This window comes from Clostridium intestinale, from assembly GCF_035905475.1.
Lineage (GTDB): Bacteria > Bacillota > Clostridia > Clostridiales > Clostridiaceae > Clostridium_T > Clostridium_T intestinale.
The window spans coordinates 1,727,198-1,784,868 of the sequence record NZ_CP121166.1; the positions used below are offsets into that span (position 1 = coordinate 1,727,198).

Below are 57,671 nucleotides of genomic sequence, written 5' to 3' on the forward strand. Positions count from 1 at the left end.
GAAAATTTACTATCTTCCACAAAAAATGAGAACAGTATTAATATACAAGAAGAAATGTCTTACATAAGAAAAGTAAGTGTACAAGAAGAAACTTCGTCATTAGAAAATTTAGAGAACAAAATTAAAGACTATCTAGGAAATGAAATTAATAATGTTGGACTTATATACTATGATTTAACTACTAACAAAAAAATATCTATAAATGGAGATGAACTTTTTACTGCTGCAAGTACATATAAGGTTGGAATGAATATTGTTGCCTATAACATGGTTAAAGAAGGATTTTTATCATTAAATGATAGTATAAAATATTCTAGTGGCTACTATGAGGAAGGAACTGGCATACTTCAAAGTCAAATAGATACTACTCTTAACTCTCCAATTTCAATTCAAAAGTTATTAGACTACGCCATAATATACTCAGACAATATAGCTACAAATATGATTACGGAAAAACTTGGAGGATTCGATTCAGTTAGGCAAGCAGTAAGTTACTTTACTGGAGTTAGTGAACCTACTGTCTCAGGTAATGTAATAACTCCTGAAACAGAATTTATATTACTAAAAAACTTATATTCAAATAGATTTGATGAATACTATTCTCACTTAATTGAAGTTATGAAAAACACAGAATTTCATGATAGAATTGATAAATATTTACCTTATAACATAGTAGCCCATAAAATTGGTAGCTATGATTCTTATATAAATGATGTTGGAATTATATTTACAGATAAACCCTACATATTAGTAATTTATACCAACGAATTAACTGACGCAACTGAAAAGATAGCTACCCTATCCAATATCATATATAATGCTCAGCTTCAAAAATAAACCTCCTCGATAACAAAAGACCCTGAATTTAACTTAATGCTAAATTCAGGGTTTTAATTTTTATTATTAAATTAAAAGTTTAAAGTTACATTTCATTTAAGAAAAAAGCCATTTTATTGCATTTGGAAATCTCCTAACAAAAGCTTCTTCAGTATGACTTGCCCCTTCTTCTTTTATAAATTTTACATTTTCAGACTTTAAAGCCTTTGAGGATAACAGTATATATCCTTCCTCAACATTTTCTGGCATAAATAGTTGTATACTTTTTTTACCGCTTCCTTCTTTACTTCCCACATCCATATATATTCTTTGAGCGGAAACTTCTAAGTTTTCTCTACTCATAAATTCTAAAAACCCCTCATACCATAAAGATGGAGATATACAACCAAATTTATTAAAAACCTCTGGATATATATACGCCCCATATAGAGAAATTAATCCGCCTAAAGAAGCTCCCGCTATTGCTGTATTTTCTTTTAAAGTATTATACTCCATATCTATATAAACCTTCAATTCATTAACAAGAAAATCTAAATACTCTTTTCCTTTACCACCAAAATCATCAAATTTTTCAGCAAGTGGCTTACCATACCATGGTGTATACTCGTCATTTCTTTTATTGCTAGTAACACCAACAAGTATAATCTCTTTAAGTTCTCCATTTTTAAACATGACTTCAAGCTCTTCTATAGCCTTTTTAGGGCCGAATAAATAATCTCCATCTTGAACGTAAACTACTGGAAACCCTTGCTCTCCATTAGAATAAGATGGCGGTAGGTATATAAATAATTTTCTTTCTTTAAAAAATTCTTCAATTATTTCTCCATTCATATCTATGCTCCTTCTAAGTCTATACTATCATACCCAAAGCAAACTGGGGAGTTTATTTCCTCATCTATCATAACCCTAGCATCAATATTAAATACATTTTTTAGAATATGCTTTGTTATTATTTCTTTAGGTTCACCTGTAGCAATAATCTCCCCTTTTTTCATAGCAACAATATTATGAGAAAATCTAGATGCATGGTTAATATCATGTAAAACCATAACTATAGTGCATTTCTTTTCTCTATTTAACTCTTCTACGATTTTTAGTACTTCAAGTTGATGCGACATGTCTAAATAAGTTGTAGGTTCATCTAACAATAAAATTTCTGTTTCTTGAGCTAGAGCCATTGCAAGCCACACCTTCTGTCTTTGACCACCTGATAATGCTCCTATTTCACGTTCCCTAAACTCACTAATTTTAGTTATATTAATTGCCCAATCAATAACTTCCCTATCTTTATTCGTTAACTTACTCATCTTTTTACAATGAGGAAATCTCCCATAAGAAACTAATTCCTCAACTTTTAGTTCTGATGGTGCTATAGGATTCTGTGGAAGAAGTGCTAAACTTTTTGCAATCTGCTTTGTGTGCATTTTAGATATATTTTCATTCTTTAAATATACATTCCCTGAACTTGGTTTTATGATACGTCCCATTGTTTTCAGTAAAGTTGATTTTCCACAACCATTAGGACCTATTATAGTAGTTATCTTACCTTCCTCTATTTCTAAATCAATATCTTTAAATACCCTAAAATTCTCATAGCAGGATTCTAGATCTTTAACTTTTAATATACTCATATAACACCCTCCATTAAGCTTTCGACTTTATTAATAGATATACAAAATAAGGAATACCGATTATAGAAATAACAATCCCTACTGGTAATTCAACTGGTGAAAATATTGTTTTACCTACAAAGTCTGAAATAATAAGTAAAAGCATTCCAACCAATCCCGATACAAAAATAACTCTATTATGATGAATTCCTACTAAAGTCTTACCAATATGAGGTGCTAAAAGCCCTACAAATCCAATACTTCCAGATACTGATACACAAGCACTGACTATTCCTATTGCAGCCAACAAAAGAATTCCTTTTTCTTTTTCAGTCGAAACACCTAAACTCTTAACAGAGTCCTCTTCCAGTTGAAAAAGATCTAGGACAAAAGCTTTCTTAATAATAATAGGTACAAGAACTAAAAGCCAAGGAATTATAGATGCTATGTATTTCCAGTTAGCTCCCCATATACTTCCGTTAATCCACACTGCGGCCATTTCAAAATCTGCTGCATCCATTTTTAAAGATATAAACAACGATAATGCTCCTAGCCCTGAACTTATTGCTATACCAACTAAAATCAATCTTTGAGTATCTAACCTTCCATTTTTCCATGCAAAAAGATAAATTAATAGTGCAGAGCCTAATCCACCTATAAGTCCAAATAAGGGCATAGATAATATAGAAATCAATCCTGCTCCCTTAAGTTTTCCATTAAATAAGAATATAAATAACACTATTGTTAAACTGGCTCCTGAGTTAATACCTAATATTCCAGGATCAGCAAGTCCATTTTTAGTAATTCCTTGAATCACAGTCCCTGCAATACCTAGCCCAAATCCTACTAGAGACGCAACTATTATTCTTGGCAACCTAAATTCAAATATTACTAAATCTTTATCTGGAGTTGGATTTATCCTTAATAAAGTTTCCAATATATCTCTCACAGAAAGATCATAAGTTCCATTAGTAAGACTTACATATACTGCTAATAAAATTAAAACAATACTTACTATTAAAACTGTACTATATCTTCTTAACGAATCCTTGTTCATTTTTTGCCTCCTTTTGTCCTAGCCAAATATAAAAAGAAAGGCACTCCTATAAATGATGTAACAACGCCTATTGGCGTTTCAAAAGGATAATTTATAAATCTACTTATTATGTCTGAAAAAGCTAATAATATAGCTCCCATTAATCCAGAACAGGGTACTATCCATCTATAATCACTACCAACAAAAAATCTTACGATATGAGGAATAATAAGCCCCACAAAAGCAATCTTACCAGCTAATGCTACAGATATTCCAGTTAATATAACTACTGTCCCCATTGATACTATTTTGATCAGTTTTGTATTTTGTCCAAGACTTATAGATATTTCTTCTCCTAAAGATAAAATAGTTATTGATTTTGAAATAATTAATGAGGTTATTATTCCTATAATAGCAAAAGGAATTATTATTTTTATTTTATCTGGGGTTATTTGATGAAGCTTAGCATTATACCAAAAGCTTATGTTTTGTGATACCTGAAAGTATGTAGATAAAGCAGCAGAAATACTACTTAAAAAACTTCCTGTTATTGTTCCTATTATAGCTAGCCTAACAGGAGACATTCCATTTGGTGTTAAAGATGCCAGTCCAAATACTAAGCCTGCTCCTATTGCAGATCCTATAAAAGAATACAAAATCATATTAAGAGATGACGTATCTGGAAAAAATATCATACATATTGTAATTGCAAAAACTGACCCATCTGATACTCCCATAATAGAAGGGGATGCAAGGTAATTCCTTGTCATCCCCTGCATTATTGCACCTGATATAGCTAAAAAAGCTCCAATTAGTAGTGCACCTATAACCCTAGGTATTCGAGAGTACATTATGATTTGATGATTTACATTCTCTCCATCAAAGTTTAAAAAAGCATCTCTTATTACATTTATATTAATATCTTTTGCTCCATAAATAACTGATAATACTATAGCCAATATTATTACTATTGGTGATAATAACAAAATTATAATTGGAATCGGCCTATTTTTTGCCATAATGTGCTCTCACTCCTGTTTATTTAGATAACTTTGAAACTGCTGCCTTTAGGAACTCAGTTTTACTCCAAGCAGTTCCTCCTTGTGCTAAAGGATCAACTACATTTACAAATACCTTACTATTTTTTACAGCGTTAAGGTTTTTCCAAATAGGATTACTTTCTAATTCTTCTAAAGCTTTAGGTTTGTCTGCATTTTCATCTTCAGAAAATTGAAGGAAGATATAATCTGGGTTAAGTTCTGAAAGCTTTTCTAAAGAAATATTTTCTTGAGCTTTTGCTGCTGCAACTGGTTCTGGTACTTCTAATCCTAAATCACTATAAAGTACTGTATTAAAGAATATGTTCGCTGGATAAATAGCTATGTTACCTGCTCTCATTCTAGCTGTTAATACTTTTTTACCCTTTAAAGTTTCACCTAGTTTTGCTTTTGCTTCGCTAGCATCTTTTTTATAGTTAGCTATAATTTCCTTCGCTTTATCTTCTTTTCCACTTAGTTGTCCCATTAAAATAAGATTTGCTTCCCAATCAGTAGCTATATGTGATACTGGTACAGTTGGAGCAATTTTATTAAGTTTTTCTAATGTTTCTTCTGGGAACTTACTTGAACCTAATATTAAATCAGGTTTTAATGATAATATAGTTTCAACATTAGGTTGAGTTTTCTCTCCTATAGCTTTGGAATCTCCAGTGATTGTTTTAAACATATCTGGGAAACTGCCTCCTACAGTCATTGCCCCCATAGGCTTAACCCCAAGTAAAAGTGCATCTTCAAGAGATTCTAAACTTCCTGTTATAACTAATTTCGCATCAGATCCTGGAACTTTATATTCCTTGTCTTTATATGTTAACTTTATCTCTTTATTTTCAGATTCTTTGGGAGTTTCTTGAGCTGCTCCCTTGTTACTACAACCTGTCACCCCCAAAACTGTTAATGTTGCTAAAGTTAATGCTAGTAATTTCTTTTTCATTTTATTTCTCCCCTCTGTAATTGATAATAATTATCATTCTGTGTAAATTATATCAGCAGGACAGAATATAAAAAATAGATAAATATTAAAATTATAATGGATTATTCTTAAATCTCTTCTTTAATTCACTTGGAGAAATATTCTTATGTTTTTTAAATAATCTGCTAAAATAATATGGATCTGAATATCCAACTTTCTCAGAAACAGCAGTAACACTATATTTGTTTGTAGCTAATAATTTTTCTGCAATTTTCATTCTGTGTTCAATCAAATAATTAATCGGTCTAATACCTGTATATTTATTAAAAATGTACGAAAATTTATCTTCCTTTAACTTATATCTGTTAGACAGGTCCTCTAAAGTAATACTATACATATAGTTATTATGTATATAATCAACAGCATCCTCTACTACCCATTGATTTTCTGAATTAAGGACATCCCTGTTGCTTACTAGAACTTCATATATAATAGAATAAAAAAGTTTTTTCACCTTAAATTCTGGTATTATTCCCGGAGTTCTATAAGTTTTAAGCATCTCATGTAATAGTTCTTTTATTTGTGAAATATCCCCTATATCAAGAGTATAAGTTTTATCTATTGTTTTTGAATCCTCTTGAGTTGGATTATTAAGTTTATAATATATCTCATAATACCCCCAGGGCAAATTCCCAAGAACACATTTATCTAAAACTTCATTTGATCCACAATGCATCACTTTTCCTGCTTTTAATTCATATTCCACTCCTCCTATAGCAAAATTTGCCTTGCCTGTTATTGGAAATACAAAGGAACACCAATCTGTATATATGCCTCTAGCGCAACTTCCTGGTTCTCTTACAAACCAATGAACATCGGTTATAGAAAAAGACACCTCAGTAAATCTTTCAACTAGTTTTTTAAAATCCATTAAATCTACCTCCACTACCTCTAATATATTATAGAGAAAATAGTTCTCATTTTCAATTCACCTATAAAATATAAATTTTATAGTTTCTAAAATCAGTAGCTTTAGTATAGAATATACCTATAAAAGTATTATTCTCTTATTTCTTACTTCTATAATGAAGTTCAAATTTAATAATATTTAGGAGGTAATCTGTGAAATTTGCACGAAATAAATTACTCTTTTCTATAATAATTTTAGTTTTAATAGTACTTCTAGTTATTGTTTATAATAAAAAAATTGTTATATCTAATATTACTTATAAAAACAGTAAAATCCCTTCATCTTTTGATGGATATAAAATACTTCAACTCTCTGATTTACACAACGCAGAGTTTGGTAAAAATCAAAAAACTTTAATAGAAAAAACAAAAGAAATTGATCCTGATGTAGTATTCATTACAGGTGATTTAATAGACTCCTATAATACTAACATAGATATTTCAATGAAATACATTGATGGTATAACAGACATAGCTCCAATATATTTTATTCCAGGTAACCATGAGAGCCGTATTGAGTCTTACAATGAGTTGTGTGATAGACTTACTTCATCTGGAGTTAAAATATTAAATAACAAAAATGTTTTTATTCAAAAAGATAGTTCTTCTATTGGTCTTATTGGACTTGATGATCCCGCATTTATTCAAACATCAAATCAAGATGAATTATTTAAAAAATTGTTAGTTGACTTATCAAAGGATATGGATTCAGATTTTAAAATACTATTATCTCATCGTCCAGAAAAATTAGTAGATTATAAAGATGCAAAAGTGGATTTAGTTTTCTCCGGTCATGCTCATGGTGGACAGTTTAGAATTCCTTTTGTAGGTGGATTACTTGCTCCAAACCAAGGATTTTTGCCTAAATATACAAGTGGTATTTATAAAGATGAGAATACTTCTATGATTGTGAGTAGAGGGCTTGGAAATAGTATTTTCCCCTTTAGAATTAATAATTCTCCTGAATTAGTGGTAGTAACTTTAGAAAAATAAAAGAAGCTATTATTTCAAATTAACACTTGAAATAATAGCTTAAATTTTAATGATTAGTCATTTTATCTTTTTATTTTTGGGAAGTAAGTAGTGTGAAGTAATTCATGAGCTTTTGCACTTAATGGGTGATCTAGATATTTTTCATAAAGCGCTTTTACTTCTGGATTTTCTTTTGATACTCTAAGAGTTTTTTGTCTATCTATATTATTTAATCCTTCAGCTCTTAACTCTAATCCTTGTTGTCTATTTTTCTTTATCTTAGGCTGACCGCCTCCACCTACGCATCCACCTATGCAAGCCATTATTTCTATGGCATGGAAGAATTCTTCACCTGATCTTATCTTATCTAACATCTTAGCGGCTTCTCTAAGCCCATGGGCAACACCAATTCTTAGTTTTATACCCTCAACATCTAACTCGCAGATTCTAAATCCATCCCAGCCTCTAAGCTTTTCAAACTCTACATTCTCAAGTTTATTTCCAGTTATATTCTCTACAGCAGTTCTTACAGTTGACTCAATAACTCCCCCTGTTCTACCGAAGATTATTCCACCACCTGTATATTCTCCCATAACTGAGTCTATTTCTTCATCCTCAAGTTCCTTTAAGTTTATTCCTGAGTTCTCAAATATTCTTATAAGTTCTCTAGTAGTTATAACATAATCAACGTCATAATTACCATCTACAGAAAACTCAGCCCTTGATGCCTCGTATTTCTTTGCAATACATGGCATAATAGCAACTGATGTTACTTCTTCTCTTGAAAGACCCTTTTCTTTTGCCCAAACTTCTTTTGCAATTGTAGCAAACATTTGCATTGGAGATTTAGCCGATGATGGTACTTCAAGCATATCTGCATAGTTTTCCTCTATAAATTTAATCCATGAAGGGCAACATGAAGTAAGTATAGGAAGTTTGACATTAGTATCCCCAGCTAAATGTCCTTCTAATCTTTCTTGGAACTCAGCAGCTTCTTCCATTATTGTTAAGTCAGCTCCCCAAGTTGTATCAAATACATAATCAACACCAAGTTTTCTTAAACCTGCTGCTAGTTTCTTTTCAACATTTTCTCCTGACTCAAAACCAAATGCTTCTCCTATAGCAACTCTAATAGCTGGCGCCATTTGTGTAATCACTACCTTATTTGGTGTAGCTAAATCTCTTATAAACTTTAATGTGTTGTCTCCTGTTTTTATAGCATCTACAGGGCAAGCTGATACACAAGCTCCACAGTGTGTACATCTATTATAGTCTATGTAATGTTGCTTTCTTACCTCTCCATTTATACAATCAACTGGACATGCTCTTTTACATGCTCCACACCCAATACATTTTGGAGTTATTGTTAGTTTTATTAAATGGTTACATTGAGCTGTATAACATTTATTTTCTTCTATATGCTCTTCTATTTCATGGTAGAAAGTAGTAATTATATCTTCCATTGAATTATGTTTTTGTTTCATTTTGCCTTTTACTATTTGTGCTAAGTTTCTTAGATGATAAACGTCTCTCATATTAGATACGCCTTTACTTATTCTATCTAAAGTCTTAAGCATATTAGTTATTTCATCTACTACTATCTCATAGTTTTTATAGGATCCTTCTTTCACCTTAGCTAACAAATATTCAATATAGAACATTTGATATTGAATTATACAATCTTCTTCTGATAAAACTATTATAGTCTTATCAATATTCTCATAAAATAAATCAAAATCAAATTCTTTCTCTAAACTTGATTCTGTTAAAAATCCTCCAAAAGGAAGTCCAATTTGGGCTGCTTTAAAATTGCTTTTGTTTATTATTCCACCACATAATTCTATTATATCTTGAAGCGTAGCTCCTTCTGGAATATCTATAATTCCTGGATTATTTATTTTTCCACAGATAGCTATCTTTCTATTTTTTCCTCTTAATTCTTTTAATTGTTCTTCACTAAAAACAGTAAAAACTGAACCTAGGGCGCTTTGTATTAATTCTGTTCTATTGTTTGCCATAAAATCACTCCTTAATCTTCTTGAGCTATCTTAAACTTAACTTATAAACATTTGAATACAAATTAAATTCTTTGATATATTACTTTTGTTAAAGTTAGTTATCTTTCTGCGGAATTTAGGTAAACCCTATTTATATATTATCAAAATAAATGCTAATTTCAAACCTAAACTTTTATTCAAGCCCTATTATCTTTTTCATTGTTTCTTTATCCATTGCACCAGGAACATACCCTTTTATATTTCCATCCTTATCTATAATAAATGTTGTAGGTAGGGCGCTAATATTATAACTATTCATTACCTTTCCTCCATTATCAAAAAGCACTGGGAAACTATAACCATTATCCTTTAAAAACTTTATAATATCTTCTGTAGAACCTTCGTTTCCTAAACTAGGAGCAGCTACCCCTAATATTACTACTTCATTTTTGTTTTCTCCATATTCTTTATATATAGATTCTATATTCGGCATTTCTTCTCTACAAGGTGGACACCAAGTGGCCCAAAAATTCAAGAAAACTGTTTTTCCCTTATAAGATTTCAAATCATGAATCTTTCCATATTGATCAATCAAAGTAAAATTAAGAGCTTGAACTTCTTCATCTTCCGCATCTTTGGTGATGTTCTCATTAATACTTGTAGAGTTATTAATCTTCCCCTTCTGTTCTTCAAGTAAACTGTTACTACCTCTAAAGAACATGATAAATCCCACTATTAAAAGTATTACCCCTCCAAGCTTTTTTATATCATTTATTCTTAGTTTTACTTTATCAATATACACAAATAACCTATTATAGAAAATAGCTATTAATAAAAATGGTAAAGTAAATCCTAAAGAGTATATTAATATTACAATACCACTGAATAAGGTACTATCTGATTGCGCAGTTAAAAATAACACTGATGCAAGCATTGGACCTATACATGGTGTCCATCCAAAACTAAAAAAGAATCCTAGCAGAAAAGCAGTATAGAAATTCATAGTTTTATGGTTTATATTAAATCTTTTTTCTCTATACAAAAACGGTATTTTAAGATATCCCATATAAAAAATCCCTAAAAAAATAATTATTACTCCCCCTAGGATTTCAACTAAGTATTTATTAGTTATAAATATATTGCTTAATTTATTTATAGAAAAACCTAATATAAAAAATGTTGATGATATTCCAAGTATAAAAAATAGAGTGTTTTTTAATAATATAGAATTTTTGAATTTAAAATTTCTATTCAAGCTATCTACACTGCTATTTGAAAGCATTCCTATGTATACTGGAAGTATTGGTAACACGCAAGGAGAAAACAAAGATATTACTCCTTCTAAAAATACTAATACCAAATTAAGTTTATCCATCCACTTCCTCCTTAATGTATTTTTTAAAAAAATACCAAATGTAATAATATCATAATTATTGCCATTTTTCTACTAATGTTCTTTTAAAAAGAAAAGACTTTTAGAACTATGCTAAAAATCTTTTTTTATATTTCTTAAATAAATCAGCAACTCTTCTTTTTGTCCTTAATCAAGATTACAATTAAAATTGTTGCCATAATTACTATTACAGCTAGTCCTATTACAGGATTCACTTTATTTACTAAGTTCGAAACTATACTATCACTTAATATCATTTTTGTAGCTGTATATACTAATAATCCTGCACAAATATATATAACTGCCTGGCATTTATTCATCAATTTTGATACAGCCTCACTTCCAAAAAATATAATAGGCATACATGCTATTGTTCCAAATATTATAAGCGTCATTTCTTGCCTACTAATCACTCCACTATCAGCCATGGTAATAGAAGTAATTGCAAGTACATTATCTAGACTCATACTAATATCTGAGATAATAATTGCAAATAAAGACTTCATAAATCCCTCATTATCATCTTTATCAGAATCAGAAGTGCTTTTCTCATGGTTAAACATATTAATAGTAACTAATATAAGTATTATTCCACCAACTAAGTTTAAGTGAAGCCATTTCAAATTAAATAAAACACCTATTATAGCCACAAAAAAAATTCTAAAAATTAGGGCTAAAATAACTCCTATCATACTTACTAATTTTGCTTTATGTACCGGCAAGTTTTTTACCGAAAGTGATATAATAGCTACATTGTCTCCTGATAAAACCAAGTTTATAAATACAATTTGAATCATCTTAGCAAAAAGTTCTGATGTTGTGTACATCTAAGCCCCCTAATATTAAAATTAATAACTATATATTTATATTTCAAAAATCCAAACAATATTTATATTAAGTAAAAAAGTTTAGAAAAGTTTTATTACAAGGAGAAGACTACCCCTCTCCCCATTGTTTTAAAACTTTTCTTTTAAAGTTCCTTTATATCTAATCTAACCTCTTCTCCAGTTGTCATTTTCTTTATTATTAGTTCATTATTTTTAACCTCATCTTCTCCAACCAATATTACATTCTCAAAACCAAGTTTATTTGCATAGTTCATTTTTTTCTTTAATGTTGAATTCTCTAAATATATAGAATAATCCAATTCTTTTTCCTCTAATCTTTTTATTATTAGTCCACAATATTCTAAGGTATCTCCTATAGGCAAAATTAAATATTTAAATTTATTTGGAATTTTATATTCATCTATAAATCCAATTTCCTGAAGTATAAAAAACAATCTAGTAAGTCCAATTGACATACCTACACCCGGTAGTATATTATCAGTATAATTCTCAGCTAAATTATCATATCTCCCTCCTGAACATATAGATCCATAGCTCTCATTTCCTTCAAGTATGGTTTCAAATACTGTTCCTGTATAATAGTCAAGTCCTCTTATAATCTTTAAATTTATTTCGTACTCATTTTCTTTAACTCCAAAAACATTAAGCATTGACTTAACTTCTTTAAGATTTTCTATACCTTTTTTGAAGTCTTCATTGTTTATAGTCAATTTTTCCAAATCTTCTAATCCCATATCTAATATAGATTCAATAAACTTACTTTTTCCTTCTCCTACTAATACATTTAATTCATCTATAAAAACCTCTTTTCCTATCTTGTCATACTTATCTATTAAAATCATAACTTCTTTACTATTTTTAATAGATAGCTCAGTTAACAGACCTTTCAAAATTTTTCTATTGCTTATTTGAATCTTATATCCATTTAATCCAATGGCTTTAAAAGACTTAGATACTAGGTTTATAATCCAAGCATCATTTTTTATGCTTAGCTCATCTTTTCCTATAATATCTACGTCGCATTGATAAAACTCTCTATATCTGCCTTTTTGATTTCTTTCCCCTCTATAAACCTTACCTACTTGATATCTCTTAAATGGAAAAACCAGTTCATTATAATATTGTGCTGCATACCTTGCAAATGGCACAGTTAAATCAAAACGTAGCGCTAAATTATTTTTCCCTTTTGAGAAGCTGTATACTTGTTTTTCTGTTTCTCCTCCAGATTTAGCTAATAAAACTTCTGCTTTTTCTATTATGGGAGTATCCATAGGAAGGCATCCATTTTTCTCATAAACATTAGTGATTTTCTCTAAAATATTATTAAACTTTTCCTGCTCTTTTGGCAAAAGCTCCATAAATCCTGATAATATACTTGGTTTAATTTTTGTTTTCATGTTTAACTCTCCTTTAATATATTTTTATATAACAAAAAACCATGCAGGCAAAATCCCACATGGCTTAACAAATTATTATTACACTTAATTCATCATCACCTAGAGGATACAAGCCTACATTAATAGACTTGTATCTACGTCTAAGCAGATCAAGTCTCTAGGTATGATGATGTAATTTTTTTAAACAAAGTGTTTTCATAATATTCCTCCAAAGTTTTATTGTTATTATCATATATTATATTTAAATAAATTTCAAGCCTATGAACATGTTCCCTTATATCATTTTAAGCCTTTTACCCTCTTCTACAGCCGAAACCCTGTTACTAACCTGAAGTTTACCATATATATTTATTATATGAGTCTTAACTGTTGAAATTGAGATAAACAAATTTTCTCCTATTTCTTTATTAGTAGATCCTTTTGCAATCTCTTTAAGAACATCTATCTCACGCTGACTTAAAATAATATCATCTTTAGTTCTAATAATATTAATGATTTCTTCGTAGTGAAGCTTTTCCTTATTTGTAAGTTCGCTAATAATATTAAATCTTCCTTCAGTAGTAAGTCTATTAACTATATCTTTTTCGAAAAAATAAGGTTGAAGAATTTTATTTTCATAACTGTAATGTAATGCTTCTATAAATAGATTTTTAACTTCTCTATTTTTTTCTAAATCTTCTATGATAATACTTATCTTAAGCAAAGATCCTTGAACCATCTTAAGTTTAATTTTTCTTTTTCTAGAATATCTTAAAACCTCATTAACTAACTCTAGTGCTTCTTCTTTCTTGCCTTTTTTAAAAAGAATTGATCCATACAAAAGCTTGCTATCTAAACTTTTTCTCTCCTCTTGTTGTTTTTCATATCCAACTATAAAATCTTTTATTATTTCATTCTCAAATTTATATATATATTTAAGAAGTGGGGATATAAATACATAATTCTTGTAGGACTCTAGTTTAATAAGTTCTTCTAGTATTTTAATTGCTTCTTCTGTTTCTCCTATAATAAACTTATACTCACATAGATTATACCTATATCCCCTGTTCATTGTTACAGCTTCATTTGGCATATACTTGTAAGCTTCATCTAATGATATTTTTGCTTTCTCTAATTCCATTCTTTTTAAATACATCCCAGTAATACCTATATAAAAACTTACAGTAAGCATAGGCAACTTTTTATAGGTTAAAATCATCTCTTTCATTCCCTCATATAATTCAAAGGTTTTATTGATTTCCCCCATATCCTCTAAAACCTGCGATTTAACACTAAAAGAGAAAAATTGAATATAGAAATTGTCTTTGGTTATTGAATAGTTATCAATTTTTTCAAGAAAATCTAATGCTTCATTGTACTTAGCTTGAACATATAAAAAAGATGCTTCTTTTAATAATAGATACGCTTTTGTAGAATCCTTTAGCTTAAGCTTATCAATTTCAGCTAGAGGCATTACTTCAATCTCATTTAGTTTAAAATTGTCTTCTATAAACATATTAGAAAACTTAAAGGCTTCTAATATAGGACTAGTATGCATATTTCTAATAATTAAATTGTATAGTTCACTCCCTTTATCAACTTCTAAATTAGCATAATAATAGAAAAAACTTTGATAGGCAAAATCAGGATTTTTTATAATGAACTCTTTAGGGATTCTATCTATGTAAGAAAATAGATTTAAACTCCTAGAGTGTTCCAAAATAGTTTCCATTGCCTCTTCATAATCCCCCGCAAGCAATAGATGATTAATTGCCTCACTATAATCTCCTAAGTCTTTAAAGACACTTGAAGCCCTTATATGAGCTTTTATCTTTTTATCTCTATCTAGTTTTTCTTCTAAATATTCTCTTAATATATTATGATCTCTATATATTTCAAACTCTTCATTAACGCAACTTATTAAAGTATTTCTATTTACTAAGCTATAAAGTATACCTTTAAAATCAAACTGAGGAATAAACCTTTTGCATATATCTTCATTAAAATATGAAAGTATTGAAGTTTCTAATAAAAACTCTTTTTCTTCTTCACTAAAAAACTCATATATTTCTTTGTTTATATATTCTTCTATAACTCTATTTTTGAAATTAAGCTTAAATATTTCTTTTTCACTTTTTATATTGGCTGATGAAGCAATTAACTGCAATCCTCCAATCCAACCCTCTGAAAGTTCGTACATATAACTCAATATATCTTCTTTAAAATCTAGTTTAAGAGTATCTTTTAAAAAGCTAATTCCTAAAGTTCTACTTAGATTTAACTCATTATCTTCAATAGATAGAAGTCTTCCTTCCATACTTATTGACCCTAAATATATATCTGGAGACTCTCTTGTTATTATTATCAAATGTACATTTAAAGAAAGATTTTTTATGAAAAAATTTATTGTTTCAATCAAAAATTTTTCCTTAATATAATAGAAGTCCTCAAGTACTATATAAATATCTTCATTTATATCTAAAAGATTTAAAATAGCTATCAGAAACATTTGAAGATTGTCTTTTTGCATATTAGAATCATAAATAGCTTTAATTTCATCCTTATCTCTTCCTAAAACATCTCCTAAAGCCTCTAGCATATAGTTCCAAAATGAAAAAACATTATTAGAGCTTTCATCAAGAGATATCCATTTAGCATTTAGATTCTTCTGCTTTATAAAAGAGCTTACAAGGGTGGTCTTTCCAGTACCAGCTCCACCCTTAATTAAAACAACCTTATATTCATCTATTTTTTCGAGTTTTGAAAACAAATCCGCTCTTAATATATAACCTTTCCTTGGTTCTGGCACCTTAAGTCTTGTATATATTAATAATGGTGTATCTTTCATATCATCACCTAAAATTTTAATTTACTTTAATATTATTTTACTTTACTCGCTCCTTAGTATATAGTCTTTTTTTATTTTCACTATAGAAATAAAGAAAAATACTAACGAGATTACTATTACATATAATATTTGAGGTAACGAATTTAAAATATCCTTACCATCTTCTAGAGCCTTAACAAAATTTAAAAACTCTTTCTGAGGAAAAATCAATAATATTTTTTGAAGAACTTTATTTCCATTCTCAAAAGAATAAAAGCTTCCAGATAAGATTGTTGTTAAAAGTACACTAGCTGAACCTATCATATTAGCATTATCAGAACCTTTTATAAATGCATTCATAAATAGAGAAAAACTTGTTCCCAAGGCACCTAAAATCATTAATATACCTAAATACTCAGTTAAACTAAAGCCTATATTTACTTTAAAGAAAATATTTATAATAGTTAAAGTTAAAAATGTAGGCACAACTATAAAAGATATATTAAAAATGAAGTGAGCTAATATATATTTAAAAAAGGATAAGGGTGATACTGCTATTCTTTCAATCTGCTTTAATTCAATTTCTTCTGCTAATGTAAACATAAATAAAATACTTTGGAGCAGAATAAAAACCATTAAAAAACCTATTATGTTTGTACCTACTCCTCTATTACTTTCAATTTCTATATCTTTAGAATGAGGATTATCTATAACGTTTTTAAGCATTTGTTTATATTCAGTATTTTTTATAGTATATATTTCATATTCTCCAGCTCCATTATCTATTACTATTCCATCATATCTACCTAAAGCTAGTTCATATTTCTCTGGTTCTCTCTTTAAGCTAACAAAATTAAAATATTCAGACTTAATTACTTTTTCTTTATCATTTGTTACAAAAGCAATATTTCCTTTAGTCTGAAATTTTGATGTCATATATACTGCTGCTACTATTGAGAGTATAGTCATTATTAAGTAAATGATACTATAATATTTTTTGCTCTTTAGTCTAAAGTAATTATTTTTTAGAATGTTAATCATATATATTCCTCCGGCTTATAAAATTTCTCACATAAAGCTCCTGCTATTATTGATGAAATCATTAGTATTCCTATAGTCACCATATAATCTGAAAAGTTTCTATCATAAATTATTTTAAATATACTTATCATCATCCATTTTACTGGAGATATATAACTTAATTTCTCTAAAGCCTTTCCCATGCTATCAACTTTAAAAAATAACCCTCCAAGCAAAGCCCATATATTTATAACAATACTTAATATTTGATTTGCTATATTTTCACTTTTAAAAATACAACAAAACAACACTCCAATAACTGAAGCAAATATCTCAGCAAAAATAAGTATTATAATTATAAAAACAATGTTTTTTCCTCCATAATTAACTTTCATAAAAAGCTCTAATAAAATCATTACTGAAATATGGCATAAAGATGCAAATGCAGAAGTTGCTAAAATTTTAGATAAATATATATAACTTTTAGGTAATGGTGAATATATTAATCTCATATTTCCTTTCTTAATTCTTTCTTCCATGAAACCATTAGCACTTAAGGTTGCAGTGTTTAATACTATATAAAGTATCATAGCTACTCCATAATAATCATAAGAAGACACTTCATTTCCGTAAGCCCCACTATTTAAGAAACCCAAAATCAAAATAAGCATTAAGGGGAAAACTGTATCATAAAACACCCACATAGGATTAAATAACATGTTTAAAAAATCTCTTTTTAAAATTTGTAAAAATTTATACATGACATCCTCCTAATCTCTTAAGGTTTTCCCTGTAAGATTTAAAAATACTGTTTCTAAACTTGGTACCTCTGTTGTTAGATTATTGATTTTAATAGAGTCATTTATTAAAATTGAAATTATTTTATCCAAATTTTCAACTCCAGTTAAACTTATAATTTCAATTTTTTTCTCCTTTATAATAGCTTCTTTAATCCCTTCAACATCGTAGAATTTCTCTAAATTAACTTTACTTATATCATCAACTTCTATAATTATTTTTTTAAAATTTACTACATTTTCCTTAAGCTTCTCCTTTGTTCCTGAAGCTATTATCTCACCTTTATCCATTACAATTATCCTTGTTGAGATTTCTTCAACTTCCTCCATGTAATGAGTTGTATATATAATAGTCATCCCTCTTTCTCTCATTTTTTTTACAGAATCTAAAATATGATTCCTGGATTGAGGATCTATTCCAACTGTAGGTTCATCCATTATTAAAAGTTCTGGATTATGAGCTATAGCGCATGCTATATTAAGCCTTCTTTTCATTCCACCTGAAAATGTACGTACCTTGTCTTTAGCTCTTTCACTTAAACCAGCAAACTCTAAGGCCTCTTTCGTTTTTTCATCTAACTCCTTCCCCTTTAATCCATACAGAGATGCAAAAAATCTAAGATTTTGTTCTGCACTTATATCCTCATATAAAGCTATATCTTGTGGTACTACTCCTAATTTTCCTTTAAACTCTTTATCATTTTTCTTAATTTTCCTACCACTATAAAATAATTCTCCTAACTCATAACCCAAAACCTCTGTAAGAACATTTATAGTGGTGCTTTTTCCTGCACCATTAGGCCCTAATATACAAAGTATTTCTCCTTTTAAAACATCAAAGGAAATATTTTTTATAACCTTATTATTTTTATAACTTTTTTCTAAACCTTTTACTTCGAATATCTTATTCATGTGTTAATCACCTTCCTTGATATCATTTTATCTTTTAAGACAAAAAATAAAATCAACCTTTCGGTTGATTTTTAAGGTTGATTAATTAAATTTATATTATCAATATTTCTTTTTAAAACAAAACTCTAACTTGCTTCTTTAAGATTAACTAAATCATGCATCCATTTTCCACCTTTTAAATGTATAACACAAAGAAGGCACTTTATTATATCTTCAATAATAACCATAAGAGCTACCATCTCCACCGTAAAATTAAAAACAATAGCTCCAATAAAAGATAGTGGCAGAGCTACAGCCCACATTGCAAAAGCTTCTGCTTTTAAAGCAAATTTTGCATCTCCACTTCCTCTGAATATTCCAGCTATCAAAACTATTCCTAAGGATCTTATAGGGAAAATAGCTCCATATATTATTAGAATATTCCTTGTGGAATTCCTCACTTCACTAGAAACATTAAACAACTCTAAAATTACAGGTGAAAATATAATTAGTAAAAGACCTAAAACCCCACCTATTATAAATGATAATATAGAGAATTTCTTAGCATATTCTATGGCTTTTTCTCTCTTTTTCTTACCTATTTCATGTCCTATCATAACCAAAGAAGAACTTGCAATTCCAATACAAAATATCATAAATAAGTTTTGAATGGTGTTTGATATTTGAACCGAAGCTATAGCTTTAGTTCCAACCTTTCCATAAGCAACTGTATAAAGAACAATTCCTAAGGCCCAAATTCCATCATTTAATATTACAGGAGTAACAGACTTATATACTTTTTTAGTAAAACTAAAATCAAAATCTAAAAACTCCTTTATTTTTCCTCTAAGTGGTGAAGTATGTTTAAAGCTAAAATAAATAATTATTATCATCTCAGCCAGTCTTGCAATAAGAGTTGCTAATGCTGCCCCTCTTACCCCCATATAAGGAAATCCTATTTTACCAAATATAAATATATAATTTAAAATTCCATTTATAAGTAATGCCATAGCACTTACAACCATAGGAACCTTTGAATTTCCTATGCTTTTTAATGCACCTGTAAATAATATAGTTACTCCAGTAATCACGTAACTTAATACTACTATTCTAAGGTAGCTTTCACTAAATTCTATTACGTTTATATCTTTTGTAAATATTCTAAGTATAAGGTTTGGAATAATTAATGCACTTAATGTAAAAATAAGACCTACCACCATAACACTTAGAAATTCTAATCCTATAGATTTCTTTATATCTCTTGTATTCTTGCTTCCCCAATACTGTGAAATGAATATACTAAATCCTGTAGTTATACCTATAATTATTAAATTATATAAAAAGAAGTATTGATTTGCTATTCCAACTGCCGCAATCTCACTTTCTCCTAATGCACCAACCATTACAGTATCTAGCATATTTATAGACGACACTATAAAGTTTTGTATTATCATAGGTATAGCTAGAATAAATAACTTTTTATAAAACTCTTTATCATTAAAAAGTCTACTTATATTAATCCTCATTAATTTTATCCCCCTGTTTTTATGTACTAATATATATTAGCATAAAAAACAGGTGGCTGTTAGTCCACCTGTAGTTATTTATCTTATTCTGTCTCTAGTTATTAGTTAAATCTTCTCCATTAGTAGCTATCACCTTTTTATACCAATCAAAAGATTTCTTTTTAGATCTTTCTAAGGTTCCATTTCCCTCATTGTCCTTATCAACATAGATAAATCCATAACGTTTCTTCATTTCCCCTGTAGTGAAGGAAACTAAATCTATACATCCCCATGGAGTATAACCCATTAAATCTACTCCATCTATATTTATAGCCTTATCCATTTCTTCAATATGAGCTCTTAAATAATCTATTCTATAATCATCATTTACAGTTCCATCTTCTTCTTTTACATCTATAGCTCCAAATCCATTCTCAACTATAAATAGAGGAAGTTCGTATCTCTCATAAAGCATATTTAAAGAATAACGAAGTCCTACTGGATCTATCTGCCATCCCCAATCAGAAGCTTTTACATGTGGATTTTTAACACTAGCACTTGAACCTACAACTGAATTTTCATCTAAAGTGTCAACACCTGATTTAACTGCATCAGACATATAATAGCTAAATCCAATATAATCTACTTTTCCTTCTTCTAGTATCTTTTTATCTTCTGGCTCCATTTTTATGTTGTAACCTTTTCTTTCCCATTCCTTCAATGCATATGGAGAATAATGACCTCTACAATGTACATCTGCAAAGAAATAACGATCATGCATAGATTCAACTGATAACATCATGTCATCTGGATTACATGAGTACGGATAAATTGGAACAAATGATACCATACATCCTATTTTTAGTTCTGGGTTAATCTCATGACCTATTTTAACAGCTAAGGCACTAGCTACTAATTCATGGTGAACCGCTTGATACATAACTTCTTCCCTATTTTCTCCCTCTTCAAAAAGAACTCCTGAACAAGTCCAAGCAAATATTCCATTAGCAACATTTTTTTGATTATTTATTTCATTAAAAGTCATCCAATACTTAACTTTATCCTTATATCTAGTGAATACAGCTTTTGAAAATCTTACAAAACAGTCAATAACTTCTCTACTTCTCCATCCGCCATATTTTTTTGCAAGTCCATAAGGCATTTCAAAATGAGATAAAGTTATTACAGGCTCTATACCATGTTTATGTAATTCATCAAACATATCATCATAAAACTTTAATCCTTCTTCATTTGGTTCTAACTCATCTCCATTTGGAAAAATTCTTGACCAGGCAATTGATGTTCTAAAGCATTTAAATCCCATCTCTCCAAATAATGCTATGTCCTCTTTATATCTACTATAAAAATCTATAGCTTCATGGTTTGGGTAGTTATTACCTGGAATTACTCCATCTGTAATTACTCTTGGAACTCCATGGGCTCCTGCTGTCATAACATCAGCAACACTTGGTCCTTTTCCTCCCTTATTCCATCCACCTTCTAATTGATGTGCAGCAACAGCTCCACCCCACAAAAATTCTTTTGGAAAACTCATTTTTATTTCCTCCTTCATCATCTTCTCAAATATTATTATACATAATAATTAACTTTTTTATTTTATCAAATGAAGAAAAATATTATTTTCAGAATATGAAAAGGCAAGTTTTTAAATCCTATAAATTTAAAAACTTGCCTATAATTTAATATTCAATTTTTCCTAAAGACTCTAAACTATCAATGTTATATGAAAAAATCCCTTCATTGCTAACTATATATAGATTGTTTTTAATATAAATTATTCTATCTTCATAACCATAATAACCTGTATCAAATTTTAGTTCCCCAAACTTTGACATTACTCTATCTTCTGAGTATTTAGCTAAATAAACTGTTCCTTCTCTGCTTTTCCCAAAATCAGTAAAGTTCACCATTGGTATACCAATAATAGATTTTTCTTTATTTAAAAAGAAAGCTTTATGATTATAATTAAGCTCCGAATAAGTATCATTTCTTCCAAAGGCAAGTGTGGATTTTTCCTTTGGTGATGTTCCATCTTTAACATCAAAAATAGAAAGCTTTAGTCCTCTATATCTACCCAGCTCATCTCTATCTTCACCAAAACCTATTATATTTTCCTCATCTAGTGGATGAAGATAGTTACTAAATCCAGGTATCTTAAGTTCTCCAGTAACTTTTGGATTTTTTGAGTCCCTTAAGTCTATAACAAATAATGGATCTACCTGTTTAAAAGTAACCATATATGCTGTATCTCCTAAAAATCTAACTGAATAAATTCTTTCCCTTGGTGCAAGACCTTCTAATTTTCCTAACTCCTTAAGATTTTCATCTAATATATATAAATTATTTGTACTTCCCTCTGAAAAACCCTTAGTTGTTGCTATTCTAAAAGTATTATTATTTTCATCCATAGAAAATTGATTTAATAATCTCCCCTTTACCTCACCACTAGCAACTGGATTTATTTCTCCATTTTTAATAGAGTATTTATAAATTAATGTATCTCCATCAGAGAATATAGTATTCTTAGTAGCAAAGTTAGAAAAACTTCCCTTAGATGCAGTAATATATATATTATCCGCTGTTGAATATACGCTTCCTGCACTAGCTAAAACTGTTTCAGTTTTAATTTTTTCATTATAATTATTTATATCTATTGAAGCTATATTAATTATGCTGTCTCCCTTAGTATCTGGAAAATAGGAAATATCCTTAATGTTTGTAACTTCTTCTTTATCATTAATGGAGTCATAATATCTAGGTAGAGATATTGTTTGCCCATTATCTTTTATAACTCCAGTTTTACTATCTTCCATCATTGGATAGATTGAAAATGGATTGTTATTTGTTATCATTATTAATCTATTTGAAATTAATCTACTGTTTACTATCTGTCCACTGTAATTTAGTTTTCTTTCAAGTTTTAAATCTTCAATATCTTCTTTATTATAAATGCTAAGATCGGTTCCTAAAGAATTATTATTTTGTGAAATTACTATAAACTTATTTTGAGTTATATAAATATCCTGAATAAATCCCTCTAAAGTAATTTTTGTTTCTATTTTCATATTAGTTGGGTCATCACCTTTAACAATTATTACCTCAGAGACATTTCCTCCTTTATAGTCATTTTTAACTGTGTATATATATTTACCATCGGTTTTTACTTTATCCCCTTCTTCGACATTCTCAACCTGGTTATTGGTTTTTGAATAATCTGCTGCTCCAGAATCAGATTTGGCTGATTCACTACTACTACCTGTGATTTCATTATTAGTAGAGCTTTCCTTCTTTATATCTTGGCTAGAAACAATTAGTTTTAGAAGCTCTTTATCATCTTTTATTTTTGGTAGTTCCAAACCTATACTAGCTTTCTCTACACTTTGGTCTATATCTCCTACCCCAAGCTTTAAATTGTTTAAAAGCATTCCTAAAGTTACAACTATTAAAAAACTGCATGCTATTTTTAACCCTTTATTAAAATATACATTTCTTTTTTCTTTTTTCCCTTTTTCTATTCCTCTTTTTACAGCACTAGATAATTCTTTTGGTATCTCTATATTTTTATAATAATCTTCAATATCATTTTTATTATTTTCTTTCTTCATTCTAAAACCTCCTCCTTAAGCTCTAACCTAAGAATGTTAAGAGCTTTATTAAGACTGCTTTTTATTGTTCCTAACGGTATCTCTAATATTTTTGCTATTTCAGCTAAGGTTAGTCCTTCATAATACTTCATTTGTAAGATAATTTTATATTTAGGATCTAAAGCTTCTATAGCTTTATTTAAATCTATTCTTTCATCATGCTCTTCTATGTAGCCTTGATCATTTTCTTCGTATACAATTTGCGCTTTCTTTTTATTTTTGTTGTAGACATCAATCGATACATTAATAACTATTCTAGTTATCCAAGTGTTAAATAAATCTTCGTTTTTTAATTTTTTAATTGAGGTATATGCCCTGCAAACTCCTTCACTCACTATATCTAGAGCATCTTCCCTATTACCTACATAAGAATAAGCCGTTACATATAACCTTTCTTGTATGGATTCTATAAGTTTACTAAAAGCTTTATCATCTCCGCCTTTAGCTTTTCTCACCAATTGGCTTGTATCCAAAGTTAACTCCCTCCTCTCATAAATTAGACTTAAGGATCATGCTTTTGGTTCAAGAACTTCAAAATTTTTAATTAATCCTTGTAACCCGCATTTTTACTATATATTCTTATGTTCTTAACTTCTTTTATTCTTAAATTCTTAAATTCTTAAAAAAAGACCTCCAAAATTTCTCTTGGAGGTCTTTTAGCATTACAAATCATAAAAATAACTATTACTAACTTGTTCGCTTTCAAATAAAGCATCACTATTCTGTTTTATCTTTAAATAGTTTTTATTTGATTCAATAAGCATTTCAAAAATCAAATCAATAGCTAATAAAAAAGGAATATGTTCAGAAATTACTGAGCTGTGTTTAATTGAAAGTCTGTCAGCAGTAACTATCTTTACATCTGCAATAGCATTTGATTTCTGATAATCATAACTTGTAATTGTAACTAGTTTAGCATTTCTTTCTTCTATTATATTTAAGGATTCAATTATATCTCTAACTGAAATAGATCTAGATATTGTTATAAACAAATCATTTTCTTTTGCATTAATGCTACTTAATTTCATATTAGGCCCATCATTATAGGCTTCAGCACTTATACCTATCATATTAAGCTTCTGTTTTAATTCTAAAGCAGCAAGCCAAGAGCTAAATACTCCAAATATATATATTCTTCTAGCACCTTTTATTAATTCAACTGCCTTTATTAAATCCTTTTCGTTAATTAAAGAAGCTGTATTTAATATAAGTTCATTATAATCTGATGAAATAGAATCTATAATATTATCATTTTTTTTGCTTTTATCTTTTTCTCTCATGTTTCTATAAAAATTATCTTGAGCTAAAGCTATCTTAAAATCATTAAAGCCTTTAAATCCAATCTTTTTACAAAATCTATTAATACTGGTTTCTGATGTCCCAGTTTCATTAGCCATATATGTTATTGTGTTATTAACAACTACTTCAGGATTATTAATAACAAAATTCGCTATTTCATTTTCACTAAAGGTAAAATTCTTCTGCTTTGATATAATCTTAGTTATTACAACGGGAATACTGGTATTCATTAAGTCCTCCTTCTTTCACTTTCAAACAAAATGAATCATTTAAATAAAAATAATCCACATAAAATTTATCTCGATAACCTTTATTATACCATCAAAACAAAATTTTACATAGATTATTATATATTCATGTAAATATATAGCTAATTAACTTCAATTATATATTGAGTTTTAAACTTTTTATCTTCCTCTAGCTTTATTATTCCCTCTTTTTTTGTTATATCATACCCATCACCATAGGTTGAATTTATTCCATGCCAAGGTTCTATACACAGGAATGGAGCATCATTAATTGCTGACCATATTCCTACATAAGGAAATCCTTTAGTACTACATTTTATTTCTTTAGAGTTTTTTCTATTTTTTAATATTATATATTCTGATTTTAGATTTTCTAATATTATAGCTCCTTTGTAAAACAAGGCATGATTAAGACTTAGAATTTTTTCATTATTAAAAAAATCCACTTTCTCTCCAGTGAGAAGTCTCTCCCCTAATAGTAGGCGTTTAACATTTTCATTCACTTCAAATTCTAAATAATAGTCCTCCATGGATTCATTATCTAAAAGTGGACACTTAAATGCTGGATGAGCTCCTATTGAAAAAAACATATCCTTATTATCCCTATTTATAACCTCAAATTCTGTTTTAAGTGAAGATTCTAAAAGAGTATATTTAATATTTAACTCAAATTCAAAAGGGTAGCTTTTTCTTGTTTCCTCATTACTGCATAACCTAAAAGTTATTGAATCTGCGTTTTTATAAACCACTTTAAACTCACTTTTACTTCCAAAACCATGTCCCATCATTTCATATATTTTTCCCATATGTGTATATTTATCTTCTGGCAGCTTTCCTACAATAGGAAATAGTATTGGTGATTGGCCTTTCCAATACTTATCATCTCCTTGCCACAAAACCTCACACTTATCTTTAATGCTCTTTACACTTGTAAGCTCCGCTCCAAAAGTTTTAATTTCTATACTAAGATACTCATTTTCTATTTTTTCTATCATAAATCACCTCAAAAAAATTCTCAAAGCCTTAATATAAAGCTTTGAGATTATTAAACACTAAGATTTACTGAGTTAATATATAGATTCCCTTCACCCTATTAACTTATTAATTCTTTTTTCCAAGAAGTTATCATATCATTTAAATTAGTTAAGCCTATTTCTCCTGTTTCAATTAAATATATATAATCATAAATATTAGGCAGATATTTTAATCCTAATACCTCTTTGCAAAACTTGTGTGCAGCTATTTCTGAACACTTTAAAACAGAAGCTTCTTTTTTAAAGCTTAGTAATTGAAATGTACAGATAGGTTCCAATATATCATTTGTGTATTTTTTGTCTCTATGTTCTAAATAGTGATAAAATTCGTGAGCTAGATGAATATTTATTACCTCTTCATAAGTGAGTTTATCTTTTTCCTCAACCATCTTATTATAGGTATTCATAAGATCTATAAGTGAGTCTTCATATATCTTAATAATGTTCTCTTTTTTTGAGAAGTTTATTTCTGCCCTAAACTGAACACTATAAAATTTTCCTGATTTTTTTACAAACTCTACTTTAATATCATTTTCATTACATAACTTAATCAAGTTTGAAGTTTTATACTGCTTTCCCTTTTCTTCACCTAGTCTTAAAGATTCTGTTATATAGTAGCTTACTTTATCTTTAGGAATTTTATGAAATACTAGATCATTTTTTAGCTCTCCATAAGCTAAAACTTCATCATCCAACCTATCTAAAATATCAAGAATTTTCTCCATATCAATTACTCCCTGCTTTTTTATTGATAAACTAATGCAATAATCTCATTATCCTCTTGAAGATATTGTGTTTCTACTTCTATTATTGATAAAAGCTGTTCTTTGGTTTGCATTCCTGTTAAATCAAGCATCTTTTCTTTGTAAAATAAAAATACTTTAGGAATTGTTGCATTTGCATCTGAGTATATGGTGTTGTCATCTAAAAACTCATCAAAAACACTGCTTAGTTGATTTTTTCTAAAAATTAAGTTATTAGCGTTTTCTTTCTTTAGCCTTACAATTCCTTCACGATCCACCACACAAAGATTATTTAAGTTTTTCTTAAATAACCCAAAAAACATTTTCTTTTGCTGTACAGATTTGAACAAACTCCATCTTCCAGTTTTAGCTATACCTTGAACCGTTGATTTCTCTACACTTAAAGCCTCTGATACTATCTCTTGCATCTTATCTTCAGATACTTCGCTTTGTGTAAGGTCCTTAGATCTTAATTCTGTAGAACCTGTAGCTATAGCCCTTAATATATTTTTCTGGCTATCTATTTCTATTGTAACGTCAACTGTAGCTTCATTTGCTCCTGACTTTACTATCTTTTCTATAATTTCTTCTCTTATTCTCTTTATATCTTCTTCATTTGGATTTAATACAGATTTCTCTATTTGCTCACGAACCATAGCAAGTGCAACCCCTATTGTTGATATGTATGGTGCATTTTTTGCTATTTTCCATTTAAAATCTTCTTTGTCTGCAAGAGCTGGAACTAATACTGCTCCACTTCCGCCGCCTCCAACTAAAGTAATAAACTTTCTATCTAAATCATATTCATCTATCATTTCATTTACTATTTCCATAACCTTTTTAACAGCTATGTCCATAGCCTGCCTAGCTGCCTCTTCAACAGATATATCCAAATAGTCTGCAAGAACTTGCCATGCTTTTTTTGCACTATCTACATTTCCTCTAGCATAATCATCTTCTGGAATGTACCCTAATATATTTGAAGCTCCAGCTAAAGTTAGTGAATACTCTTTCCCATCCTCACATTCTATAATTACATAGCTTTTAGGATCATCATCTCTTGGACTTATAAATTTTATTTTAGGGTTATTAATCTTATCTTCAGCTGCAAAAGATTCATAATCCTTACCTGCAATATGAGCGCTTCTAGGACCAACATCAGTTATTTTCTTATCCTCAACCTTTATCATACTTCCTCCAGCAACTCCTAATGTTCTTACATCTAGAGATTGAAGGTAAGTTTTATGCCCTCCTACTTGAGCATTTTTTATCATTACTTTTCCATTTTTAATTACTGATATATCTACGCTAGTTCCACCAACTTCAAAAAATATCCCGTCAGATATCTTTTCATACATAAGTGCACCTGCAACTCCAGCAGCAAGTCCTGATAACATTGTAAGTATTGGTCTTTTTCTAACTTCCTCAACACTCATTACTCCACCATCACAACGCATTATCATAAGCTGTGATTTTATCTTAGCATCTTTAACAGCCTTTTCTGTCATATTAGCAGTTTCCATCATCTTAGGTATTAAACTTGCATTAACTACTGCTGTTCTTGTTCTTATTTTCAGTCCATATAATTGTGAAATTTCATGTCCACCAGTTGCATATATATTTTTTGAATTAGCTATATCTATTACTTTAAGCTCATTTGATGGATCATCAACACTATAGGCTTCTGAGGCAACTATAACCTCCGCACCATCTTTTATTAGTCCATCAATTGTACTATTAATATTTGTTTCATTTAAGGTTTTAGAATCACAGAAATTATGATAGGTTTTCAAAAACTTTCCTGGTGCTAATTGTATATCAGAGGTTTTAGTCTCATTTTTAGCACTACCTGCATCTATTCCTGTTCCCATTCCAATGATTCCTATTTTAGCTACATCACCTTCAAGTAATGCATTAGTTGCTTGAGTTGTTCCATGTGCTATAAACATAACATCATCAGGAGATATATTATTATCACTTAATACCTTATCTATTATTCTAACTATTCCTCCAGCAACTCCTTCACTGCTAGCATGAGTTGTTGGGATCTTCTGCTTAGCTATAATTTCATAGCTTTCATTATCTATAACAACTGCATCTGTAAAAGTTCCTCCAACATCTATACCTATTCTAACTTTCTTTCCCATACTATACCTCCTATTATGAATAGGAATGGGAGACTAAAAGTATCCCATTCTTTTATTTATTTAAATACTACAAAACTTGCTATTATCATTGAAATTAATACTGATACTAAAATCCATACTATTGTTTTCTTTAAAATTTCATTTATATCTGTTTTAGTAAAGTCCGCGGCCCAAACATTGTGTGAATTTGTAGGGTCACATACTGCTTGTAGGTTACTATCTATACGTAATGCTAACATTGCAGCTATAGGATTCATTCCTGCTGAAATCATAAGAGCTGCTATACCGCTTCCTAGTCCCCAAACATTTAGTGGTCCTCTATAGATTGCTAAAGGCGCTAATACAGTGAATATAAGTATATAAGCTATTGGACTTGTAGGTATTATTGCTTTTATTAATGGTTCTATTATTGTAGCAACTTGTGGTGCCATAACAGAATTTAATAATATTCCTATTCCTATCATAAGTCCCATTGCACCTGCTACATCTTGAATTCCATCTATAAGTGCACTTGATAATACATGTATAGGTCTTTTAGGTGTTGCAAGTAATATTGCTATTGCTGCTCCTATAAAGATAGATGGAACTATAGTTAACTTAAATGCAAATACTAATACTACTGGTATAATTGGGCTTATCATAGCTATTGCTCTAACATTTTTGTTATCATTATTTATTACTTCATTTTTTATTGGCATAGCCCAAGCTCTTTTGCTTCTTCCACCTTTTTTTGTATAAAACACAATCATTGCTAGAGATACTACTATTAGTGGAATCGCTGGTATTAAAGTATAAGCTGCAACTGTATTAACTGGAAGTTTCACTACATCTGTGTAAACACCCCAGTTTGAAACGTTAAAGGTTACCCCTACTGCATTTGCTAATAATAGTACCATAGCACTTACTAGTGGACTTAACCCTGCTGTAAGCATTATTGGTATTATAATTGTTCCAACCAATATAACCATACCTAAACCTGAAGATGCTGAGAATATTACTGATGCGGCTACAAAAAATGTAATAGCTATTCCAAGTGGTTTATCTCCAGCAAGTTCAGCTGCTTTTTTTATAATTGATTTAGTAACGCCTACCTTGCTAAGTATCTGTCCAAACCAAGCACCAAAAATTAATCCGGCTATTGCTGTTGACATCTTCATAGCTCCAGCCTCTAAAACATTTTTAGCAATTGTATAAGTCTCTGCATTACTTGACATAAATGGAACTCCTGCAATTAAAGCAAAGACAACTCCCATTATAGGTAATGCTAATATTGTTGGCACCTTCTTTGTCATCATAAGAATAACTGATATTATAAATACCGCTAAAATTCCGATAGCCTGAATTGTTTGAATTGAACCCATTTTATAATTCCTCCCTAAGATAATTAATTTTATATATCTAAATATGCCCCTTGATTTAATAAATTTTCTTGAAGTTCATTAATATCTATATCTTTAACTGCTTTATTATTTTTACTTGCCAAAGCTGCTGCTATACCTCCAGCATGTCCTATTGCTCCAACTGTCGGGGTTGTCCTTATTGCAGCTTGAGCTTCAAAAGTCGCTGATATACATCTTCCAACAACAATTAAATTCTCTATCTTCTCACTTACTAAGCTTCTATATGGTATTCCGTAATATTCTCCCCACTTTAGATGCCCATGAGATGTTCCTTCTCCATCTGGACTATGAATATCAATTGGATAACCAGAGTGAGCTATAACATCTTGAAACTTCTTTTGTTCTAGTAAGTCTTCAGCTGTTATTGTGTATATCCCTTGTATTTGTCTTGATCCTCTTACTCCAATTGATGGTCCTGTTGAAACAACCACTGCATTTTCAAAACCTTTAATTCTCTTTTTTAAGAATAATTCTAATTCCCTACATTGTTTTCTTCCTTCTATTTCGGCTTTAGTTAAACTCCAAGCATCTGTTCCATCACAACCTAAAATCCTAGTTGTATTTATTATTACCTCACCTGGGTTATTTGTTTCAAAGAAAAGTACATCTTCTCTTTTAATAGATATCTCTTTATTTTTTTTACCTTCTTCGAATTCTTTTACAAATCCTATTACTGATAGCCTTGATACCTTGTCCATCAATGAAACATCTCTATGAATTCTAGTAAAATTCTCAGGATTATTTTTTATATATTCCTTAATTTCCTCCATATCAACATTTCTCATCTTCATCTTTAATGTCATAGGTTGAGCAGCTCCATCACTTTCTCTTCCTTTTTTACAAGGAACTCCAGACAAATATGCTAGGTCTCCATCACCAGTTGCATCTATGAATACTTTAGCACTAAGTAAACTTTTACCTGACTTATTACATACTTCTATACTCTCAATCTTTTTTTCATATACGTTTACATCTGTGAGCATAGTGTGATATAGAACTTCTCCTCCACTTTCTAATAACATACATTCTAACTCATATTTCATACCCTCCGAGTCAAAAGGTGTTACTGTATAAGTGTAAGTTGTAGAATCAATTATATGTCCCTGCGATTTTCCTGCTTTCTTCATTCTTTCGATTAACTCATCAGTAATCCCTTTAATAACCTGTTTCTCCCCTGCATGAAAAGTCATCATTGGTCCTACTCCACAAGAAGTTAATGCTCCTCCTAAAAACCCTGTTCCTTCAATTATAAGTACTTTTTCACCCATTCTAGCTGCTGCTATAGCTGCAACTGAACCAGAGATTCCACCACCTACAATAACTAAATCATAGTTTTTCATTTATTCTCTCCCTTCAACAAAATTCGTTCTGTTAAGTTATATGAACATTGCTCTTCTCAATCCTAGGAAATACAATAAGTTTGACTAGAACTAAATGTCCCCCTTGAAAGGAGAAGCGCAATGAACAAAACAAAAGTAAAATGTCCTCGTTGTAACTCTGACCAACTATATAAGTTTGGTTTAGATAAGCAGGCTAATCAAAAATATCAATGTAAAAAGTGTAAGCGACAATTCGCACCTGACTCCGTCAGAAAGCGGGTAACATCTAAATATCCAAGATGTCCAAAGTGTGGTAAAGCAACTTTCTTGCATCACATCTATAAACACTATAATCGCTATAAATGTGGTAATAAGAAGTGCAATCATATCATTGTTCATCACCATAACCTAAATATAGATGATGCCTCCAGTGAAAACCTAACCGGTTCCCTTTCTATGAAAGGTATGCGTTTTCCACTCCATACTATTCTGACTGCATTAACTTTATATTTTTTAAACAACTCATCAACAAGAACTATTTCACAGTTCCTTTTCGTAACTTCAAATATAAAGGTTTCTCATGTCACAATAGCTAGTTGGACTCAAAAGTTTGCACCTTTTTTCAAACAAAAAGCTGATAAGTTTAAAGAGCAGCTAGATCTCCAATCTGACGATTGGCATGCTGACGAAACAGTGGTCTTTATAAATGGTGAACGCTATTATTTATGGTTAGCTATTGACTCTGAAACGAGATTTATTTTAGCTTTTCATCTAACCAAATCACGTAGTGAGGATTCAGCATTTACACTAGTAAACCAAGCTAAACAATTTGGAATGCCATCAAACTTTATAACTGATAGACTACCTTCATATAACCAAGCTGTAGCGAAGCTATTGGGCGAAAACAAGCATGTGCCTGTTGCTCCTATGTCTAGCGACATATCAAACAATTTAATTGAGTCTTTTAACAAAACATTTAAAGCTTGGTATAAAGCTAAAAAAGGGTTTAACTCTTTTGAGAAAGCAAATAACTTAATATACTTATTTGTCTTTCACTATAATTTCATTAGGCCTCATGGTTCATTAAATAATCTCACACCTGCTGAAGTTGCAGGCTTCGCTAGCAATAGCATTGATCGTAAATCTTGGTTTGTCGCTGCTTAATCTCAACTTAATATCTTTGATTAACCTGCAAAAATCTAACTTTTTGTAGGCTTATTTGCCATACAAAAATTTATTCAAACTTATATAATTTTCAAAGAACGAGTAATTCTACGAAATGTTAAGCTATTTTTTCATAACAACCTAACAGAATCACAAAATTTATGATATCGTTTTAATACTACATTTTTAATTTACCACACGCATTCTTTCTTGTAAATAGTTTTTAAAAATAATTTTCATTATTTTCGTTTATTTTGGATAAAATTTTCTCAATCTCCCTTTTTAGATTCAAAATAAAAATCTCCATGAGTATAGTTCATGAAGATTTTTATTAATATTCAATACTTATTCTTTCTAATTCACTGTACTTTTCAACCAATTTAATAAACTCCTCTTTATAATTTAAACTAAAGAAGAATCTTTTAGGTATAATGATTACCCCTATAGCCTCTCTATAAATATATATCTTTTCTTTTGTTTCAACTATCTTTTTTATTGCTGTCCAGTGGCTTTCATATATCCCAGTTTTATTATTTTCAAATACTCCTTCAGGACGTATTAATATTTTATGATTACCAAATAAATACTCCTGTTTTCCTCTATTAATCATTCTTTCTAGCCTTATTTTAAGCATGGCTTCAAAAATTTTTGGATAAAAAATAACCCAAACCAAATATATAATTATAAATACAATAAGCCATATCTCAAAAGATATTGTACTTATCTTTCTTCCAACAAATGGCGCAACTAAAAAAATTAGTGATATTATATATCTTTGTATAAACAGTAATTTCTTCATTGTACTTGATGCCATTAAAGTAAAGAGGTCATACTCTATATAATCTTTTTTTGAAAGTTCATATTCTAGTTCAAACATAAATTATTTCCTTTCAATTAACTTATTAAAAGTGCAGGTAACTTTTTATTACCTGCAAACTTAATTAATTCATTAACTCCAAAAACTCTTTATTTTTCATCGATACTTCAGAATATATATTTTTTTTATATATTTCATCTCCAACTTTTGATTTTATGCTTATATATCCTAGATAATCATCTTTCATTATTTTTTTAGTTGGAGTTATAAGAACCATTTCGGATTCTATTCCATCTTTAGGAGCCATAATACTAATCTTGTCATCCTTAACTAAATCAAGAAACTTGCTATTTTTATCCTTAAAATAATCATGAACATTAACCGAATAATCAGAATAATTTTCTTTTACATATTCAAACAATTTAGTACTTTCTCTCCATCTTTCTGGGCAGTTTAAAACAACAGTAATTATATCTCTGTCTTGATACCTAAAGGAAGATACTAAACATTTACCTGCTCCACCTGTATATCCTGTTTTAACTCCATTAGCTTCCGGAACTTGAAAAAGCATTTTATTTATATTGTTGTAGTCTCTTGAGAAGTTATATTTAACTCTAGATATTTCTCTTGTTCCTACTATTTCTCTAAAAATATCATTTTCCATAGCTTTTTTAGTAGCAATTGCTAAATCATAGGCTGTAGAATAATGATTTTCTGTATCTAAACCATGGGGAGAGTTAAAAGAACTATTAATTAGTCCTATATTTCTTGAACATTCATTCATCTGTTTATAAAAATTTTCTTTAGTTCCCCCTATTCCTTCTGCTATTGCAATAGCAGCATCATTGCCTGACTTATACATAAGTCCATATAAAAGTTCTCTTAAAGCTATTTCTTCTCCTTCTCTATAACCTACAGTAGAGCCATTAATGGTTGCAGAACTTTTACTTATTTTAAATTTTTCATCTACATTTCCTCTATTTAAGGCTACTAATGAAGTAACAATTTTAGTTGTACTAGCCATAGGTACTATTTCATGGGCATTTTTTGCATATAATATTACGCCACTTTTACCGTCTATAGCTACAGCTGCCTTTGCGTCAATTGATATTTTTTTTGTTTTTGCTTGCGCTGCAGTTGTTATCATAAATAAAAAACAAATAAACAACAATGATATTTTTTTTGCCATAAAATCACCTCATTTTATAGTGTGTATTATTATTTAAATTTAATTCAATTAATAAATGTTTAATTTTAACACTTATGGATAAACTTAAAGATATAGTTAATGAGGTGATTTACTTGTATATAATATTTGTTCTTGTTATTCTTATTTTTATCCCTTTTCCTATAAAATTTTCACTTTATGTTAATAATAAGATAATTAAAATTTATTTATATAATAAAGAGATAAAAATAAAAAAATCTGATAAGAAAAAAAAGTCTCCAAAGAAAAAGAAAAACTATAATTTTATTTTTAATTGGAAAAAATTTTTGCATATAATAAAACATTCTAAATTTAAGCCTAGATTATCTTACAAGTATAAACTTCTTTACGATACCTCTGATGCTTATTACACCGCAATTTTAAATGGATATTTAAATATATTATCAAGTTCACTTCATCATTTATTATTATGGTTTTTTAAAATTAAGAAATTTAATATACAAGTAAATCCTTTATTTAAAAATGAATTTAACATTGAATTTCAATTTAAAGGAATAATTTATATAAATTTTGTAAAACTAATCATTATTGCTATTAATTTATTAAAATGCATAAAAAAGGAGGTGTCCCCTTTAAGGGAGGCATATGAACAATGATAATCATCCTATAGAAAATTTAATGAAATGTACCATGGAAAATTTAAAAGAAATGATTGATGTTAACACTGTAATAGGTGATGCTATTGAAACAAAAGACGGTAGCTGCATAATACCTATATCTAAGGTTAGTGTGGGATTTGCATCTGGTGGAAGTGAATTTGGAACTGAAAAAATAGCCAGTGAGAAAGATCAACGTTATCCTTTTGGTGGTGGTTCTGGTGCTGGTGTGTCAGTAAAACCTGTAGCTTTTTTAGTAATGCGTGATAATTCTGTTAGATTATTACCTGTTGATGCTAATAATACTTATGATAGAATTGTTGATACTATCCCTCAAGTCATAGAAATGATTAAAAACAAGTTATCTAAAGACTCTGAGGAAGATGGTCATACTAAAGTTAATGTTAATGTAGAATAACTAAAAAACCAGAGTTTAAAGATTATTCTTCAAACTCTGGTTCTTCTTTTTGTTCTTCTGTATTAAATAAGTCAAGAGAAGGTAGCTCTTTTAGGGTTTCTAAACCAAAAGCCCTTAAAAACTCTTCCGTAGTTCCAAAAAGTATCGGTCTTCCTGGAACCTCTAACCTCCCTATTTCTTTTATAAGGTTTCTTTCTAATAATCTATGAAGAGCTGAATCACTTTTTACTCCTCTTATATCATCAATATCTACTCTTGTGATAGGTTGTCTATATGCTATTATAGCTAAACTTTCTAAAGAAGCTTGCGATAGAGATTGTCTCACATTTTTCTTAAGTAATTTCTGTATATAATCACTATTATGTGACTTAGTAACAAATTGATATCCACCTTCAATGGAGATTAACTTAATCCCTCTGGATTTATCATTATCAAGTTCTTTTTCCATTTCTTTAATCAACTCCAAACACTCTTCTTCAGAGCATTCTAAAATAGCCCCAATGTCTTTTATTTTTAATGGTTCTCCAGCTACAAATAACAAGCTTTCAATTATAGATTTTAACGATTCTTTTTTAGAAACTTCAGTAAATTCATATTGATTAATATCTAATTTACTCATCTAGCTCAATCCTTTCAACATAAATTTCTTCAAAACTATTTTCTTGTAATACTTTTACTTGCTTGTCTTTAATAAGTTCTAATAAAGCTAAAAATGTAACTATAGTTTCTATTTTACTTTCACATTCACTTATTATATCGTTGAACTTGTACACTTTTTTATTACCTAACAATTCTTTTATATATACTATCTTGTCTTCAACTCTATATCTATCCATTTCAATAGTTTTACTCATATTACTTACATTAGATTCGTTCATCTTATTTTTCATCTGTTCAATAAGGTTATTATATATGTTATAGAGATCTAACATAGTAATATTTTTAAATATGTCTTCATTATTTTTATCAGTTTTGGGTTCTTCAATTATTTCAGGTTTTTTCGAAAAGACAACCCCATTATATAAACTTTTTTCTTTTAAAAATTCAGCTGCACCCTTAAACTTTCTGTATCTTATAAGTTTTTCTACAAGGGAAAGTTCAGGATTTTCATCCTCTTCTTCATTTTTTATTTTAGGAAGTAAGGTTCTAGATTTAATCTCCAGTAACGTGGAAGCCATTACAATAAACTCTGAAGTTATCTCTAAGTCTAATTCCTTCATTGTTTTTAAATGTTCTAGATATTGATTAGTAATTTCAAAAATTCTAATATTATATATGTCCATTTTATTTTTTCTTATTAGATGTAATAATAAATCAAATGGTCCTTCAAAGTTTTCTATTTTTATCTTCATAATATCCATAATAATTACTCTCCTGCATTTTATAGCACATTTATAATAATATCAATGAGCGTAACTTAGTTCAAGAAAAAAGTCACGCTCATCTGTATTTATATTCTTCTAATCCGTCTCATTAGTATTTATATTATCCTAATCCTTCTCATCTTTATTTATATTATTCTAATCCTTCTCATTAGTATTTATATTATCCTAGTCCTTCTCATTAATATATTTAAACTCCACCTTTAAAAAGGTTCCTGAAGTTGTATTTTAGATTATCTATAAATCCACCTTTTTTAACATCTCTATCTGCATATAGCTCAACTTCTGCTATTTTTTGTTCTCCTAAGTAGTATTCACATACCCCTATTTTTTCACCTTTAACGTATGATCTTCTACTTTCATCTAAAGAAATCTTTTGTTCAACGCTATCTCCTGAACCTCTAGGGAATACTAATACCACTTCTTCTTTAGCTTTTGCAATAAAGAATTTATCTTCGCTCTTATTAAGCGGTACTTTAACTACATCTGCATCCTTATCTAGAATCTTTTTACCTTCAAATTTAGAGAAACCAAAATTTAATAATAATGATGCATCTCTATTTCTTATTTTATATGTAGGTGCTCCCATAATTACACTTAACATTCTTACACCTTCTCTAGTTGCTGTCGCAGATATACAATATTTAGCTTCCTCAGTATATCCAGTTTTTAGTCCATCACAGCCCTTAAAGAATCTTACTAACTTATTATGATTAACTAATTCAATTGGTGCTTTTCTTCCTTCTGATATAGTCTCCATATAAGTGCCTGTATATTTTAGTATAGTTGGGTGTTTTAATAGTTCTCTAGACATTATTGATATATCATATGCTGAGGATAAATGACCTTCTGCTGGCAAACCAGTACAGTTTTTGAAGGTAGTATCCTTCATTCCAAGTTCTTGTGCTCTTTTGTTCATTAATTCAACAAAAGCTTCTTGTGTTCCTGCAAGATATTCTCCCATAGCTACAGCTGCATCATTACCTGAGGCAATCGCTATCCCTTTTAATATCTCTTCTACAGTTCTTATCTCTCCTATATCTAACAGCATGGTGCTTCCGCCCATTTTTTTTGCATTTTCTGATGCGGTTATTTTATCATCAATTTTTATTTTTCCTGAATCAACAGCCTCCATAGCTAAAAGCATAGTCATTATTTTCGTAACTGATGCAGGTGCAAATTTCTCATGGGAATTTTTTTCATAAACTATTGTGCCACTTTTAGCCTCCATAAGTAACGCACTTTTTGCTTCAACCTCTATTCCTCCATTAGTGCCCGCGTCTTCCGCTTTAACTCTTAAGCTTGTGCTTCCTAGTGAAAATATACTTGTAATTAATAATATTTTTGCTATAAGTTTTTTATCAAATTTCATCATTTGTACTCCTCCTTTCAGAAATATCTTTACCAAAATAAAAAAAAACATACAAAAATAAGACTCTTTAACATCTTATTTTTGTATGTAATATTCATCCAAAAATCACATCATTATCTACATTACTATATCATGGATATATTGTATAGTATTGCATTTATCACTAATGTAGAATGCCTCTTCAGCTACTTTTTTTGCATCTTCGCAAACCTCCAAATTAGTATGGAGAGTACATATAGCTTCACCTACACTTACCTTATCTCCAACCTTTTTGTTTAGGGTGATTCCAGCTGCAAAATCTATACTATCTTCTTTAGTTTTTCTTCCAGCTCCAAGTAGCATAGCAGCAATACCTATCTTTTCTGCTTCTATATGAGAAACATATCCATCTTCATTTGCTTTAACTTCTATATGATATTTAGCTTTAGGAAGTAAATCCACATTTTCAACAACTTCAGAGTTCCCACCTTGAATCTTAACAAACTCCTTTAGCTTTTCTATAGCTTTTCCTGACCTTATTATACTTTCTAAGTTTTTATAAGCTTCCTCAAATTCATTAAATGCTCCACCTAATACAGCCATGTGAGATGCAATGGTTAATGCTACAGTAGTTTCATCCTCTGATCCATGCCCCTTTAAAACTTCTATAGCTTCTCTAATTTCATTAGCATTACCAACTTCATGGCCTAAAGGATTATTCATATCTGTAATTATAGCAACGGTTTTTCTATTTAGCATCTTACCTATGTCTACCATAGTTCTAGCTAATTCTCTAGCATCATCTACTGTCTTCATAAAAGCTCCATCTCCAACTTTTACATCCAAAACAATAGCATCAGCTCCAGAAGCTATTTTTTTACTCATTATTGAACTTGCAATAAGTGGTATACTGTCTACTGTTGCTGTAACATCTCTCAATGCATATATCTTTTTATCTGCTGGAGTTAAATTTCCTGACTGACCAACTATTGCCATTTTATACTTGTTTACATTGTTTATAAACTCTTCACTAGTTAACTCTGTCTTAAATCCTTCTATAGATTCTAATTTATCTATAGTCCCGCCTGTATGCCCTAATCCTCTTCCTGACATCTTAGCTACAGGTATACCTAATGAAGCTACTAGTGGTATAACTATTAAGCTAATTTTATCTCCAACACCACCTGTTGAATGCTTATCTACTTTTATTCCTTCAATAGCTGTTAAATCCACTTGATCTCCTGAATTAACAAAAGATAAGGTCATATTGGATATTTCTTCTTTATTCATACCCTTAAAATATACTGCCATTAAAAATGCTGACATTTGATAATCTGGAATTTCACCTTTAGTATAACCTTGAACAGCAAAATCAATTTCTAATGCTGTTAAAGCTTCACCTTGTTTTTTCTTCTGAATAATATCTACCATTCTCATTTTATATACCTCCGCTTTAAGTTTTCCACTATCCATCTTTTTTATCCTTTTGGATAATTGTTTAAGTATATTTTTAAAATTGTGTAATCGCTCACACATTATTTTCTTTTAAAGGGACACAATTAAGGTCCCTAATTAAGCTCTTGGATGAGATCTCTTATAGATTACATTTAATCTATCAGAGTTTATTATTTCATAGTAAGTATCCATATATGTTAAAACTTGATTCCCTAATAACTTTTGAACCGCTCTAACATTTGCTCCATTTTCCAATAAATGAACTGCAAAAGAATGCCTGAAAGTATTAAGATTAACACTTTTCCTAATTCCTGCTCTTTCACAATAAGATTTTACTATTCTCCAAACTCCTTGCCTTGTTAACTTATTTCCATTTAAATTAATAAATAAATACGGTGATGTAAGGTATCCAACCCTATCTCTTTCTGATAAGTATTCGTTTAAAGCTCTAACTGCCGAACTTCCTATAGGAATCAATCTATCTGTTCTTTTATTATCTTTACATGCAACAAAGGACATCTCTGTATTAATATCTTGGATTTTTAATGCCGTTAATTCACTTACCTTCATACCAGTAGCATACATAATCTCAAGTAAAGCCTTGTCTCTTACTCCTTTAAGACTATCTTTGTCTACAATATTGATTATCCTATCAATTTCATCTACTGTCAATATCTCCGGTATTTTTTTAGATAAATTTGAAGTTTTGTAGGTTATTTCTGGTACCTCTTTAATAAGTGCTTTTTTCTTTAAAAATCCATAAAAATTTCTAATAGAAATAATTATCCTGTTGACACTTCTTTCGCTTTTTCCTTGACTAATTAAATACTTAATGTATTCACTGATACAGTCTTTATCAGATTCTAGAATTTCAATTTTTTTCGTATTTAATAAAAATTTACTATATAATGTTATATCTGTAACATAGGCTAATACTGTATTTTTACTTTTTGAGCTATCATATAAATATTCCTCATAACTTTTTAGTATCTCCTTCATTTTTCTCTCCCATAAAATTACTTAATAAAACCATTCAAAGAACTGTTAAAGATAGATTGTAGTAATAATAAATCTTATTATACTCGGACTTATAAAGGCTTCTATAAAAATTCCTATACCCAATAATATGGAAAATATTATCAATATATTCCCAAACTCCGCTATATCTATAGATATTTTTTTATTTTTTGTAAATTCACTTTTAAATTTATCAAATGACATACTAAAACATATAGTACTTAAAAGTATTAAGCAGGGTATAATGAAAATGTTTTGAGGAATTATTGCGGCTAAGGCTAGTCCAATACCTTTATATTCATATGTTGTAAGTAAAAAAGAAAAAGTAAAACCTATAGAATATCCTTTCCATAAATCTATTAATAATATAAAAGGAAAACCAAAAATAAAGATTCCTAATAAAATTATTGCTATAAAAAGAATCGCATTGTTTTTTATTGATGAAAACAATATGTCACTATGATTTATATTTTCATTCCCTAAATTTGTTGAAAAACTAGTAAAATAATTACTCAACTCTGATCTATTAAAATCTCCCATGTACTTTATGGTATATGCTCCCAAAACTATTCCTATTGAAAAGAAGAGAAATGTCATTAAGTAGGCCCCTTTATTTTTTCTCATACTTTCCTCAAACAAACTTTTAAACTTCATTCTTATATACCTCCTTGTTACCATAATTATCTTTATGATATAAGGAATATAATTATTCTTATTAAAAAAATAAAAAAATAAACTACCTTGAAATAGTAGATAAATACTATCTCAAGGCAGTTTTCTAAATTAAAACATATAATAGAGCTGATAATGTTTTACTATCATATATTTCTCCATTTAATATCAACTTCTTAATTTCTTCCATTGAAAATTCTTTAACATTTATAAATTCATCTTCATCGCCTTCCTTAATTCCTGTTTTTAGGTCTTTCGCTAAATAAATATGTATATACTCATCACAAAATCCAGGGGCTGTAACTATTTTCCCTAAAAATTTTATATTATCAGATTTAAATCCAGTTTCTTCTTCCAATTCTCTAACAACACTTTTTTCAGGAGATTCTCCCTTGTCTATCTTTCCTGCTGGTATTTCCAATGTAATTTTGTCTAATGCCTTCCTATATTGCTCAACAAACAACACTTTATTATCCTCAGTAATAGCTATTACCGCAACTGCCCCTGGATGTCTTATTACATCCCTATTAGCTGTATTTCCATCTGGTAATTCTACTTGTATCTTTTCATATATTAGAAAATCACCTTCATAAACGGTACTTTTCTTTAGAGTTTTTTCTACTAAGTTCATATAACACCTCTTAAAACATAGTTTATTAATATTTAGTATATTATACCAGAATAATCTCCCCTATTACATCCTTAAATGCTTTTCCCTCTATATTAAAATTTTCTATCATTTCTTCAAAAGAGTTAAACCTTTGTTCACTATAGTCAACATCTGTTTCATATACACTGTATTTATCTCCAAAATAACATATAGAATAATACTTATTATTATATCTAAAAATCACATCATTTTTTTCTATTTCGTTTTTTAAATTTTCTTTATTCATTGTAGTCCCCCTATTTTTTATAAATAATAAATTCATTATTATATTTACCACTTTAAATAAAAATACCCCTATGATATTATAATCTACAACTCTAATAGTAAAATAATATAAAAAAGATTGATATATTATTGTTTTTGTAATATATTTTGTTTAAGTCAATATATTCATTAATAATTCTATGAATATATTAAATAACAGAAAATCATTAACAGTTATATATATTCATATGAAAAATTAAAGCATCAAATAAAATATTAATGGGGGCAAAATATTATGAAAGAAATAGAAAGAGAAACTCTTGACCAGTATACAAATAAATACAGCAAAGTATGTAGTGAAACTAGTCTTATTGATATAAGCTTATATGAAAAATATGGGGTAAAAAGAGGGCTTAGAGATCAAAATGGGAAAGGTGTAGTTACTGGAATTACAAGTATATCTTCAATTAAATCTCATGAAGAAGTTAATGGAAAAAGCATTCCTTGTGAAGGGGAACTTCTTTATAGAGGTTATAATATCATAGATTTAATTAAGGGTTTTGTTAATGACAAGCGTTACGGTTTTGAAGAGACTACATATTTACTTTTATTTTCAAAACTTCCTACTGAAAGTGAGCTTACTAAGTTTAAAAGCATATTAAATATCACAAGGGAGCTTCCTAAAAATTTTGTACGTGATGTAATTATGAAAGCACCAAGTAAAGATATCATGAATTCCTTAACTAAAAGCATTTTAACTCTTGCATCCTATGATGAAAATGTTTCTGATTTATCATTAGACAATGTTTTAAAACAGTGTCTAATGCTTATAAGTATATTTCCTATGCTTGCAGTTTATGGATATCATGCCTATAACCACTATGAGGCTAAAGAAAGTTTTTATATTCATAGACCTGATGAAAATCTTTCAACAGCTGAAAATATACTAAGAATGCTAAGACCTGATACAAAATATACAGCCCTTGAAGCAAGTGTACTTGATACAGCCTTAATGCTTCATATGGAACATGGTGGCGGTAATAACTCTACTTTTACAACAAGAGTAGTTTCATCATCTGGTTCAGATACTTATTCAGTTATCTCAGCAGCTTTATCCTCTTTAAAGGGAGGTAAACATGGTGGAGCAAACATTAAGGTTGTAGAAATGATGGAGGACATTAAATCAAATGTTAACAATATAAATGATGAAGATCAAATAAGAGCTTATCTTAAAAAGATGCTTAATAAAGAAGTATTTGATAAAAGAGGTTTAATATATGGAATGGGACACGCTGTATATACAATCTCAGATCCAAGAGCAACTGTTTTCAAAGGTTTTGTAGAGAAACTTGCAATAGAAAAATCTAGAGATACTGATTTTAAATTATACTCAATTATAGAAAGACTTGCTCCTGAAGTAATAGCAGAAGAGCGTAATATCTATAAAGGAGTAAGTGCTAATGTAGATTTTTATAGCGGCTTTGTTTATAGTATGTTGGACATTCCTTTAGAGCTTTATACTCCAATTTTTGCAATGGCTAGAATCGTTGGATGGAGCGCTCATCGTCTTGAAGAACTTATAAATACAGATAAAATAATAAGACCTGCATACGAAAGTATAGTTACCGAAAAATTATATAAAGGAATTAATGAAAGATAAAATTTGAGAGCAAACTAGATCTTTTTAAGTCTAGTATGCTCTCATTTTTCTCGCTTTCTCGCTTTCTCGCTTTCTCGCTTTCTCGCTTTCTTAGGGCAGTCTACTTTTTCTGTGACTTTTTTGCAAGCTTTTCTTAAAAAAGTTTACTTTATTCTTAATATAAAAAAAGGATTAGACTGGCGTCGACATACGCGCCTACCGAATAGTAGTGCAAGTCTCGTTAGATTCCTTCTAAGTACGACACAACAACATAATGATATTTTGACATTTTGACATAGGGTAGTCTACTTTTCTTCCTACTCATTATTCATCTTTTATAAAAAAATATTCTTAAACTTCTAAAAGGACTAGATTGAAGCTGCACTACTGCCCTGTAGGAGCTTCTTCTTAAGCTCCATTAGATTTCGTTTACCAATAAAAAAAGGATTAGAATGAAGCTGAAGAGCGCTTCTACCGAGTAGAAGTGCAATTCTTCAATAGAGACTTTCTCTATTTAATGATTTATTGTCAATCTTTTTATCAAAAAGTTTAATTTATCTGTTATTAATTCTTTTTACCTCTTTACCTCGATGTTTTAATGCTAGAATTCCTATAAAAAAAAGAGCCTATAAACTTTAGACTCTTAATTTGTAATTGGATTATATTTTTCCCATAAACACTCAGTTATCTTCATTTCAGTAAATATAGATTTAAAAGAATTATTATTTGGAGAACATGCAAGTAAACCAATATTAATTTCATCTCCACCTTCAAACAAGTGAAAAATTCTCATTTGTTTAAAGTTTATACCATCAAATGAATGCTCAATACAATAATCACTTTCTCTTCTGCTTATTCTATACCAGACACACTTTATAGATGAACTAATGTCGGTGGTTGCCCAATCAGAATATCCATGATTAGTTACTACGCTTCCGAGCCATGCAGTAGTATTGTCGTGAAATTCTACCCCTGCTTTTACCCAATTATCGCTATCCTGATAAATCGCAACTCCACTCTGGTCAAATAATGCTGTACTATTAAAATCAACCTTTACCGTAAAAGTAAAGTATTTTTCATCTGTTGTAACATAAAACACATGAGCATTATCATTTCTGAATCCATAATAAGTTCTTTGCCAAAAATCAGTATTTGGATCAGTTGTAATTTCAAATCTATCTTTTTCAATCAAATAACTTTGAGGCTTATAAAACCATTTTGCCTCTTTAGTATTAAATTCAAACATGTTAAACCCTCCATACCTTTATAATACATAATAATTTGTAATTGTTTATTTAATTATAAGTTACTATGTATTACAAAACAATACGTTTGAGTTTCATTTTCTATATACTTAAAGGTTATTAAATACGTTAATTTGCTTTAAATTCATCCTCTTAGTGTTTTAATACTAGTGAGTATATAAAACACTTGATTATGAGTAATGAAATCTACACGCATGTATTTACTTGTCCATTATATTATCTTACTTTTTTATATGCATAACTATATTAAAATATTTGTTGGCTTTTTTATAGTATCAATTAACCCATTCCCAACATATAATATATTAGTTTTTAAGTTCTTTTTATAGGCATATTAGGATAATCTTCTAGTACGGAAAACTAGCCCCATTAAGTTGGGGCTTTTTATTTTTTATATTTTGAACAACAACCTGGTGCTAGTATAAAATTGTGGACACAAAATAATTAAAAATATTAAACTATAATTATTAAGTTAGGAGTGTGTTCACATGAGAGAAACATCAAAAAGATATACCGATGATTTTAAAAAAATGATTGTTGAAGTTTATGAAACTGGAAAACCAATTAAAGAAATATGTGAAGAATATGGCGTAACTTATACATCAGTTAATAACTGGGTTAACAAAATTAATCCAAAGCAAAAAATCTCTTCAAAGCCTGTAGTAAAAGTAACAAAGCAACATAAAGAAACATCCAAAGAAGATAAGGATGAAATTCTAAGATTAAAAAAGAAAATGAACGAATTGCATTGGAGAACGAAATACTACACCAATGGCGGGCTTTAGCCAAAAAAGCTATCGCCATATTCTCAAAGGACCAAGAGATATAATTAAATTTATTGATGATAATCATGAAATTTATCCAGTAAGGCTTATGTGTAAATTGCTGAATATGCCTAAAAGTACTTACTACCAATCTCATCACCATACTCCGTCCCGTAGGGAATCGGAAAAGATAGTATTGAGAGAAAAAATACTTAAAATTTATAACGAAAATAAATGTAGATATGGTGCTCCTAAAATACAAAAGGCTCTTGAACAATCAGGCATTTATATAAGTATCAAGCGAGTTCAGAGATTGATGAAAGAGTTAAATATTCGTTCTATAGTAGTTAAAAAATTTAGACCAGTAAAGTCTAGCATAAAAGTGTTAGAACGAGTAAATTTACTAAAACAGGACTTTAAAACTACCAAACTAAATGAAAAATGGGTAGGAGATATAACTTATATTCATACATTAAAGGACGGCTGGTGCTACTTAGCTTCTATTATGGACTTGTATACGAGAAAGATAGTTGGCTACTCATTTTCAAAGACTATGGATTCTTCTGTAGTAATAGCTGCTTTAGATAATGCATATAAAATCCAGAAGCCAACTGAATCGCTTATTTTCCACTCTGATCTTGGAGTTCAATACACAAGTACAGAGTTTATTAATAGACTAAAAAAATATGGAATGAAAGCCTCAAATAGTAGAAAAGCATGCCCCTATGATAATGCTTGTATCGAGTCTTTTCATTCCATTTTAAAGAAAGAACAAGTTAACAATGTTCAATATTATGATTATGAAAGTGCAAAATTAGATTTATTTACTTTTATTGAATCATGGTATAACCGTAAAAGAATTCATGGTTCTATCGGTTATATAACTCCGCAAATGAAAGAAGATCTTTTTAGAATGACAATTTGAGAATTAAAATGTGTCCAGGATATTGACCTAGGTCCAACCATTTACAAGTTAACATCTCATATTTTAGTTAAAATAAAATTTCCTTATTGTTTATATTACTTTGACATCTAAATATCAACTCCCCCACAGTAATTAAACATAACTAATTATTCATCATCTCCTAGGTTTAACTCCTCAATCCAATAGGAAAAGTCTCCAGAAGTCAAAAGCAGACATCAAGTCTTGGGTTAATAAGTGAAATACCCGTATAAATAATTACACGAAAAAACAAGTTAACGAATGAAAACTTATTAAAGAATGGCTTTTAATAAGTTTTCAGTAACATAAAAATTATATTGAATTAAATTAATTTACATGTTCCGTCAGAACAATTCTTATCAGATGATGAGTCGGCTATATGCTCTTTAGTCTTAGTGATTTTATAATCTTCTTTCCATGTGTGTCGTAATAACTCTAAAAAAGTTTCACTAGACTGTGCTCCCGAGATGGCATATTTGTCATTTACAATGAAAAATGGGACACCCTGAATGCCGATTTTCAATCCCTCCGCTCTATCATCTGCAATATTATCGCTATATTTATCATTTGCTAAAACATCCAAAGCTTCGTTTTCATCAAGACCTATCTCACTTGCAAGTTGGGCAAGTGTTGCATGGTCACCGATATCTAGTGAATCAGTAAAGTGAGCTTTCATAATACGCTCCATAAACTCTCGCATCTTCCCATTCTCTTTTGCATAATAAGAAAGGCGAAGTGCGTCATATGAATTCGTATAAATCATTGTATCAAATTGATAATCTAACCCAACCTCTTTCGCTTTTTGTTTAAGTTCGTTGTTACGCTCTTTTGCTTTTTCATATGAGATACCATGCTTTGAAGATGATACTTGATGGATATTCATTCCTGTATTTTTTTTCGCATATGGATCTAATTGAAAACTACGAAATACGACTTCTACCTCTTCTTTATGTTCAAATTGCTCTAATCCTTTTTCAAAGTTGCTTTTGCCCATATAACAAAATGGGCAAGCAAAATCAGACCAAATTTCTATTTTCATAGTTAAACACTCCTTTATTCTTATCATATTTTAATTCTACTAAACAACAACTGTTGTCAAAATTATTTATATTATTTGAAAGTCTGGCGTTTCGGCAGATTTATTAATATTTCAATCAAATAACGTTCTATTATTTTGCTTTTAAGGCAGCTCCTTTATTTAACTACCTATAATTGGCATTGAATATTCATAGGTTTTGTTGTTCAATTGTTCTACCATAAAAGCACCAATATCTTCTCTTGAAATATTAAAACTCATTTTTGTTTCACCGAATCCTACTTTAACGTTATTGGCAAATGATGTGTCTTTTGGAGCTATAAAGCGAACAATTGTCCAGTTCAGATTAGATGCGGTAATAATATCTGCGATATAAATTAGTTCTCTTTTAGCCATTGGAAATAACATTCCTGCTAGGAATCCTGGAACAACAGTGATAAAGGACTTTTTATCTTTTTTAAAACGAACGCTTGGGGTAGACCAATCAATAATACGTTTAATACCATATTCATTCATAGCTTTAAAAAGGTTCTTATGACCTTCAAGAGAATCCATATGTTTATATCTTTTCATAGGGATACCAACGCACCAAATGACAGCATCACAATCGAATATAGCATCTTTTATATCGTTATAATTATTAATTTCACCTTGTACAGTGGTTAGATTTTCATGTTTGATTGTCAATTTTGATGGATTACGAAGGAATGCTTTTACTTCATAACCTTTTTCTAGGGCATGTTGTACGGCAAATTTTCCGATGCCACCTGATGCACCAAATATTATAACTTTCATATAATCACCTCCAATTCAATTTGTCTTTACATTTGAATAATACTATGTATAATAATTATTAACAAGTACAATAATATTTGATAGATACTATTAAATGTGATAGTAATGAGGTATAGTATGGAAAGAAAGTATGAAGATGATAATATAGAAAATTGTCCTGTAGCAAGCATACAGAAGATAATACGTGGTAAATGGACCATGGTTATCGTATTTTTCTTGAGCCAGGGTACTTTGAGATTTGGAGAACTCAGTAGGAAAATGCCACACGTGACACAGGCAAATCTAACGAAAGAGCTTCGAATGTTAGAAGCATACAAGCTCATTCACAGAGAAGTATATAAAGAAGTTCCGCCTAAAGTAGAATATTCATTAACGGAGTTAGGTGTGAAATTTTTGCCAGTATTAGAAGCTTTAGAAAAATGGGCAATTGAATATGAACCATATCAAAGTAGTTAAACATGCTTATGAATTTCAAATTGGTAGTCGTCACTTATTGCATTCTTAATTATCTGTTAATTTGAACTATTAATTAAATAAGTATACAAACAAAAAACTTTTTTCATTTTTAACAAATATTGAAAACTAATTAAGTTATAAACCCAAAAATAATATTTAAACTAATCAATGCAATCTATAATACATCAATTATATCAAAAGGAGTTGAATAAGGAGAAAATATATATGTAGTTCATAAAAAAGAAGATGCTTTGTACACAAGTAGCATCTTCTTTTTTTCATCTAGTATTGTATTTTTACTTGTTATCTAATAAGTTTTATATTCTCAATAAATTCATCAATATAGTATATATCTCTCTAATTTTATTATCTAAATACTATATTAAACTACTATCAGTTCTGAGGATTTTAGACAAGTAGAATATATTGTTTTCTTTAAAGTTTTTAGGATTAATCCTCGTTTAATACATTGAAGATTTAAGATACTTTGTAAATATATTTTTAAACGTTCCCCATGTAGAAATTGGTTTTTTTAATTATTCTATCTTCTGTTGTCGCCCAGTTGAAAAACTATTTTATTTATAGTTATGATACCTCAGTCTTTTAAATATCTTGCAAATAACCTAAGAGTACTCTAGTAACTTTTTCTTCTTAAATCTTTCTTTTTACAGTGAATCATAAATTCCTAAATAGCATAGTCTAGTTCAAATTCTTTTATTTTTTGCATGAAAAAACCTCCTATATTCACACCCAATGAATATAGAAGGTTTGTTTTAACCTTTTAAAAAAGTTAGTTGGTATAAAAACATATTAGTTGCCTTAAAAAATATAATTGTAATTTTTTTCATATTCCTCTTAGCCATTGATTCTCTTGGTACTTATCTCTTTCAACTGACTTTATTTTTAAGCCTTAATTTATCAGCTACCATAGCTATAAATTCAGAATTTGTTGGCTTGCCTTTATCATTGTGTATAGTATACCCAAATAACTTATTGATTGCTTCTACTTGACCTCTTCCCCAAGCTACTTCTATAGCATGTCTAATTGCTCTTTCAACTCTTGATGCAGTTGTATTGAACTTCTTAGCTATAGATGGATATAATTCTTTAGTTACAGCTGATAATAATTCCATATCATTAACAACCATTGTTATAGCTTCTCTTAAATACATATAGCCTTTAATATGTGCTGGAACTCCTATTTCGTGTATGATATTAGTTATTTCAGTTTCTAAATCAATAGGTTCTCTTTTATTTTCTACCTTAATTTCTGGTGTTTCAATTAACGGAATTGATTTTTTTACTCCTTCTGCAGAAATAGTATTATTGAACATTTGTCTTATTCTCTTAGTAAATACATCCATGTCAAATGGTTTTACTACATAATAATCTGCACCTAAACTTATAGCTCTTTGAGTAATTTTATCTTGTCCTACTGCACTTAATACTATAATTCTTGGCATAGGATCAAGATTCATAGAACCTAATCTTTCTAAAACTCCAAGACCATCTAAATGAGGCATTATTATATCTAAAACAACTAAATCGGGCTGTTTTTCTTCAATCAATTTTAATGCTTCAATTCCATCTTTCGCTATACCCGTAACTATTATATCCCTTTGATTTAAAAGATAATCATTAAGAATGTTACAGAATTCTTTGTTGTCATCTGCTATTAAAACTGATATTTTTGAATTTTGCATAATCTTCTCCCCTTCACTTTGTACCATAATTTTACATTATTTCTATTCGACAAATCCACACCAATTCCTTCTAATTTGGTATAAAAAATAAAAAAAATCTTTTATCTCTTTTATTTATAAATAGATTATAACACATAAGAGTAAAATTTTAATATTTTTTATAAAAATATTACAAAAACCTCTCAAATAATTGAGAGGTTTTTGAATTATTTAATGATCTGCGCATCTTTTAACATCCACTCTATATATATACCATATCCAACCTTAGGGTTATTTATCAAAACATGCGTTACTGCACCTACTATTTTTCCATTTTGTATTATTGGTGAACCACTCATACCTTGAACTATACCACCTGTTTTATCTAATAGTTTTGGGTCTGTTACTTCGATAACCATACTTTTAGGTCCAGCTTCATCCTGTGCAAGTAATTTGGTTATTTTAATGTCATAATATTGTGGTCCATTTTCATCAACAGTAGTTAATATTTGTGCTTTTCCTTCTTTTATTTCATCCCTAAAACCAACTTTCATGGGATTACTTTTTGATTGATAATTCTCATTAAGTTTCCCAAAAATACCACAATATGTGTTTTGTGATATTAAGCCTAATGGAGATTCTTCGTCTAAGAAAATTCCTCTTAGTTCTCCTGGAGATCCTTTTTCACTTTTTCTAACATTTATTATTGAAGACTTTACTAAATCCCCTTTTTTTACTGTAATTAATGAATTAGTATCTCCATCAATTATAGCATGCCCTAATGCTCCATAATATCCTGTTTCTTTATGCGAAAAAGTTAATGTTCCTACTCCTGCTGTAGAGTCTCTCACCCATAATCCTATCTTGTATTTACCGTCTGTAGTAGCTTTGATTCTATTAAGTGTTTTAATTTCACTTTTACCATTTTTTGATACTTCAATCTTAATTTCATCAGTTTTACTACTACTTACTTTTCTAACTAAATCCTGAGAATCTTCAACATCCTCATTATTGATTTTTAATATTAAATCACCTATTTCTATACCTATTTCTTTTGCTGGAGATGAAATCTTTTTATCTTCTATCTGTATGTCTGAATATCCTACTACCAAAACTCCTTTAGATGATAATTTTATGCCAACTGGCGTTCCTCCAGGATATACCTCCAAATCTTTAACATTTTTAATATCTACACTTTTTACTGTAATCAAACCAAAAAGATTTATATTTAACTTGTTTGATTCAACTTTTTTAGAGTATATAGGTGAACTGGTTAATTTATAATCACCTATTTCTCCTGTAGATGTATATATATACTTTGGAGTTTTATTTGGTACAGTTATTCCTAATAAAAATAGAAGTATTAGGGGAGTTAAAATTAAAGCAGTAATTTTTATTTTTCTATTTTTCATTTTTTCTCCTCCTTTCGCCTCTATCTTTAAATTGCCCGTGTATACTTTACAATATCCTGTAATAACTTTGTTATTATAGACAATAATTTTAATAATATACCTTTATTTTTCTTTAAAACAAAAAAATAAAACCGATTTTACTTATCGATTTTATTTTGGCTATTTTTTCTATTTTTATTCTCTAATATTTTTATATTTTCTTTAATTACATTTGCTAATTTTATCATCTCTTTAGAATTTTCTAATGTAACATCTGTTATCCTAGCTCCACCTACCATTAAGGCAATTTCTTTTGCTTTTTCCTCTTCGCTTAATATTTTTATTTTAGAAAGAGTTTTACCTTCTCTTTCTTCTTTAGAAACAAAATAATGAGTGTCTGATAGGCATGCGATTTGTGGTAAATGAGTTATACATATAACCTGATGTTTAGTTGATATTTCAAAGATTTTTTCTCCAACAGATTGAGCTACTCTTCCACTTATTCCTGTATCAATTTCATCGAATATAACAGTTTCTATATTATCTTTATCTACAAATACTGTTTTTAGTGCTAACATTATTCTTGATAATTCTCCTCCAGAAACTATATTATCTAAAGCTCTTAAAGGTTCTCCTATATTCGTGGATACTACAAATAAAACCTTATCTTTTCCATTGTTATTAAAATCTGAGTCTTCATCTATAGAAATTTTAAAAGTACACTTCTCGAGTCCTAAATATCTTAATTCATTCATTATCTTATCTTGAAGATATGTACTTACTTTTATTCTTTCTTCTCTAATTTTTCTACAAATATTATTAAGAGAGATAATTATCTTATCTTCCTCATTTTTTAATTTATTGATTATCTCTTCTGAATTAACTATTTCATCATACTGAGATTTAATCTTCTCATAATACTCCAAAACCTCTTCTACACTCTGATTATTAGATGAATACTTCTTTTTATAGTTAGAAATTTTATATAATCTTTCATTTATTTCAGCTAATTCAAATTCATCATAATTTATTGAATTTAATAGTCTATTTATTTCTCTAGCAGCTTCTTCTAAAATATAAAAGGTTTCATTAAGACTACTGTTTAATTCTTTAATCTCTGAAACAGTATTCTCAATTGATTCTAGGTACGCAACAACATTAGAAAGATTGTCTATTATAGTTCCTTCAGTATTAGAATCTTTTAATAAAACGTAGGATTTATTTAAGGCGCTAAGTATCTTTTCTGAATTAGATAATAATTCGAATCTTTCTCTAAGCTGTTCTTCTTCTCCTAGCTTCAAGTTCCCATCTTCTATATCTTTTATTTGAAATTTAAGATAATCTACAAACTTTTCTTTATCTTCTGAACCATTTAGTTCCTTAATTTTATTTCGTACAGATAATAGATTTTCTCTTACCAATCTATATTCTTCTAATAAATCTCTTAAACTTTTTTCTCCAAAACTATCTAAATAATTTATATGTTTATTTTTATCTAATAAATTTTGATTTTCATGTTGTCCATGTATATCTACAAGTCTCTCAGTAATTTTTCTTAAAATAGTAATAGTAATACTTTTCCCATTTATTTTTATATTACTTCTACCATTTAAAAAAGTTTCTCTAGAGATTATGATAACATCCTCAACATCTATATCTAAATTTCTCAATATGTCATTTATATTTTTGCTATTAACCGAAAATACAGCCTCTACATAGGCTTTGAAAGTTCCGGTTCTTATTATGTCTCTTCCTACTTTCCCGCCTAAAACATAGTTAATTGCTTCAATTAAAATAGATTTTCCAGCACCAGTTTCTCCAGATAAGATGTTGAATCCTTCATAAAAATCCACAGTCATCTCTTCTATTAATGCGAAATTTTTTATATTTAATTGTAATAACATTTTAACCCACCTTATACACTCTATTCATTTATCATCTTCCTAAGTTTACTTACAATTTCTTCTGCTTTTTCTATTCTTCTAACCAATATAAAAAATGTATTGTCTCCTGCTATAGTTCCAGCTATATCATCTAAGTCCAAAGTATCTAAAGCCTCAGCTGCAGCTGCTGCAGATCCAGAAATAGTTTTTACAACCACAAATTTATCTACATTCTCAACATGTAATATTGAATTTTTTAGTATTGATGTTAGTTTATCGGAAATATTATATTTATCTGCTGCTGGAAGAGTGTATTTATATTTACCCGACTTTCCTTGAGCCTTTATAAGCTTTAATAATTTTATATCTCTAGATACTGTTGCTTGCGTAACATCAAATCCAGAGCTTTTTAATTCTTCTGCAAGCTCTTCCTGAGTTTCAATATCTTTATCCTTAATTATTTGTAGTATTTCATCATGTCTTTTAGATTTCATCATAATCACCTTCACAATCAATATTAGAGTTAAAAAGTTTTGTCCTAATTACTTTAAAGTAATCATAGTCATTAAGTAATAAAATTTTGCAGCTATTTTGTGCTTTACTTATTTCTACTACATCTTTTTTATCTAATTTTACTGCTTTTTGACCATCTATAGATAAGTATACCTCTTCCTCATAACTTTCACTTATTATTTTTATATTTGATTTACCTTCTAAAACCATTGTCTGCATATTTTTAGTGTGAGGACAAATAGGCGTTAAGAGAATAACATCTAAAGTTGGATAGATTAAAGGACCTCCAGCTGAAAAAGAGTATGCTGAGGAGCCAGTAGGTGAAGATATGATTATTCCATCTCCTTTAATAGATGTAAATTCTTTATCATCAACATATATAGTAAACTTACTCATACGTGATAAGGTTCCTCTAGCTATTACAAAATCATTTAATGCAACATTTTTCTTTTTAACACCTTCATTTATTACAATTCCTTCTAACATCATTCTTTCTTGTATAAAGTAATCTCCCTTTTTTAGATCTAAAATCACCTTATCCAAATCTTCTATATCTGCTGACGTTAAAAATCCTAAATTCCCTATATTTATACCAAATATAGGACAATTAATATGTCCGTTTAATCTTCTAGAGGCTCCAATTAATGTTCCATCTCCACCTAAGACTATTAATAAATCAATGTCTTTTTCTATAGACTCTGCTATATCTTCGCAATTATAAACTACAGATATTTCACAATCAGAAAATGCATCTTCTAACTTCCCTAAAACAACTCTTAAGATCTCTCCACCTTTGTCTTTTGAAGGATTAATTAATACTGATATCTTATCCATATATTCTCCAATCTTAAAATTATTATAGACTTTCATGTGCTTTATTAACTACTTCATCTATCATTTGCATTTTAAAATTAGTTTCTCTACTTAAATCTTTAGTAAAATATATTAAAAACTCCATATTGCCTTCTGGCCCCTTAATTGGAGAAAAACTTAAATCTAATATATTTATATTTTCTTTTATTAAATTTTCAACTATTTTATTTATTACTTCGATATGAGTACTTTTTTCTCTTACCACACCTTTTTTACCAACTTTTTCTCTTCCAGCTTCAAACTGTGGTTTTATTAGAGACACAACTTCCCCTGATTCTTTTATTAATGATAATACAGCTGGCATTATTTTATTGATTGATATAAATGAAACATCTATAGATGCAAAATCAGCCTGCTCACCCAATTGTTCTTCAGTAACATATCTTATATTGGTTCTCTCCATACATACTACTCTAGGATCAGTTCTTAACTTCCACGCAAATTGACCATACCCAACATCAATTGAGAATACCTTTTTAGCGCCATTTTGAAGCATACAGTCCGTAAAGCCACCTGTAGAAGCTCCTATATCTAAACATACTTTATCTTTCAACTCAATTTCAAACTCTTTTATGGCTTTTTCTAGTTTAAATCCCCCTCTACTTACATAGGGAATTTTTTGCCCTTTAAATTCAATAGATGAAGTTATCTTTATTTTTTCTCCACATTTATCTACTCTTTGACCATCTACAAATATGTTCCCTGACATTATTTGAGCTTTAGCTTTTTCTCTTGATTCAAAAAAACCTTGTTCTACCAATAAAACATCTAATCTTTCTTTAGCTTCCGCCATAGTTAACTCCTTTAATTAATCTATAATTTCTATAACTTTATCTCTAATTCCTTTTGCGTCTAGTTTATTAATTTTATATAAAGTCTTTACATCTCCATGCTCTACAAACTCATCTTCATATCCTAGTTGAATAACGCTTTTTTTATAGTTACATTTATTTAAATAATAAAGAACAGAATCACCTAAACCGCCCTTTAAAATATTATCTTCAATAGTAATTATTTTATAATTATTTTTAATAAGGTAATCTATAAGCTCATAGTCTATCGGTTTAATAAATGTTGCATTTATTATCATAGGGTTTATGTTATCCTCTAATAATAACCTTTTAGCATTTAATGAATTAGTCACCATTTTACCTGTTGAGATTATAGCTACTTTTTCTCCATTATCAATTATCTCCCATTTACCCAAAACAACTTCCTTTAGTGGTTTTAAATTATTACTTTCATCCCCACCTCTAGGGTATCTAATAGCTATAGGTGTATTTTGATTTATTGACCATTTTAGCATATTATATAACTCACCAGTACACTTAGGAGCCATTATAGTCATGTTAGGGATGTGAGATAGATATGAGATATCAAATATGCCTTGATGTGTTTCTCCATCTTCACCAACTAAACCTGCTCTATCAATAGCAAATATTACAGGTAATTTTTGAATGCAAACATCATGCAAAACTTGATCATATGCTCTTTGTAAAAAAGTTGAGTATACGGCAAAAACCGGTTTTAATCCTTCCGCTGCCATTCCAGCAGCT

At 29.2% G+C, this 57,671-nt stretch carries 51 protein-coding genes and 1 pseudogene (2 of these 52 running past the window's edge); 8 read left to right on the forward strand and 44 right to left on the reverse strand.

From position 1 onward, the window contains the following. Positions 1-837 carry the 3' portion of a serine hydrolase gene (locus tag P8F83_RS08945; protein WP_326514330.1) on the forward strand. 135 nt of this gene lie to the left of the window's left edge, so only the last 837 of its 972 coding nucleotides appear in the window; its start codon lies beyond the left edge, outside the window; its stop codon occupies positions 835-837. Between the two features lie 96 nt (positions 838-933). On the opposite strand, the gene P8F83_RS08950 is transcribed toward P8F83_RS08945, so the two are convergent. The 6 genes from P8F83_RS08950 to P8F83_RS08975 form a co-directional block, all read right to left on the reverse strand. Further along, positions 934-1,668, reverse strand: a complete 735-nt coding sequence (locus P8F83_RS08950) for an alpha/beta hydrolase (protein ID WP_326514331.1) — start codon at positions 1,666-1,668, stop codon at positions 934-936. 2 nt (positions 1,669-1,670) lie between these two features. Further along, positions 1,671-2,468 (reverse strand): ABC transporter ATP-binding protein, encoded by a 798-nt coding sequence (locus tag P8F83_RS08955; RefSeq protein WP_238907091.1) that lies wholly within the window; start codon positions 2,466-2,468, stop codon positions 1,671-1,673. A gap of 13 nt (positions 2,469-2,481) precedes the next feature. Beyond that, entirely contained in the window at positions 2,482-3,504 is a 1,023-nt protein-coding gene (locus P8F83_RS08960) for a FecCD family ABC transporter permease (protein ID WP_326514332.1), read from the reverse strand. Continuing rightward, a complete protein-coding gene (locus tag P8F83_RS08965; RefSeq protein WP_326514333.1) occupies positions 3,501-4,502 on the reverse strand; it encodes a FecCD family ABC transporter permease in 1,002 nt (333 codons plus the stop codon). Before P8F83_RS08965 ends, P8F83_RS08960 begins: the two co-directional genes overlap by 4 nt. A gap of 19 nt (positions 4,503-4,521) precedes the next feature. After that, positions 4,522-5,472, reverse strand: coding sequence for an iron-hydroxamate ABC transporter substrate-binding protein (locus P8F83_RS08970; protein WP_326514334.1), 951 nt, complete (start codon positions 5,470-5,472; stop codon positions 4,522-4,524). A 91-nt stretch (positions 5,473-5,563) separates the two neighbouring features. Continuing rightward, the gene (locus tag P8F83_RS08975) at positions 5,564-6,382 is read right to left on the reverse strand and encodes a helix-turn-helix domain-containing protein (RefSeq protein ID WP_326514335.1); all 819 of its coding nucleotides are present in this window, start codon (positions 6,380-6,382) and stop codon (positions 5,564-5,566) included. Between the two features lie 191 nt (positions 6,383-6,573). Between P8F83_RS08975 and P8F83_RS08980 the strand changes: the two genes are divergently transcribed. Continuing rightward, positions 6,574-7,413 carry a metallophosphoesterase gene (locus tag P8F83_RS08980; RefSeq protein WP_326514336.1) on the forward strand — a complete coding sequence of 280 codons (840 nt, stop codon included), beginning with the start codon at positions 6,574-6,576 and terminating at the stop codon, positions 7,411-7,413. A gap of 62 nt (positions 7,414-7,475) precedes the next feature. On the opposite strand, the gene P8F83_RS08985 is transcribed toward P8F83_RS08980, so the two are convergent. From P8F83_RS08985 to P8F83_RS09070, 18 genes are all read right to left on the reverse strand, one after another. Further along, positions 7,476-9,410: a [FeFe] hydrogenase, group A gene (locus tag P8F83_RS08985; protein ID WP_326514337.1), complete on the reverse strand. Its 1,935-nt coding sequence runs from the start codon at positions 9,408-9,410 to the stop codon at positions 7,476-7,478. A gap of 172 nt (positions 9,411-9,582) precedes the next feature. Then, on the reverse strand, positions 9,583-10,764 hold the full coding sequence (locus P8F83_RS08990) for a cytochrome c biogenesis protein/redoxin (RefSeq protein ID WP_326514338.1): 1,182 nt from the start codon (positions 10,762-10,764) through the stop codon (positions 9,583-9,585). Between the two features lie 143 nt (positions 10,765-10,907). Then, entirely contained in the window at positions 10,908-11,609 is a 702-nt protein-coding gene (locus P8F83_RS08995) for a YjbE family putative metal transport protein (RefSeq protein WP_326514339.1), read from the reverse strand. A 143-nt stretch (positions 11,610-11,752) separates the two neighbouring features. After that, positions 11,753-13,027: a histidine--tRNA ligase gene (gene hisS / locus P8F83_RS09000; RefSeq protein ID WP_326514340.1), complete on the reverse strand. Its 1,275-nt coding sequence runs from the start codon at positions 13,025-13,027 to the stop codon at positions 11,753-11,755. A 274-nt stretch (positions 13,028-13,301) separates the two neighbouring features. Further along, positions 13,302-15,854 carry a LuxR C-terminal-related transcriptional regulator gene (locus P8F83_RS09005; RefSeq protein WP_326514341.1) on the reverse strand — a complete coding sequence of 851 codons (2,553 nt, stop codon included), beginning with the start codon at positions 15,852-15,854 and terminating at the stop codon, positions 13,302-13,304. A gap of 42 nt (positions 15,855-15,896) precedes the next feature. Further along, positions 15,897-16,874 carry an ABC transporter permease gene (locus tag P8F83_RS09010; protein WP_326514342.1) on the reverse strand — a complete coding sequence of 326 codons (978 nt, stop codon included), beginning with the start codon at positions 16,872-16,874 and terminating at the stop codon, positions 15,897-15,899. Then, on the reverse strand, positions 16,871-17,614 hold the full coding sequence (locus P8F83_RS09015; RefSeq protein ID WP_326514343.1) for an ABC transporter permease: 744 nt from the start codon (positions 17,612-17,614) through the stop codon (positions 16,871-16,873). The genes P8F83_RS09010 and P8F83_RS09015 overlap by 4 nt, the downstream gene beginning before the upstream one ends. Before the next feature lie 9 nt (positions 17,615-17,623). After that, a complete protein-coding gene (locus P8F83_RS09020) occupies positions 17,624-18,562 on the reverse strand; it encodes an ABC transporter ATP-binding protein (RefSeq protein WP_326514344.1) in 939 nt (312 codons plus the stop codon). 125 nt (positions 18,563-18,687) lie between these two features. Then, positions 18,688-20,067: an MATE family efflux transporter gene (locus P8F83_RS09025; protein WP_326514345.1), complete on the reverse strand. Its 1,380-nt coding sequence runs from the start codon at positions 20,065-20,067 to the stop codon at positions 18,688-18,690. Positions 20,068-20,161: 94 nt separating this feature from the next. Continuing rightward, complete coding sequence (locus P8F83_RS09030) at positions 20,162-21,601, reverse strand: 6-phospho-beta-glucosidase (RefSeq protein ID WP_326514346.1); 1,440 nt, start codon at positions 21,599-21,601, stop codon at positions 20,162-20,164. Positions 21,602-21,746: 145 nt separating this feature from the next. Continuing rightward, positions 21,747-23,672, reverse strand: a complete 1,926-nt coding sequence (locus P8F83_RS09035; protein WP_326514347.1) for a beta-propeller domain-containing protein — start codon at positions 23,670-23,672, stop codon at positions 21,747-21,749. Beyond that, complete coding sequence (locus P8F83_RS09040) at positions 23,669-24,184, reverse strand: sigma-70 family RNA polymerase sigma factor (RefSeq protein WP_326514348.1); 516 nt, start codon at positions 24,182-24,184, stop codon at positions 23,669-23,671. Before P8F83_RS09040 ends, P8F83_RS09035 begins: the two co-directional genes overlap by 4 nt. A gap of 189 nt (positions 24,185-24,373) precedes the next feature. Then, the gene (locus P8F83_RS09045; protein ID WP_073019672.1) at positions 24,374-25,240 is read right to left on the reverse strand and encodes a MurR/RpiR family transcriptional regulator; all 867 of its coding nucleotides are present in this window, start codon (positions 25,238-25,240) and stop codon (positions 24,374-24,376) included. 140 nt (positions 25,241-25,380) lie between these two features. After that, complete coding sequence (locus P8F83_RS09050) at positions 25,381-26,253, reverse strand: aldose 1-epimerase family protein (protein ID WP_326514349.1); 873 nt, start codon at positions 26,251-26,253, stop codon at positions 25,381-25,383. A gap of 98 nt (positions 26,254-26,351) precedes the next feature. Continuing rightward, positions 26,352-27,017, reverse strand: coding sequence for a hypothetical protein (locus tag P8F83_RS09055; RefSeq protein WP_326514350.1), 666 nt, complete (start codon positions 27,015-27,017; stop codon positions 26,352-26,354). 20 nt (positions 27,018-27,037) lie between these two features. Further along, on the reverse strand, positions 27,038-29,182 hold the full coding sequence (locus tag P8F83_RS09060) for a hydantoinase/oxoprolinase family protein (protein WP_326514351.1): 2,145 nt from the start codon (positions 29,180-29,182) through the stop codon (positions 27,038-27,040). Between the two features lie 56 nt (positions 29,183-29,238). Then, positions 29,239-30,543, reverse strand: a complete 1,305-nt coding sequence (locus P8F83_RS09065) for a Na+/H+ antiporter NhaC family protein (protein WP_238907069.1) — start codon at positions 30,541-30,543, stop codon at positions 29,239-29,241. Positions 30,544-30,572: 29 nt separating this feature from the next. Then, complete coding sequence (locus tag P8F83_RS09070; protein WP_326514352.1) at positions 30,573-31,922, reverse strand: FAD-dependent oxidoreductase; 1,350 nt, start codon at positions 31,920-31,922, stop codon at positions 30,573-30,575. 120 nt (positions 31,923-32,042) lie between these two features. Here P8F83_RS09070 and P8F83_RS09075 point away from each other — a divergent pair, with 120 nt between their 5' ends. Further along, on the forward strand, positions 32,043-33,065 hold the full coding sequence (locus tag P8F83_RS09075) for an IS6 family transposase (protein ID WP_326511720.1): 1,023 nt from the start codon (positions 32,043-32,045) through the stop codon (positions 33,063-33,065). 331 nt (positions 33,066-33,396) lie between these two features. Here the strand turns inward: P8F83_RS09075 and P8F83_RS09080 are convergent, their stop codons facing one another. Both P8F83_RS09080 and P8F83_RS09085 read right to left on the reverse strand, forming a co-directional pair. After that, the gene (locus P8F83_RS09080) at positions 33,397-33,942 is read right to left on the reverse strand and encodes a YcxB family protein (protein WP_326514353.1); all 546 of its coding nucleotides are present in this window, start codon (positions 33,940-33,942) and stop codon (positions 33,397-33,399) included. A 64-nt stretch (positions 33,943-34,006) separates the two neighbouring features. Then, entirely contained in the window at positions 34,007-35,071 is a 1,065-nt protein-coding gene (locus P8F83_RS09085; protein WP_238907066.1) for a D-alanyl-D-alanine carboxypeptidase family protein, read from the reverse strand. A gap of 74 nt (positions 35,072-35,145) precedes the next feature. Here P8F83_RS09085 and P8F83_RS23570 point away from each other — a divergent pair, with 74 nt between their 5' ends. Next, positions 35,146-35,706 (forward strand): DUF2953 domain-containing protein, encoded by a 561-nt coding sequence (locus tag P8F83_RS23570; protein ID WP_420022609.1) that lies wholly within the window; start codon positions 35,146-35,148, stop codon positions 35,704-35,706. Continuing rightward, on the forward strand, positions 35,696-36,124 hold the full coding sequence (gene ytfJ / locus P8F83_RS09090; RefSeq protein WP_073019684.1) for a GerW family sporulation protein: 429 nt from the start codon (positions 35,696-35,698) through the stop codon (positions 36,122-36,124). The genes P8F83_RS23570 and ytfJ overlap by 11 nt, the downstream gene beginning before the upstream one ends. Before the next feature lie 22 nt (positions 36,125-36,146). Here the strand turns inward: ytfJ and scpB are convergent, their stop codons facing one another. The 8 genes from scpB to P8F83_RS09130 form a co-directional block, all read right to left on the reverse strand. Then, the gene (gene scpB, locus P8F83_RS09095; RefSeq protein ID WP_238907065.1) at positions 36,147-36,743 is read right to left on the reverse strand and encodes an SMC-Scp complex subunit ScpB; all 597 of its coding nucleotides are present in this window, start codon (positions 36,741-36,743) and stop codon (positions 36,147-36,149) included. Beyond that, complete coding sequence (locus tag P8F83_RS09100) at positions 36,736-37,485, reverse strand: segregation/condensation protein A (protein ID WP_326514354.1); 750 nt, start codon at positions 37,483-37,485, stop codon at positions 36,736-36,738. The genes scpB and P8F83_RS09100 overlap by 8 nt, the downstream gene beginning before the upstream one ends. 211 nt (positions 37,486-37,696) lie before the next feature. Further along, complete coding sequence (locus P8F83_RS09105; protein WP_326514355.1) at positions 37,697-38,881, reverse strand: D-alanyl-D-alanine carboxypeptidase family protein; 1,185 nt, start codon at positions 38,879-38,881, stop codon at positions 37,697-37,699. A gap of 114 nt (positions 38,882-38,995) precedes the next feature. After that, on the reverse strand, positions 38,996-40,294 hold the full coding sequence (locus tag P8F83_RS09110; RefSeq protein WP_326514356.1) for a pyrimidine-nucleoside phosphorylase: 1,299 nt from the start codon (positions 40,292-40,294) through the stop codon (positions 38,996-38,998). A gap of 135 nt (positions 40,295-40,429) precedes the next feature. Next, the gene (locus P8F83_RS09115) at positions 40,430-41,311 is read right to left on the reverse strand and encodes a tyrosine-type recombinase/integrase (protein ID WP_073019694.1); all 882 of its coding nucleotides are present in this window, start codon (positions 41,309-41,311) and stop codon (positions 40,430-40,432) included. A 45-nt stretch (positions 41,312-41,356) separates the two neighbouring features. Further along, positions 41,357-41,983, reverse strand: coding sequence for a stage II sporulation protein M (gene spoIIM / locus P8F83_RS09120; protein WP_326514357.1), 627 nt, complete (start codon positions 41,981-41,983; stop codon positions 41,357-41,359). Positions 41,984-42,107: 124 nt separating this feature from the next. Beyond that, the gene (locus P8F83_RS09125) at positions 42,108-42,632 is read right to left on the reverse strand and encodes an NUDIX hydrolase (protein WP_238907062.1); all 525 of its coding nucleotides are present in this window, start codon (positions 42,630-42,632) and stop codon (positions 42,108-42,110) included. A gap of 40 nt (positions 42,633-42,672) precedes the next feature. Beyond that, on the reverse strand, positions 42,673-42,897 hold the full coding sequence (locus P8F83_RS09130) for a hypothetical protein (protein ID WP_326514358.1): 225 nt from the start codon (positions 42,895-42,897) through the stop codon (positions 42,673-42,675). Between the two features lie 273 nt (positions 42,898-43,170). On the opposite strand from P8F83_RS09130, the gene P8F83_RS09135 reads away from it, so the two are divergent. Next, entirely contained in the window at positions 43,171-44,535 is a 1,365-nt protein-coding gene (locus P8F83_RS09135; RefSeq protein WP_326514359.1) for a citrate/2-methylcitrate synthase, read from the forward strand. A gap of 622 nt (positions 44,536-45,157) precedes the next feature. Here the strand turns inward: P8F83_RS09135 and P8F83_RS09140 are convergent. Then, positions 45,158-45,760 carry a DUF1349 domain-containing protein gene (locus P8F83_RS09140; RefSeq protein ID WP_326514360.1) on the reverse strand — a complete coding sequence of 201 codons (603 nt, stop codon included), beginning with the start codon at positions 45,758-45,760 and terminating at the stop codon, positions 45,158-45,160. Positions 45,761-46,267: 507 nt separating this feature from the next. On the opposite strand from P8F83_RS09140, the pseudogene P8F83_RS09145 reads away from it, so the two are divergent. Next, positions 46,268-47,468, forward strand: a pseudogene (locus P8F83_RS09145) (IS3 family transposase). Between the two features lie 340 nt (positions 47,469-47,808). Here the strand turns inward: P8F83_RS09145 and P8F83_RS09150 are convergent. Both P8F83_RS09150 and P8F83_RS09155 read right to left on the reverse strand, forming a co-directional pair. Next, positions 47,809-48,525, reverse strand: coding sequence for a DsbA family oxidoreductase (locus P8F83_RS09150; RefSeq protein WP_326514361.1), 717 nt, complete (start codon positions 48,523-48,525; stop codon positions 47,809-47,811). Positions 48,526-48,684: 159 nt separating this feature from the next. Further along, positions 48,685-49,317 (reverse strand): NAD(P)-dependent oxidoreductase, encoded by a 633-nt coding sequence (locus P8F83_RS09155; protein WP_326514362.1) that lies wholly within the window; start codon positions 49,315-49,317, stop codon positions 48,685-48,687. Positions 49,318-49,434: 117 nt separating this feature from the next. Here P8F83_RS09155 and P8F83_RS09160 point away from each other — a divergent pair, with 117 nt between their 5' ends. Next, entirely contained in the window at positions 49,435-49,773 is a 339-nt protein-coding gene (locus tag P8F83_RS09160; RefSeq protein WP_326514363.1) for a winged helix-turn-helix transcriptional regulator, read from the forward strand. Positions 49,774-50,660: 887 nt separating this feature from the next. Here P8F83_RS09160 and spo0A read toward each other — a convergent pair. From spo0A to dxs, 7 genes are all read right to left on the reverse strand, one after another. After that, positions 50,661-51,476: a sporulation transcription factor Spo0A gene (gene spo0A, locus P8F83_RS09165; RefSeq protein ID WP_021801463.1), complete on the reverse strand. Its 816-nt coding sequence runs from the start codon at positions 51,474-51,476 to the stop codon at positions 50,661-50,663. A gap of 206 nt (positions 51,477-51,682) precedes the next feature. Beyond that, positions 51,683-52,867: a SpoIVB peptidase gene (gene spoIVB, locus P8F83_RS09170; protein ID WP_326514364.1), complete on the reverse strand. Its 1,185-nt coding sequence runs from the start codon at positions 52,865-52,867 to the stop codon at positions 51,683-51,685. A 137-nt stretch (positions 52,868-53,004) separates the two neighbouring features. Then, positions 53,005-54,750 (reverse strand): DNA repair protein RecN, encoded by a 1,746-nt coding sequence (gene recN / locus P8F83_RS09175; protein WP_326514365.1) that lies wholly within the window; start codon positions 54,748-54,750, stop codon positions 53,005-53,007. Between the two features lie 20 nt (positions 54,751-54,770). Beyond that, complete coding sequence (locus P8F83_RS09180; protein WP_021801460.1) at positions 54,771-55,223, reverse strand: arginine repressor; 453 nt, start codon at positions 55,221-55,223, stop codon at positions 54,771-54,773. Further along, positions 55,213-56,076 (reverse strand): NAD(+)/NADH kinase, encoded by an 864-nt coding sequence (locus P8F83_RS09185; protein WP_326514366.1) that lies wholly within the window; start codon positions 56,074-56,076, stop codon positions 55,213-55,215. The genes P8F83_RS09180 and P8F83_RS09185 overlap by 11 nt, the downstream gene beginning before the upstream one ends. A 22-nt stretch (positions 56,077-56,098) precedes the next feature. Next, entirely contained in the window at positions 56,099-56,908 is an 810-nt protein-coding gene (locus P8F83_RS09190; RefSeq protein WP_326514367.1) for a TlyA family RNA methyltransferase, read from the reverse strand. A gap of 15 nt (positions 56,909-56,923) precedes the next feature. Beyond that, positions 56,924-57,671: the final stretch of a 1-deoxy-D-xylulose-5-phosphate synthase gene (dxs, locus tag P8F83_RS09195; protein WP_326514368.1), read on the reverse strand. It continues 1,112 nt past the right edge of the window; only the last 748 of its 1,860 coding nucleotides appear in the window; its start codon lies off the right edge, out of view — the gene reads right to left on this strand; it ends in the stop codon at positions 56,924-56,926.

Bases quoted from the DNA above. Each gene is read 5' to 3' on its own strand.
- spo0A (WP_021801463.1), bottom strand. From the start codon at position 51,476: ATGCAAAATTCAAAAATATCAGTTTTAATAGCAGATGACAACAAAGAA.
- P8F83_RS08950 (WP_326514331.1), bottom strand. From the start codon at position 1,668: ATGAATGGAGAAATAATTGAAGAATTTTTTAAAGAAAGAAAATTATTT.
- P8F83_RS09060 (WP_326514351.1), bottom strand. From the start codon at position 29,182: ATGGGAAAGAAAGTTAGAATAGGTATAGATGTTGGAGGAACTTTTACA.
- P8F83_RS08990 (WP_326514338.1), bottom strand. From the start codon at position 10,764: ATGGATAAACTTAATTTGGTATTAGTATTTTTAGAAGGAGTAATATCT.
- recN (WP_326514365.1), bottom strand. From the start codon at position 54,750: ATGTTATTACAATTAAATATAAAAAATTTCGCATTAATAGAAGAGATG.
- P8F83_RS08970 (WP_326514334.1), bottom strand. From the start codon at position 5,472: ATGAAAAAGAAATTACTAGCATTAACTTTAGCAACATTAACAGTTTTG.
- P8F83_RS09005 (WP_326514341.1), bottom strand. From the start codon at position 15,854: ATGAAAGATACACCATTATTAATATATACAAGACTTAAGGTGCCAGAA.
- P8F83_RS09140 (WP_326514360.1), bottom strand. From the start codon at position 45,760: ATGTTTGAATTTAATACTAAAGAGGCAAAATGGTTTTATAAGCCTCAA.
- P8F83_RS08995 (WP_326514339.1), bottom strand. From the start codon at position 11,609: ATGTACACAACATCAGAACTTTTTGCTAAGATGATTCAAATTGTATTT.
- P8F83_RS08955 (WP_238907091.1), bottom strand. From the start codon at position 2,468: ATGAGTATATTAAAAGTTAAAGATCTAGAATCCTGCTATGAGAATTTT.
- P8F83_RS09065 (WP_238907069.1), bottom strand. From the start codon at position 30,543: ATGGGTTCAATTCAAACAATTCAGGCTATCGGAATTTTAGCGGTATTT.
- P8F83_RS09130 (WP_326514358.1), bottom strand. From the start codon at position 42,897: ATGAATAAAGAAAATTTAAAAAACGAAATAGAAAAAAATGATGTGATT.
- scpB (WP_238907065.1), bottom strand. From the start codon at position 36,743: ATGAGTAAATTAGATATTAATCAATATGAATTTACTGAAGTTTCTAAA.
- P8F83_RS08965 (WP_326514333.1), bottom strand. From the start codon at position 4,502: ATGGCAAAAAATAGGCCGATTCCAATTATAATTTTGTTATTATCACCA.
- P8F83_RS09035 (WP_326514347.1), bottom strand. From the start codon at position 23,672: ATGAAGAAAGAAAATAATAAAAATGATATTGAAGATTATTATAAAAAT.
- P8F83_RS09190 (WP_326514367.1), bottom strand. From the start codon at position 56,908: ATGGCGGAAGCTAAAGAAAGATTAGATGTTTTATTGGTAGAACAAGGT.
- P8F83_RS09075 (WP_326511720.1), top strand. From the start codon at position 32,043: ATGAACAAAACAAAAGTAAAATGTCCTCGTTGTAACTCTGACCAACTA.
- P8F83_RS09155 (WP_326514362.1), bottom strand. From the start codon at position 49,317: ATGAAAGTTATAATATTTGGTGCATCAGGTGGCATCGGAAAATTTGCC.
- P8F83_RS09070 (WP_326514352.1), bottom strand. From the start codon at position 31,922: ATGAAAAACTATGATTTAGTTATTGTAGGTGGTGGAATCTCTGGTTCA.
- P8F83_RS09185 (WP_326514366.1), bottom strand. From the start codon at position 56,076: ATGGATAAGATATCAGTATTAATTAATCCTTCAAAAGACAAAGGTGGA.
- P8F83_RS08985 (WP_326514337.1), bottom strand. From the start codon at position 9,410: ATGGCAAACAATAGAACAGAATTAATACAAAGCGCCCTAGGTTCAGTT.
- P8F83_RS09080 (WP_326514353.1), bottom strand. From the start codon at position 33,942: ATGTTTGAACTAGAATATGAACTTTCAAAAAAAGATTATATAGAGTAT.
- P8F83_RS08960 (WP_326514332.1), bottom strand. From the start codon at position 3,504: ATGAACAAGGATTCGTTAAGAAGATATAGTACAGTTTTAATAGTAAGT.
- P8F83_RS09105 (WP_326514355.1), bottom strand. From the start codon at position 38,881: ATGATGAAATTTGATAAAAAACTTATAGCAAAAATATTATTAATTACA.
- spoIVB (WP_326514364.1), bottom strand. From the start codon at position 52,867: ATGAAAAATAGAAAAATAAAAATTACTGCTTTAATTTTAACTCCCCTA.
- P8F83_RS09100 (WP_326514354.1), bottom strand. From the start codon at position 37,485: ATGGATATTATGAAGATAAAAATAGAAAACTTTGAAGGACCATTTGAT.
- spoIIM (WP_326514357.1), bottom strand. From the start codon at position 41,983: ATGAAGTTTAAAAGTTTGTTTGAGGAAAGTATGAGAAAAAATAAAGGG.
- ytfJ (WP_073019684.1), top strand. From the start codon at position 35,696: ATGAACAATGATAATCATCCTATAGAAAATTTAATGAAATGTACCATG.
- P8F83_RS09135 (WP_326514359.1), top strand. From the start codon at position 43,171: ATGAAAGAAATAGAAAGAGAAACTCTTGACCAGTATACAAATAAATAC.
- P8F83_RS09085 (WP_238907066.1), bottom strand. From the start codon at position 35,071: ATGGCAAAAAAAATATCATTGTTGTTTATTTGTTTTTTATTTATGATA.
- P8F83_RS09055 (WP_326514350.1), bottom strand. From the start codon at position 27,017: ATGGAGAAAATTCTTGATATTTTAGATAGGTTGGATGATGAAGTTTTA.
- P8F83_RS09020 (WP_326514344.1), bottom strand. From the start codon at position 18,562: ATGAATAAGATATTCGAAGTAAAAGGTTTAGAAAAAAGTTATAAAAAT.
- P8F83_RS09150 (WP_326514361.1), bottom strand. From the start codon at position 48,525: ATGAAAATAGAAATTTGGTCTGATTTTGCTTGCCCATTTTGTTATATG.
- P8F83_RS23570 (WP_420022609.1), top strand. From the start codon at position 35,146: ATGGATAAACTTAAAGATATAGTTAATGAGGTGATTTACTTGTATATA.
- P8F83_RS08975 (WP_326514335.1), bottom strand. From the start codon at position 6,382: ATGGATTTTAAAAAACTAGTTGAAAGATTTACTGAGGTGTCTTTTTCT.
- P8F83_RS09115 (WP_073019694.1), bottom strand. From the start codon at position 41,311: ATGAAGGAGATACTAAAAAGTTATGAGGAATATTTATATGATAGCTCA.
- P8F83_RS09180 (WP_021801460.1), bottom strand. From the start codon at position 55,223: ATGAAATCTAAAAGACATGATGAAATACTACAAATAATTAAGGATAAA.
- P8F83_RS09015 (WP_326514343.1), bottom strand. From the start codon at position 17,614: ATGTATAAATTTTTACAAATTTTAAAAAGAGATTTTTTAAACATGTTA.
- P8F83_RS09125 (WP_238907062.1), bottom strand. From the start codon at position 42,632: ATGAACTTAGTAGAAAAAACTCTAAAGAAAAGTACCGTTTATGAAGGT.
- P8F83_RS09110 (WP_326514356.1), bottom strand. From the start codon at position 40,294: ATGAGAATGGTAGATATTATTCAGAAGAAAAAACAAGGTGAAGCTTTA.
- hisS (WP_326514340.1), bottom strand. From the start codon at position 13,027: ATGAAAACAAAAATTAAACCAAGTATATTATCAGGATTTATGGAGCTT.
- P8F83_RS09045 (WP_073019672.1), bottom strand. From the start codon at position 25,240: ATGAATACCAGTATTCCCGTTGTAATAACTAAGATTATATCAAAGCAG.
- P8F83_RS09050 (WP_326514349.1), bottom strand. From the start codon at position 26,253: ATGATAGAAAAAATAGAAAATGAGTATCTTAGTATAGAAATTAAAACT.
- P8F83_RS09030 (WP_326514346.1), bottom strand. From the start codon at position 21,601: ATGAGTTTTCCAAAAGAATTTTTGTGGGGTGGAGCTGTTGCTGCACAT.
- P8F83_RS09010 (WP_326514342.1), bottom strand. From the start codon at position 16,874: ATGATTAACATTCTAAAAAATAATTACTTTAGACTAAAGAGCAAAAAA.
- P8F83_RS09025 (WP_326514345.1), bottom strand. From the start codon at position 20,067: ATGAGGATTAATATAAGTAGACTTTTTAATGATAAAGAGTTTTATAAA.
- P8F83_RS09160 (WP_326514363.1), top strand. From the start codon at position 49,435: ATGGAAAGAAAGTATGAAGATGATAATATAGAAAATTGTCCTGTAGCA.